This is a genomic window from Streptomyces sp. NPDC001568 (genome assembly GCF_042893755.1).
Taxonomy (GTDB): domain Bacteria; phylum Actinomycetota; class Actinomycetes; order Streptomycetales; family Streptomycetaceae; genus Streptomyces.
Window position 1 is genome coordinate 115,139 of record NZ_JBIAVF010000019.1, and the last position, 55,928, is coordinate 171,066.

54 protein-coding genes and 1 pseudogene (2 of these 55 running past the window's edge) are annotated in these 55,928 nt (G+C 71.3%); 12 read left to right on the plus strand and 43 right to left on the minus strand.

Annotated features, from left to right (window positions below; genetic code table 11):
* A protein-coding gene (locus tag ACFY0I_RS30695; RefSeq protein WP_388901913.1) for a sporulation protein crosses the window boundary here: on the minus strand, window positions 1-953 show its 5' portion. It extends 442 nt beyond the left edge of the window; the window shows 953 of its 1,395 coding nt (coding positions 1-953); it begins with the start codon at window positions 951-953; the stop codon falls past the left edge of the window.
* Window positions 954-1,283: 330 nt separating this feature from the next.
* Here ACFY0I_RS30695 and ACFY0I_RS30700 point away from each other — a divergent pair, with 330 nt between their 5' ends.
* The 3 genes from ACFY0I_RS30700 (at window position 1,284) to ACFY0I_RS30710 (ending at window position 4,910) form a co-directional block, all read left to right on the plus strand.
* Window positions 1,284-3,050, plus strand: a complete 1,767-nt coding sequence (locus ACFY0I_RS30700; RefSeq protein WP_388901915.1) for an asparagine synthetase B family protein — start codon at window positions 1,284-1,286, stop codon at window positions 3,048-3,050.
* Window positions 3,051-3,078: 28 nt separating this feature from the next.
* Window positions 3,079-3,516: an NUDIX domain-containing protein gene (locus ACFY0I_RS30705; RefSeq protein ID WP_388901917.1), complete on the plus strand. Its 438-nt coding sequence runs from the start codon at window positions 3,079-3,081 to the stop codon at window positions 3,514-3,516.
* A gap of 74 nt (window positions 3,517-3,590) precedes the next feature.
* Window positions 3,591-4,910 carry a UDP-glucose dehydrogenase family protein gene (locus tag ACFY0I_RS30710; RefSeq protein ID WP_388901919.1) on the plus strand — a complete coding sequence of 440 codons (1,320 nt, stop codon included), beginning with the start codon at window positions 3,591-3,593 and terminating at the stop codon, window positions 4,908-4,910.
* A 203-nt stretch (window positions 4,911-5,113) separates the two neighbouring features.
* On the opposite strand, the gene ACFY0I_RS30715 is transcribed toward ACFY0I_RS30710, so the two are convergent.
* The 18 genes and pseudogenes from ACFY0I_RS30715 to proS all read right to left on the minus strand — a co-directional run bounded on the left by ACFY0I_RS30715 (window position 5,114) and on the right by proS (window position 17,982).
* Window positions 5,114-5,635, minus strand: coding sequence for a hypothetical protein (locus ACFY0I_RS30715; protein WP_388901921.1), 522 nt, complete (start codon window positions 5,633-5,635; stop codon window positions 5,114-5,116).
* A 203-nt stretch (window positions 5,636-5,838) separates the two neighbouring features.
* Window positions 5,839-6,804, minus strand: a complete 966-nt coding sequence (locus ACFY0I_RS30720) for a hypothetical protein (RefSeq protein ID WP_388901922.1) — start codon at window positions 6,802-6,804, stop codon at window positions 5,839-5,841.
* A complete protein-coding gene (locus ACFY0I_RS30725) occupies window positions 6,801-7,349 on the minus strand; it encodes a DUF6932 family protein (protein ID WP_388901924.1) in 549 nt (182 codons plus the stop codon). Before ACFY0I_RS30725 ends, ACFY0I_RS30720 begins: the two co-directional genes overlap by 4 nt.
* A gap of 182 nt (window positions 7,350-7,531) precedes the next feature.
* A pseudogene (locus ACFY0I_RS30730) lies at window positions 7,532-7,693 on the minus strand (magnesium chelatase); the annotation flags it as partial.
* Window positions 7,693-8,064, minus strand: coding sequence for a YraN family protein (locus ACFY0I_RS30735; protein ID WP_388901926.1), 372 nt, complete (start codon window positions 8,062-8,064; stop codon window positions 7,693-7,695). The gene ACFY0I_RS30735 and the pseudogene ACFY0I_RS30730, both read right to left, overlap by 1 nt.
* Before the next feature lie 167 nt (window positions 8,065-8,231).
* Entirely contained in the window at window positions 8,232-8,540 is a 309-nt protein-coding gene (locus tag ACFY0I_RS30740) for a DUF2469 domain-containing protein (RefSeq protein ID WP_008745401.1), read from the minus strand.
* Window positions 8,541-8,595: 55 nt separating this feature from the next.
* Window positions 8,596-9,063 carry an NUDIX hydrolase gene (locus tag ACFY0I_RS30745; RefSeq protein ID WP_388902004.1) on the minus strand — a complete coding sequence of 156 codons (468 nt, stop codon included), beginning with the start codon at window positions 9,061-9,063 and terminating at the stop codon, window positions 8,596-8,598.
* Window positions 9,064-9,124: 61 nt separating this feature from the next.
* Window positions 9,125-9,907 carry a signal peptidase I gene (lepB, locus tag ACFY0I_RS30750; RefSeq protein ID WP_388901928.1) on the minus strand — a complete coding sequence of 261 codons (783 nt, stop codon included), beginning with the start codon at window positions 9,905-9,907 and terminating at the stop codon, window positions 9,125-9,127.
* A 44-nt stretch (window positions 9,908-9,951) separates the two neighbouring features.
* The gene (gene lepB, locus ACFY0I_RS30755; RefSeq protein ID WP_388901929.1) at window positions 9,952-10,848 is read right to left on the minus strand and encodes a signal peptidase I; all 897 of its coding nucleotides are present in this window, start codon (window positions 10,846-10,848) and stop codon (window positions 9,952-9,954) included.
* Between the two features lie 113 nt (window positions 10,849-10,961).
* The gene (lepB, locus tag ACFY0I_RS30760) at window positions 10,962-11,870 is read right to left on the minus strand and encodes a signal peptidase I (protein ID WP_388901931.1); all 909 of its coding nucleotides are present in this window, start codon (window positions 11,868-11,870) and stop codon (window positions 10,962-10,964) included.
* Between the two features lie 136 nt (window positions 11,871-12,006).
* Entirely contained in the window at window positions 12,007-12,759 is a 753-nt protein-coding gene (lepB, locus tag ACFY0I_RS30765) for a signal peptidase I (protein ID WP_388901933.1), read from the minus strand.
* A 44-nt stretch (window positions 12,760-12,803) separates the two neighbouring features.
* Complete coding sequence (gene rplS / locus ACFY0I_RS30770) at window positions 12,804-13,154, minus strand: 50S ribosomal protein L19 (RefSeq protein ID WP_079429989.1); 351 nt, start codon at window positions 13,152-13,154, stop codon at window positions 12,804-12,806.
* Between the two features lie 133 nt (window positions 13,155-13,287).
* Window positions 13,288-14,109 carry a tRNA (guanosine(37)-N1)-methyltransferase TrmD gene (gene trmD, locus ACFY0I_RS30775; RefSeq protein ID WP_388901935.1) on the minus strand — a complete coding sequence of 274 codons (822 nt, stop codon included), beginning with the start codon at window positions 14,107-14,109 and terminating at the stop codon, window positions 13,288-13,290.
* The gene (gene rimM / locus ACFY0I_RS30780) at window positions 14,109-14,711 is read right to left on the minus strand and encodes a ribosome maturation factor RimM (RefSeq protein ID WP_388901937.1); all 603 of its coding nucleotides are present in this window, start codon (window positions 14,709-14,711) and stop codon (window positions 14,109-14,111) included. Before rimM ends, trmD begins: the two co-directional genes overlap by 1 nt.
* Window positions 14,712-14,877: 166 nt before the next feature.
* A complete protein-coding gene (locus tag ACFY0I_RS30785) occupies window positions 14,878-15,117 on the minus strand; it encodes an RNA-binding protein (protein WP_030011889.1) in 240 nt (79 codons plus the stop codon).
* A 2-nt stretch (window positions 15,118-15,119) separates the two neighbouring features.
* Window positions 15,120-15,560, minus strand: coding sequence for a 30S ribosomal protein S16 (gene rpsP / locus ACFY0I_RS30790; protein ID WP_281206312.1), 441 nt, complete (start codon window positions 15,558-15,560; stop codon window positions 15,120-15,122).
* 205 nt (window positions 15,561-15,765) lie between these two features.
* The gene (locus tag ACFY0I_RS30795; protein WP_281206313.1) at window positions 15,766-16,365 is read right to left on the minus strand and encodes a hypothetical protein; all 600 of its coding nucleotides are present in this window, start codon (window positions 16,363-16,365) and stop codon (window positions 15,766-15,768) included.
* A 204-nt stretch (window positions 16,366-16,569) separates the two neighbouring features.
* On the minus strand, window positions 16,570-17,982 hold the full coding sequence (gene proS, locus ACFY0I_RS30800; RefSeq protein ID WP_319193893.1) for a proline--tRNA ligase: 1,413 nt from the start codon (window positions 17,980-17,982) through the stop codon (window positions 16,570-16,572).
* A 131-nt stretch (window positions 17,983-18,113) separates the two neighbouring features.
* Between proS and ACFY0I_RS30805 the strand changes: the two genes are divergently transcribed.
* Window positions 18,114-18,794 carry a methyltransferase type 11 gene (locus ACFY0I_RS30805; protein ID WP_388901939.1) on the plus strand — a complete coding sequence of 227 codons (681 nt, stop codon included), beginning with the start codon at window positions 18,114-18,116 and terminating at the stop codon, window positions 18,792-18,794.
* A 77-nt stretch (window positions 18,795-18,871) separates the two neighbouring features.
* On the opposite strand, the gene ftsH is transcribed toward ACFY0I_RS30805, so the two are convergent.
* From ftsH to ACFY0I_RS30835, 6 genes are all read right to left on the minus strand, one after another.
* A complete protein-coding gene (ftsH, locus tag ACFY0I_RS30810; protein WP_388902006.1) occupies window positions 18,872-20,725 on the minus strand; it encodes an ATP-dependent zinc metalloprotease FtsH in 1,854 nt (617 codons plus the stop codon).
* 258 nt (window positions 20,726-20,983) lie between these two features.
* Window positions 20,984-22,558 (minus strand): signal recognition particle protein, encoded by a 1,575-nt coding sequence (gene ffh / locus ACFY0I_RS30815; RefSeq protein WP_388901941.1) that lies wholly within the window; start codon window positions 22,556-22,558, stop codon window positions 20,984-20,986.
* 190 nt (window positions 22,559-22,748) lie between these two features.
* Window positions 22,749-25,190 carry a [protein-PII] uridylyltransferase gene (locus tag ACFY0I_RS30820; protein WP_388901942.1) on the minus strand — a complete coding sequence of 814 codons (2,442 nt, stop codon included), beginning with the start codon at window positions 25,188-25,190 and terminating at the stop codon, window positions 22,749-22,751.
* A 17-nt stretch (window positions 25,191-25,207) separates the two neighbouring features.
* Complete coding sequence (locus ACFY0I_RS30825) at window positions 25,208-25,546, minus strand: P-II family nitrogen regulator (protein ID WP_388901943.1); 339 nt, start codon at window positions 25,544-25,546, stop codon at window positions 25,208-25,210.
* Window positions 25,543-26,886: an ammonium transporter gene (locus ACFY0I_RS30830; RefSeq protein WP_281206319.1), complete on the minus strand. Its 1,344-nt coding sequence runs from the start codon at window positions 26,884-26,886 to the stop codon at window positions 25,543-25,545. The genes ACFY0I_RS30825 and ACFY0I_RS30830 overlap by 4 nt, the downstream gene beginning before the upstream one ends.
* A 307-nt stretch (window positions 26,887-27,193) precedes the next feature.
* Entirely contained in the window at window positions 27,194-28,675 is a 1,482-nt protein-coding gene (locus ACFY0I_RS30835) for a hypothetical protein (protein ID WP_388901944.1), read from the minus strand.
* Window positions 28,676-29,080: 405 nt separating this feature from the next.
* On the opposite strand from ACFY0I_RS30835, the gene ACFY0I_RS30840 reads away from it, so the two are divergent.
* Window positions 29,081-29,749, plus strand: a complete 669-nt coding sequence (locus tag ACFY0I_RS30840; protein ID WP_388901945.1) for a bifunctional DNA primase/polymerase — start codon at window positions 29,081-29,083, stop codon at window positions 29,747-29,749.
* Window positions 29,750-29,835: 86 nt separating this feature from the next.
* Here the strand turns inward: ACFY0I_RS30840 and ftsY are convergent, their stop codons facing one another.
* The gene (gene ftsY, locus ACFY0I_RS30845) at window positions 29,836-31,059 is read right to left on the minus strand and encodes a signal recognition particle-docking protein FtsY (protein WP_388901946.1); all 1,224 of its coding nucleotides are present in this window, start codon (window positions 31,057-31,059) and stop codon (window positions 29,836-29,838) included.
* A gap of 157 nt (window positions 31,060-31,216) precedes the next feature.
* Here ftsY and ACFY0I_RS30850 point away from each other — a divergent pair, with 157 nt between their 5' ends.
* Both ACFY0I_RS30850 and ACFY0I_RS30855 read left to right on the plus strand, forming a co-directional pair.
* On the plus strand, window positions 31,217-32,689 hold the full coding sequence (locus ACFY0I_RS30850; RefSeq protein WP_388901947.1) for a cytosine permease: 1,473 nt from the start codon (window positions 31,217-31,219) through the stop codon (window positions 32,687-32,689).
* Between the two features lie 63 nt (window positions 32,690-32,752).
* Window positions 32,753-33,739 carry an LLM class flavin-dependent oxidoreductase gene (locus ACFY0I_RS30855; RefSeq protein WP_388901948.1) on the plus strand — a complete coding sequence of 329 codons (987 nt, stop codon included), beginning with the start codon at window positions 32,753-32,755 and terminating at the stop codon, window positions 33,737-33,739.
* A gap of 45 nt (window positions 33,740-33,784) precedes the next feature.
* Here ACFY0I_RS30855 and ACFY0I_RS30860 read toward each other — a convergent pair whose 3' ends face one another.
* The 4 genes from ACFY0I_RS30860 to ACFY0I_RS30875 all read right to left on the minus strand — a co-directional run bounded on the left by ACFY0I_RS30860 (window position 33,785) and on the right by ACFY0I_RS30875 (window position 40,228).
* A complete protein-coding gene (locus ACFY0I_RS30860) occupies window positions 33,785-35,215 on the minus strand; it encodes a sugar porter family MFS transporter (protein ID WP_388901949.1) in 1,431 nt (476 codons plus the stop codon).
* 194 nt (window positions 35,216-35,409) lie between these two features.
* Window positions 35,410-39,129, minus strand: a complete 3,720-nt coding sequence (locus tag ACFY0I_RS30865; protein WP_388901950.1) for an AAA family ATPase — start codon at window positions 39,127-39,129, stop codon at window positions 35,410-35,412.
* A 251-nt stretch (window positions 39,130-39,380) separates the two neighbouring features.
* Window positions 39,381-39,596: a hypothetical protein gene (locus ACFY0I_RS30870; protein ID WP_030227372.1), complete on the minus strand. Its 216-nt coding sequence runs from the start codon at window positions 39,594-39,596 to the stop codon at window positions 39,381-39,383.
* A gap of 350 nt (window positions 39,597-39,946) precedes the next feature.
* Window positions 39,947-40,228, minus strand: a complete 282-nt coding sequence (locus ACFY0I_RS30875) for an acylphosphatase (protein WP_388901951.1) — start codon at window positions 40,226-40,228, stop codon at window positions 39,947-39,949.
* Window positions 40,229-40,358: 130 nt separating this feature from the next.
* Here ACFY0I_RS30875 and ACFY0I_RS30880 point away from each other — a divergent pair, with 130 nt between their 5' ends.
* The gene (locus tag ACFY0I_RS30880; RefSeq protein ID WP_388901952.1) at window positions 40,359-41,282 is read left to right on the plus strand and encodes a CAP domain-containing protein; all 924 of its coding nucleotides are present in this window, start codon (window positions 40,359-40,361) and stop codon (window positions 41,280-41,282) included.
* Window positions 41,283-41,307: 25 nt separating this feature from the next.
* Here the strand turns inward: ACFY0I_RS30880 and ACFY0I_RS30885 are convergent, their stop codons facing one another.
* The gene (locus ACFY0I_RS30885; protein ID WP_388901953.1) at window positions 41,308-41,922 is read right to left on the minus strand and encodes a flavodoxin family protein; all 615 of its coding nucleotides are present in this window, start codon (window positions 41,920-41,922) and stop codon (window positions 41,308-41,310) included.
* 118 nt (window positions 41,923-42,040) lie between these two features.
* On the opposite strand from ACFY0I_RS30885, the gene ACFY0I_RS30890 reads away from it, so the two are divergent.
* On the plus strand, window positions 42,041-42,445 hold the full coding sequence (locus tag ACFY0I_RS30890; protein WP_388901955.1) for a winged helix-turn-helix transcriptional regulator: 405 nt from the start codon (window positions 42,041-42,043) through the stop codon (window positions 42,443-42,445).
* Here the strand turns inward: ACFY0I_RS30890 and mutM are convergent.
* From mutM to ACFY0I_RS30935, 9 genes are all read right to left on the minus strand, one after another.
* Entirely contained in the window at window positions 42,418-43,287 is an 870-nt protein-coding gene (mutM, locus tag ACFY0I_RS30895; protein ID WP_388901956.1) for a bifunctional DNA-formamidopyrimidine glycosylase/DNA-(apurinic or apyrimidinic site) lyase, read from the minus strand. The genes ACFY0I_RS30890 and mutM overlap by 28 nt on opposite strands.
* Before the next feature lie 161 nt (window positions 43,288-43,448).
* Entirely contained in the window at window positions 43,449-44,282 is an 834-nt protein-coding gene (gene rnc / locus ACFY0I_RS30900; protein WP_388901958.1) for a ribonuclease III, read from the minus strand.
* Between the two features lie 19 nt (window positions 44,283-44,301).
* A complete protein-coding gene (gene rpmF, locus ACFY0I_RS30905; protein ID WP_003965982.1) occupies window positions 44,302-44,475 on the minus strand; it encodes a 50S ribosomal protein L32 in 174 nt (57 codons plus the stop codon).
* A gap of 2 nt (window positions 44,476-44,477) precedes the next feature.
* Window positions 44,478-45,176: a YceD family protein gene (locus tag ACFY0I_RS30910; protein WP_388901960.1), complete on the minus strand. Its 699-nt coding sequence runs from the start codon at window positions 45,174-45,176 to the stop codon at window positions 44,478-44,480.
* 95 nt (window positions 45,177-45,271) lie between these two features.
* On the minus strand, window positions 45,272-46,306 hold the full coding sequence (locus ACFY0I_RS30915) for an ATP synthase F0 subunit B (protein WP_388901962.1): 1,035 nt from the start codon (window positions 46,304-46,306) through the stop codon (window positions 45,272-45,274).
* Between the two features lie 124 nt (window positions 46,307-46,430).
* Window positions 46,431-46,910, minus strand: a complete 480-nt coding sequence (coaD, locus tag ACFY0I_RS30920) for a pantetheine-phosphate adenylyltransferase (RefSeq protein WP_281206353.1) — start codon at window positions 46,908-46,910, stop codon at window positions 46,431-46,433.
* 29 nt (window positions 46,911-46,939) lie between these two features.
* Window positions 46,940-47,518, minus strand: a complete 579-nt coding sequence (rsmD, locus tag ACFY0I_RS30925) for a 16S rRNA (guanine(966)-N(2))-methyltransferase RsmD (protein WP_388901963.1) — start codon at window positions 47,516-47,518, stop codon at window positions 46,940-46,942.
* A 76-nt stretch (window positions 47,519-47,594) separates the two neighbouring features.
* Window positions 47,595-49,796 carry an ATP-dependent DNA helicase RecG gene (recG, locus tag ACFY0I_RS30930; protein WP_388901965.1) on the minus strand — a complete coding sequence of 734 codons (2,202 nt, stop codon included), beginning with the start codon at window positions 49,794-49,796 and terminating at the stop codon, window positions 47,595-47,597.
* 26 nt (window positions 49,797-49,822) lie between these two features.
* Window positions 49,823-51,487 carry a DAK2 domain-containing protein gene (locus ACFY0I_RS30935; RefSeq protein ID WP_388901967.1) on the minus strand — a complete coding sequence of 555 codons (1,665 nt, stop codon included), beginning with the start codon at window positions 51,485-51,487 and terminating at the stop codon, window positions 49,823-49,825.
* 242 nt (window positions 51,488-51,729) lie between these two features.
* Here ACFY0I_RS30935 and rpmB point away from each other — a divergent pair, with 242 nt between their 5' ends.
* A complete protein-coding gene (rpmB, locus tag ACFY0I_RS30940; RefSeq protein ID WP_073911113.1) occupies window positions 51,730-51,915 on the plus strand; it encodes a 50S ribosomal protein L28 in 186 nt (61 codons plus the stop codon).
* Between the two features lie 165 nt (window positions 51,916-52,080).
* Here the strand turns inward: rpmB and thiD are convergent, their stop codons facing one another.
* Together thiD and ACFY0I_RS30950 are read right to left on the minus strand one after the other, a co-directional pair.
* Window positions 52,081-52,899, minus strand: a complete 819-nt coding sequence (gene thiD / locus ACFY0I_RS30945) for a bifunctional hydroxymethylpyrimidine kinase/phosphomethylpyrimidine kinase (RefSeq protein ID WP_388901969.1) — start codon at window positions 52,897-52,899, stop codon at window positions 52,081-52,083.
* The gene (locus ACFY0I_RS30950; RefSeq protein WP_388901971.1) at window positions 52,896-53,879 is read right to left on the minus strand and encodes a thiamine-phosphate kinase; all 984 of its coding nucleotides are present in this window, start codon (window positions 53,877-53,879) and stop codon (window positions 52,896-52,898) included. Before ACFY0I_RS30950 ends, thiD begins: the two co-directional genes overlap by 4 nt.
* Before the next feature lie 272 nt (window positions 53,880-54,151).
* Between ACFY0I_RS30950 and ACFY0I_RS30955 the strand changes: the two genes are divergently transcribed.
* Together ACFY0I_RS30955 and ACFY0I_RS30960 are read left to right on the plus strand one after the other, a co-directional pair.
* Entirely contained in the window at window positions 54,152-54,385 is a 234-nt protein-coding gene (locus ACFY0I_RS30955) for an Lrp/AsnC ligand binding domain-containing protein (RefSeq protein WP_281206340.1), read from the plus strand.
* Between the two features lie 23 nt (window positions 54,386-54,408).
* Window positions 54,409-54,900, plus strand: coding sequence for a DUF3515 domain-containing protein (locus ACFY0I_RS30960; protein ID WP_388902008.1), 492 nt, complete (start codon window positions 54,409-54,411; stop codon window positions 54,898-54,900).
* A 122-nt stretch (window positions 54,901-55,022) separates the two neighbouring features.
* On the opposite strand, the gene ACFY0I_RS30965 is transcribed toward ACFY0I_RS30960, so the two are convergent.
* On the minus strand, window positions 55,023-55,928 hold the 3' portion of the coding sequence (locus tag ACFY0I_RS30965) for a D-alanine--D-alanine ligase family protein (protein WP_388901973.1). It continues 252 nt past the right edge of the window; only the last 906 of its 1,158 coding nucleotides appear in the window; its start codon lies beyond the right edge, outside the window; it ends in the stop codon at window positions 55,023-55,025.

Genomic DNA, 55,928 nt, shown 5'->3' on the forward strand with positions numbered 1-55,928 from the left:
GCGTCCCTCTCGCGGGCATGGGCACGGGCCTCGATCAGCTTGGTGAACGCCAGGACACGCGGGGCGGCCTGACCCTTCGCTCGTTCGAAGGCGCCCTGGGCCATATCGACGGCCTCGGAGCCGAAGCCCCGCAGCAGCGACTGCATGGCCATCGTGGTCAGGACATAGCAGCCGAGCTGAACGTCGCCGCCCGCGCGGGCCAGGCGGAGGGCCTGGATGAAGTGCCGCTGGGCGACGTCGTGCTGCCCGACGTCGAAGGCCGTCCACCCGGCCAGCCTCGACAGCTCGGAGGTGACGGAGAACAGGTCCCGGCCGACCTCGTCGGTGAAGGAGCCCCGCAGCAGCGGGGCGGCCCGCTCCTGGAGGCAGACGGTGACGGAGTTGGCCTTCCAGTTCCCGCCGCCGTATTTGGAGTCCCAGCGGCGGGCCTCGTCGGCCGCGTCCCTGAGTTCGTCCAGGTCGGCCTTGCCGACCTGCTTCTTGCCGCCGGTGAGGTCGGCGGCCTCGTCAGCGGGGGTGACCAGCCAGCGGGTCACAGGGGTGGTGAACGCGGACACGGCGAAGCCGGATCCGGTCAGGAAATCGCGGCGGTTCACGAAACTCCAGAACGACGTGGCCACTCGGACCGCATCAGCACGGTCCCGCGGGAAATCCAACCCCACATCCGCGTCCGGTGTCTCCGCATCGCCCATACCGATTTCGCCAAGCGCCACCGGACGGCCGAGCCGTTCGCCGATCGCCTGAGCGAGGAAGGTGGGCACCGGCCACTTGGGGATCATGCCCCGCTGGCACCAGTTCGCGATGGAGGTATGCGAGTAGTCCGTCTCCAGCCCGGCCTGCTGGGCGAGCTGGTTGACCCGCAGGGCCAGAGACTTGTGGCTCGCACCGCAGGTCTCGATGAGCCGGTCCAGGTCCGCGTTGGGCGGACGCTTCCGGCGGCTGGTCGATGCCACCCGAATCCCCTTTTCCACCAGGTCAGCAACATGGCTGCTGACGAGGAAACGCCACGGGGCCGGCCGCGTCGACAGGGCATTTCCGGTCGGCGCATTCCGGCTGGGCACGGGAAGCCGCACGCTCTCCCCGCGTCTTGAGGCACTGAGGGTATTGCCCTGCGGACCCTGGGTGAACCTGCTTTGCGAGTTGTGAGCCCCCCTGCGAGCCCTGCCCGGCATGGGCCGCCGACGGGTGTGATGAGGACGCAGGCCACCGCCGGGACGCCAGGAAGGGCTCCCGGTGGTGGCCGCCGCCAAGGCACCACGACTTCACGCTCGGGGGTGAACCAGATGTGCGGAATTGCAGGACTGGCCGGAGGCGACGCCGTCCGGCACGAGAAGACCGTCGCCGCGATGGGTGCCTCACAGCACTACCGCGGCCCGGACGGCACCATGCACGCCGCCAGCAGCGACCGCCGGGCGGTGCTGGCCATGAACACGCTGCTGATCGTCGACCCGCAGGCCATGCCCGGCCCCTACCTCGACCGGGCCACGGGGGTGCTGCTGGCCTTCAACGGCGAGATCTACAACTGGCGGCAGCAGGCGACGGCCTGGGGCATCGAGGTCCACGACCGGGAGTCGGACGCCCACTTCCTGCTGCGGGCCTGGGCCAAGATCGGCCCGTCCTGCCTGGACGGGCTGGACGGCATGTTCGCCCTGGCCGTCTATGACCCGCGGGTCGCGAAGCTGTTCCTGGCCCGCGACCGGCTCGGGGAGAAGCCGCTCTACTGGCGCCTGGACGGCGGCCGGCTCGCGTTCGCCTCCGAGGTGACCACGCTGACCGGCTACGGCCCGGCCCCGCTGGTCTTACGGCCGGAGGTCACCGCGATCGAGACCCCGACCGGGGTCGACACGCCGTTCCAGGGCATCCAGCTGCTGGCGCCGGCCACGCTGCTGTCCTTCGACGTCACCACCGGCTCGATCGACCAGATGACCTGGTGGCACCTGGAGGACCGGTCCCCGTTCACCGGCACCTACGACGAGGCCTTGGCGAAGTTCTCCACGATCCTGGCCGAGCAGATCCCGCTCAGGGCCCCGGCCTGCGACTTCGCCCTCCTCCTCTCCGGCGGGCTGGACTCGGCGGTGCTGGCCTACCTGATGAGGCCGCCGGTCTGCGTCACCGTCCGCTACCCGGGCCAGGACCGCCTGGACGAATCGTCGACGGCGGCGGTCATCGCCCGGGACATCAAGGCCGAGCTGGTGGTGGTCGAGCCCGACCACGTCGACTTCACCACCGCTCTGCCGCACATGATGCGGGCCCTGGACTACCCGATGGGCAACGCCAGCACCTTCTCGGAGCACATGGCCTACCGGAAGATCTCAGACCTCGGCCCGCGGGTCGTGATCGGCGGGCTGGGGCCGGACGAGTTCCTCATGGGCTACGTCCGCCAAGCCCTGGTCCTCTTCGGCCCCGACGCCGTCCTGAACGCCGGCCTGGAGGCTTACCGGCCGCTGGCCGCCAAGCTCATGCACGCCGCCGACGAGCCCCTCGACCCGGCGGAGGCGGTCACCAGGCTGATCCTGCGCGGGCCCGACCCGGATGGCCGCCTCCGCGACCTCGTCGCCGACGCGATGGCCCGCGCGGGCGGGGACCTCGCCCGCGGCCTGACCCTGGCGGACCTGGCGACGGCCTGGAGGCCGCTGGTGATGACCAGCGACAAACTCGCCTCCGCCTACGCGCTCGAACGCCGGTCCCCCTACCTCGCCCGCGACCTGGTCGAGTTCTCCTACCGACTGCCGGTCGACTACAAGATCACCGACCCAGCCCAGGGCAAGCGGATCCTGCGGGACGCCGCCAAGGCCCTCGGCCTGCCGAAGGAGGTCTGGGCCAGCCGGGACAAGCTCGGCTTCGCCTCCCCGGTCCCCTCGTGGCTCAACGACAACCTCGCGGCCTGGGCCGACACCCAGATCCGCATGGCCCTCACCGATGCCCCGCCCGCGTTCCGCCCCCTCCTTGAGGGGGGTTTGAAGCCCGGCGGACGCTTCGATCGCACCCGCATGCAGGCCCTCATGGCAGCCGCCTGGTTTTCGGACCAGACGGTGAGGGCTGCCGCATGATCCCCAACTCGCTTACTACGGTGAGGGGATGCACTCCGAGACCACCGCCACCGAGGAGCCGGCCGCCGCCCGCGGAGCCGTCGCGATCATCACCAACCGTCGCGGCGAAGTCCTCCTCCACCTCCGCGACGACCTCCCCGAGATCGCCTGGCCCGCCCACTGGTCCGTCCTGGGTGGCGGCTGCGACCCCGGGGAATCCCCAGCCGACGCGATCATCCGCGAGCTCGATGAAGAAGCGGGTCTGACCCCCGAGAACCTGACCGAGCTGTTCGAGATCCCTGACCATCGCGGCTCCGGGCAGATCATCACCTTCTTCGCTGCCTCCTGGGACGGCGACGAGTCGGACCTACTTCTCGCCGAGGGCGTCAAGCTGCAGTTCTTCGCCCCCGATTACCTCGACATCCTCACGATCCCGCCGTTCATCCGGGACGGGATCTACCGCCATCTGGCCGCCAGGCCCTCCTGATCACCCCGCCCTTCCGGGCGAGGGGAAGGGTGGGGCCGCCATCGGCGGCCCCATCCGAAGGGACTACCCCGCTCATGAAGATGACCGTCATCGGCTGCGGCTACCTCGGCGCCACCCACGCCGCCTGCATGGCCGAGCTCGGCCATGAGGTCCTGGGCATGGACTGCGACATCGACAAGGTCCACACCCTCAACTCCGGCAAGGCCCCGTTCTTCGAACGCGACCTGGACGACCTCCTCGCCAAACACACCGCCTCCGGCCGGCTCCGCTTCACCGCCTCCTACGGCGAGGCCGCCGAATTCGCCGACCTGCACTTCATCGGTGTCGGCACCCCGCCGCAGCCCGGCACCGACGCATACGACCTCACCCACCTTTTCGACGCCGTCTCCCGACTGGCCCCCGGCCTGACCCGCCCGGCCGTGATCGCGGTCAAGTCGACCGTCCCGGTCAGCACCGCACCCCGCGTCGCCGAACTCCTCCGCGGCCTGGCACCGGCCGGGGACCTCATCGAGGTGGCCTGGAACCCGGAGTTCCTCCGCGAGTCCTTCGCGGTCGATGACACCCTCCGCCCCGACCGGCTCGTCCTCGGCTTCAACACCGATCACTCCTGGGCCGAGGCCCTGCTGCGGCAGGCGTTCGCCAAGATCATCGAGTCGGGGACGCCGACGATCGTTACCGACTGGGCGACTGCCGAGCTCGCCAAGGGCGCCGCGAACTCCTTCCTCGCCACGAAGATCTCCTTCATCAACGCGATGGCCGAGGTCTGCGAGAAGTCCGGCGCTGACGTCACCAAGCTGGCCGACATCCTCGGCCACGACCACCGCATCGGCCGCCACGGCATGCGGCCCGGCCTCGGCTTCGGCGGCGGCTGCCTGCCCAAGGACCTCGGCGGCTTCATCACCCGCGCCGACGAACTCGACGCCGGCGAGGCCGTCGGCATGCTCCGCGAAGCCGCCGCCGTCAACGCCCGCCGCCGCCGGCGCGTCATCGACCTGGCCCGCGAGGAACTCGGCCCCGACCTGCGGGGCAAGCGGATCACCGTCTGGGGCGCCGCCTTCAAGCCCGAGACCGACGACATCCGCGACTCGCCCGCCTTGGCCGTCGCTCAGGCCCTCCACGACCTCGGCGCCACCGTCACCGTCACCGACCCCAAGGCCCTCGACAACGCCCGCAAGCTCCACCCCGAACTCGACTACGTCGAAGACCCCATCGCGGCCGTCGATGATGCGGATCTGCTGCTGCACCTCACCGAGTGGCACCAGTTCTCCACCATCGACCCCAAGCGGCTCGCGACCCGCACCACCAGCCCCAAGGTCATCGACGCCCGCGGCACCCTCAACACCGACCAGTGGCGGGAGGCCGGCTGGATGACCCGAGCCCTCGGTCGTCCCTGAGGCCTGCAGACCAGCGCAGGTCCGTGACCAGGCAGAATCCTCGGGCAAGGGCCTCCGGCGCACCCTGCCACGGGGCTGGAGGGGCTGGAGGGGCCGAAAATGCCAGATAAGCGAAAACCCTCTGGCGCCGCTGACCAAGAAGGTCCTGGAAACGCGGGGTGGCCCGCCAGCATTGCTGGCGGGCCACCCCGCGTTCTGGATCTCTACGAGTCCGCGACTCGCCGCCCCTTCATCCACTCCACCGCGGCCGCCTCCTCGCGGGGCAACATGGCGTTGAGCTCTGGGCCGAGCCAGCTGAACCACTCACGCTGATCATCAGTGAGCGGCCCATCTGGGCCACGCCAGTCCGAGACGAAGGCCAACAGCCGGGCGGCCAGCACATTCGGATCAAACCCGCCGTCGGGTTCCGGATCCCACGGACCGATCCCCGACACGACGAACGGCAGCCCACCGCCGAACGGCTCCGCGACGACCACGCGGCGATCGCCCGCCCTGAGCCGCGTCCGCAGAAAGTACTTCCAATCGGTCTCAGGCTTCTTCGGGCCCCCCTCGCCCAGCTGCTGGCCAAAGAACGGGACCGGCTCGGAGGTCAGGCGCAACAGCACCATCCCGGCGGGATCAGTCTCCTCGGGCAAGGCCGGAACCGGGATCTCATACACGTATTCGTGCAGCTCACCCTTGGCGCGGTGCCCCTCTCGGATCGTGCGGTCAAGCCAATCGCTCATCAGGCCCCCAACTCGTCCACACCATGACGGTGCTCTGCTCGTCCCATCAGGATGGCACGCGGCACCAGGACCCACCGGAGCGTCGCTGGCAGTGCCTACGGGCCAAGCGATTCCCTGGGCGGAGGAAGTCAAGACAACGCAAACCGGAACACGCTGAGGCACCAAGCGCTCCTCGCCGCCATGGTCTCCCGCCTGCTGGCCTGCTACTCGTCCTCGTCAAGTTCGCTGCTAGGCGGGAGCTGGGACTGTTGTCCGGCAACCTCGATGAGTCGATAGCGCCGCTGGCTCCGCTTCCCGGCGGCTGAGCCAAGGACGAAGCTTTCAAGTGCGACTTCAACTTCTTGATCCAGATGCTCTTTCACCACGCTGACGAGGGAATCGTCGACGAATCCGTGAATCTCGCTGCCTGTCGGGGGCTCGAAATAGAAGATCTGCCGACGGGTGCGCAACCCGTCGAGACGCCCCTGGAGGCGGATGATCTCCCGTTCCTCCCGGATGACACCCAGACGCTCGCGAAGCGTTGCAGCTTGCCCGGAGGAAAGCACGGAGGAGATCCGTTCACCGGTGCCACGCTGGACAGCCAGGCTGATGTCGAGGTTCGGGTTGGGCAAGTCGGAGATCAGGTCCGCAACCGCTCGCCGCATGACCGGCGAGGCGCTGAAAAGTGAGTCCATTGAGGCTTCGTCGTCGGGACCCTCGGGCAGAGCCCGGACCAGTTCGACCGCACCGATCTCAGCCCACGACACACCGGCCGGCGCCAAGTCGTCCTGGTCTTCCTCTGCTGTTGCTGTCGGCACGTGAGGCTTCAGATCAACGATGATCGAGCCAGCCATGGACGCAGCGACGTCGAACCGAGCGATCTCAAGGTCCGACGGCTGCAACCGCACGACATCGGCGCGACGGACGCGGCGGGCCTTGGCCAGACGAGCCACAGCCTTCTGCACACGCTGAAGGAAGTCACCCACCTCGTGAGCGGCGATCAGCCCCCCGTTGGCGGGATCCGAGAGCCGAAACTTGAAACCCGGACCAGCAGCGACCTCCAGCAGGCCCAGGCCGCTGAACTTAGTTGCGGCGGCCTGCAGGCTCGCCCGAGCAAGCCGGGAGAGCGGATCGTCACCCTCGGTCGTCTGAAGGGCGCGGACATACTTGTCACGAAGATCGTTACTCACCAGCTCACCTCCAGATATCCCTTCACGGCTCCGGGAATGAGTTCCCCGTCGGGCCCCTTCACGCTAGACCAGGTCGCGTCCCAAACAGCCTCCTGCTCGGGAACCCCAGCGACCACAAGGAAGCTGTCTATCAAGCCTCCCATGGGCTGCACCCTCTTCGCCCAGGACACAGGCCCACCCTGAGCCTCAACACCCTGAAGCGTGAACAGGGGCACGAGCCGTTCCACGTCCTTGTCCGTCAGAGGCAGCGTCGGATCGACGAGGACGGCAAGATCGAGATCCTCTGGCGGGGCAGCCTTATGGGAACAAAACCCACCATCCACCCAAAACGTTCCTCGCTCAAGAACATCTTTGATCATGTCGACATACAGCTCAAAGCCTCGGAAGATGCGCCTGCGGTGCTCGGCATGCGGCGCCTGTTCCACGAAAAGCTCTTTGATCTCTTCTATCGTCGCCGCGTGACGGCCAGGCGGCAGAAAACCACTTTCCGTGAGCGCTGGTATCAAAGTTCCCCCTCGCACCGGCTCAACGCCGACCGTCCCCATCCCAGGCAGCCACCCTATCCAGGGACGCCATCGCCAGGAATAGGAACATCAGTATCGCGAGGGGGACACGAACTCAGAGCTGCCCCCAGAGCTCGTGCATGACGGAGCTGGCCCACCTAGCGGCATGCATCGCCTCCTCAGTCAGGCACCCAAGACCCTGAACACAAGAACTTGACAGGGAAGACCACGGCGGCCCGCACCCGGTCCCGGCTCTCCACCAGTGTCTTGTCGGGGAGCCCCACGAGCGTGAACGCCGCGACCCCCGGCTCCAGGTCGGCCTGCACCTCCACGACCACGCCCTCGACCCCGACGAGGGCCACGGAGCAGGCCCGGGCGAATCCCATCAGGCCACCCCCCGCACGTGCTCCACCACGGGCGCACCGCGCCGCGGCAGCAGGACGGCGACCAGATCGATCCGTACTCCGCCGGGCGGCGGCCCCCCGTGGTCGGCCAGCCATCGCTCGGCGAGCCGGCGCAGTCGGGCGGCCTTGGCCGCCCGAACGGCGGCCAAGGGGTGTTCGAAGTTCCCCACGCTCCGCGTCTTGACCTCGCACACGACGAGGGCGTCCCCGTCCCGCGCGACGATGTCGACCTCGCCGCCCCGGCAGCGCCAGTTCCGCGCGATCACGGTCATCCCCGCCCGGGTCAGCGCCCGTGCGGCGAGGTCCTCCCCGTACCGCCCCAATGCCTGCTGTGCCACGCCCTTCGCGTTCATCCGGCACCACCTCCGGCACCGAAGGTCCCGCGTTCCCGCCCACCGTGTGGATCTTGGTGGACAGTCGGGTGATTGTGGAAAACCCCCTCACTCCCCCGGGGGAACCGGTCCCGTCCCAAGAAAAAACCGGGGGCCCCGACGCGGAGCCCCCGGATCGACCCGCCGGATCAGCCCCCCGGCAGTTCCAGGTCGGTCTTGTTGAGCTCCTCGATGTTCACGTCCTTGAAGGTCAGCACCCTGACCTGCTTGACGAACCGGGCCGGCCGGTACATGTCCCAGACCCAGGCGTCCGCCATCGACACCTCGAAGAAGACCTCCCCCTGGACCGAGTGCACCTGCATCTCGTAGTCGTTGGTGAGGTAGAACCGACGTTCGGTTTCGATCACGTACTTGAACAGCCCGACGACGTCGCGGTACTCCCGATAGAGCTTCAGCTCCATCTCGGTCTCGTACTTCTCGAGGTCCTCGGCACTCATGGCATGTTCCCCTTCAGCCGTGCGTCCCCCTATTGTGCGCCGGCGCCCCGCGCCCCTAAACGATTTCCGGGGCCAGGACCACCGGAGCGTCCGGAGGACCATCGTCGAGCAGCATGCGGAGCAGCTCGGCGAGTCTGGTCGGGTACACCGTCTCACGCGCCGCCAGCAGTTCCTCGGAGGTCCACCACCGCGCTCCGGAGACGCTGCGCCGTTCCAGTTCGGTGAGGCCGCCCATCACCGTCTCGGTCCGGGTGGTGCGGGCGAGGAAGTACCACTCGTCCTGCTCCCAGCGCCGCCCGTCGAAGGGGAAGGCGCAGTAGCGGCGCCACAGCACCGGCCCCAGGTCCACCTCGGTGATCCCGGTTTCCTCGGCGAGCTCGCGCAGCGCGGCCTCCTCCCTGGTCTCGGCGCCCTCCAGGCCGCCGCCGGGGGTGAACCACCAGTCCTCGGAGGGGTCCGCCGGTTCGAAGCCGTGGAGCAGCAGGATCCGGTCCGCCGGATCCAGCAGGACCACCCGCGACACCTTCCGGGGCTCCCGCCCCTCCCCCGCGCCCGCGCCGGACTCGGCCCCCGTACCGGCCCCGTCAGCGGCCACCGGAGCGCTCCCGCCGGCCGCGCCCCAGGAGCCGCGCGAGCGGCCCGTACGCGGCGCCCAGCACCACCAGCGCCGCTCCGGCCACGACCGCCGTCACCTGGAGCAGCAGCGGCCCCGGTTGCGAGACGCCGCCCGGCAGGTCGGCGTAGGTCCGGGCCGGGTCCAGCATCTTCATCGACGGCCACGCCAGCGCGTCGACCCGCGCCGTGACCGTCGACCGGGGAACGGTGCCCTGGCCGGCCTCCGTCAGGTGGGCCCGGGAGTCCAACGACGCCCCCCGCCGGTCGCCCAGCAGGAAGAGGTTGCCCTCGGGCACCTTCACCTCGAACGGCGTCCCGGAGGCCGTCCCTGCGGCCACGGCCGCCGCGTCGTTCTGCGCGGGGGCCAGGTAGGACTCGTCCAGCTCCTTGCCGTTCACGGTCAGCCGGCCGCCCTTGCCGCAGCAGGACACGGTGTCGCCGCCGATCGCGACGACCCGCTTGACCATGGGCGAGTCGCTCCACATGGCGTCCCGGAAGACGACCACGTCGCCGCGCCGCACCTCGGCGCCGTCGATCCGCTGGGCGAGCACCCGGTTCCCGGGATTGACCGTCGGGACCATCGAGTCCGTCGGCACCGTGTACGGCTGGTACACGAGCGCGCCCCAGACGAAACCACCGAGGAAGAGCACAAAACCAATGGCCACGGCGAGTCCCGACAGTGTGCTGCCGAGACCGCCGCGGCCGTTCCTGCCACCACGTATACGTGTACCGCTCGCCTGCGTTCCGCCCATTGCAGCGCCCCCACACCTCGGAGATCGTCGACCTGGGCGGCACCCTACCGGGCGGTACGGCCCTTGGTCAGCCTCCGCCTGCGCCACATGACGAGCGGTACGGCCCCGGCGAGCCCGAGGGCGGCCGGGCCGAGCCCGAAGGGAGCCAGTCCGGCGGCCCCGAGCCCCAGCGCGGTCGCCGCCGCCTGGTTGCCGATGCCCGGCTGGTCGAAGGTGTCCGGGATCGGCAGCGTGGACCAGCGGGTGACCGGCCACGCGACGACCACGGCACGCCCGACGACCTTGTCGACCGGCACGAAGCCCTGGGTGGAGTCCTGCATGTGCCAGCGGGAGTCCCGGGAGTTCTGCCGGTGGTCACCCATGACCCAGATCTTGCCCTTGGGGACGGTGATCGGGCCGAAGGGAGCGTCGTCGCACGGGGTGTTGCCGGGGAAGATGTACGGCTCGTCCAGCTCCTTGCCGTTGACGACGACCGGTCCCCCCTTCTTGCACGAGACGGTGTCCCCGCCGATGGCGATGGTCCGCTTGATCAGGTCCTTCTCCTCGGCGGACGGCATGAGGCCGATCCAACTGAGGGCCTTCTGCGCGATGTTCGGCTCCGGGGTCGGCTGGTCGGACAGCCAGTCCGCGGGGTCGTGGAAGACGACGACCTCACCGCGCTCGGGCTCCGAGCCGAACCACGGGGTCAGCTTGTCCACGAGGACCCGGTCGCCCCGCTGCAGCGTGTTCTGCATCGAGTCGGACGGGATCGAGAACGCCTGCACCAGGAAGGTCTTGATCAGCAGGGCCAGCAGCAGGGCGATACCGATCAGGAGCGGCAGCTCCTTCCAGAAGGAACGCTGCGGGCTCTCCTCGGCGGCGTCCTCCTCGGCCTCGTGCCCGACGGCGTCGTCCGGCCGCTCCTCGCCCTCGTCGCGTCCGGATCGTGCGCCTACCGCCACATCCCCCACATCCACTCCTCAATCGAGAATCGCAGCCCGCTCCCAAGGGAGAACAGGCCCTCCCCTCCCTTAACGAGCGGGAGTTCCCTAAGGCGCGGGAGACCAAGGACACACTATGCGAACGGGGTGCCCCCACGGCGCCCGCCCGACCCGCGCCGCCGACCGCGCCGGGCCTGGTCGGGCACCGTGAGGAAGGTCGCCGGCTGCTCCAGCCTGCGCCAGTGGTCGAAGGGCCAGGCAATCACCACGGCCTCCCCGACCACCTTCTCCTCGTCGATCGTGCCTTCGAACGCCTCGTCCAGGTGGAACCGGGAGTCGGCGGAGTTCGCGCGGTGGTCACCCATCACGAACAGCCGTCCGGCCGGCACCCTCACCTCGAAGCGGATTTCCGAGGGGGCGTTGCCGGGTGACACGTACGGCTCATCGAGCGGCGCGCCGTTGACGGTCACGCGGCCCCGGTCGTCGCAGCACTTCACGGTGTCGCCGCCGACGCCGATGACCCGCTTGATCAGATCCTGCTCGTCGGCGGACGGCAGCAGGCCGATGAAGGTCAGGGTCTCCTTGATCTGCTTGATCCCGGCCGGGTCCTGGGCCGGCCGGGCCGCCTCACCCTTGAGCCAGCCGCCCGGGTCCTCGAAGACGACGACGTCCCCGCGCTCGACCTTGGAGCCGAACCACGGCGTCAGCTTGTCCACCAGGACGCGGTCGCCGATCCGGATCGTCTGCTCCATCGAGCCGGAGGGGATGAAGAAGGCCTGCACCAGGAACGTCTTGAGCACCAGGGCGATGCACAGCGCGACCACCACCAGCAGCGGCAGCTCGCCCACCCGCCGGGTACGCCGGCGGCGCCGGACCCGCCGCGCCACCCGGCGCCGCTCGGCCCTGCTGCCGCCCTCACCCGGCCCGGACCCCGGCTCCGACGCGGAGTCCGACTCCCGGCCGGATCCGGCCGGCGACCCCGCGTCCTTCGACCCGCCCCGCCCCGACTCCGCGCCCGGCCGCGCGGCGGCGTCCGATTCCATGCCGATTCCGGGCCACGCCCCGAAGTCCGTCCGCCCGGAGGGCGGCTTCGGCTTGCGGGCCGGCCGGCCCGCGGGGGTCCCCTCGCCGCCCCGCGGTCCGGATCCCGGCTTGCGCCCGCCCTTCGGGCGCCCCCGGCTACCCATGCGGGCCACCGCCCGCGCCCGTCACGGAACCCCAGCGCGATACCGGCCAGCCGATCCAATCGGCCCGCCCGATCACCTTCTCCACCGGCACCATCCCCCCGCCCGGCTCACCGAGGTGGTCGCGCGAGTCCCGGGACTGGGACCGGTGGTCACCCATCACCCACAGGGTGCCCAGGGGGACGACGATCCGGAAGGGCACCTTCGAGGGCGTGTCACCGGGAAAGAGGTACGGCTCGTCCAGCGCGACCCCGTTGACCTGGATGCGACCCCCCGCGTCGCAGCACACCACGTCGTCCCCGCCGACGCCCACGACCCGCTTCACGAAGTCCGTGTCGGGCGGCTGGGCCAGCCCGAGCGCCGATCCGGCGCCGCGCAGGGCCTCGCCGACCGGGTTGCCCGCGGCGCGTTCCCGTACGAAGGACCCGGTGCCGTCGAAGACCACCACGTCCCCCCGCCGCGGCTCGTCACCGAACCGGTACGCCAACTTGTTCACCAGGAGCCGGTCACCGACCTGCAGGGTCGGTTCCATCGAGTGGCTCGGGATCAGGAAGGGCTGGACGACGAAGTTCGCGAACAGCAGCAGGAAGACGGCGCAGATCGCGCCGAGCGCCCCGACCCGCTGCCAACCCGGGGCCCCCGAGAACACGGAGAGCGCCGACCGCGCGGAAAACGCAGAACGCGGCCCCTCCGCCCCCTTCTCGGGGTCGGAGTGGCCGCGCTGTGTGAGCTCTGCTTCGGTGTCCATCGCAGGCGAGCCTATCCGGCCGCCCACTGGATCCGGAGAGGAGATCAGCGGTCGCGCTTCTCCTTGATCTTCGCGGCCTTGCCGCGGAGCTCACGGAGGAAGTACAGCTTGGCGCGACGCACGTCACCGCGGGTGACGAGCTCGATCTTCTCGAAGATCGGGGAGTGGACCGGGAAGGTACGCTCCACGCCGACGCTGAAGGAGACCTTGCGGACGGTGAAGGTCTCGGAGACGCCAGAGCCCTGGCGACGGATGACTACACCCTTGAACTGCTGGATACGGGAGCGGTTGCCCTCGATCACGCGGACGTGCACGTTGATCGTGTCACCGGGGCGGAAGGCCGGGACGTCGGTGCGCAGCGAGGCGGAGTTGACGCCATCGAGCAGGTGAGACATGGAGTTCGTCTGCTTTCTTCGCACGACGCCACAGGTCGCCGGTGCGGATTTCCGTAGAGAATTCGGGAGTCGTGTCGCGTCCCGGACGACGGTCCCCCTGTGGCAGGGGCGCCCGTGAGCACACAACAGCCGCCTATTCTTCCACGGCGGCGGGCCTGCGCCAAAATCGGCCGTCGGCGGTCGGCTTCCAGCCCAGGATGCTCAGGATCTCGCGGTCCTTCTTGTCGAAGGCGGCGGCCTCGCAGCGCTCGATCAGGTCGGGGCGGTTGCGCGCGGTCCGGCGGAACGCCTCGTCCCGGCGCCAGCGGGCGATCTTCCCGTGGTGGCCGCTGAGCAGCACCTCGGGGATGCCGCGCCCGCGCCACTGCGGCGGCTTCGTGTAGACGGGGCCTTCCAGCAGGTTGGCCATCTCGCCGGGGGCGAAGGAGTCGTCGCGGTGCGACTCGGCGTTGCCCAGCACTCCGGGCAGCAGTCGGGCCACGGCCTCCGTGACGACCAGGACCGCGGCCTCGCCGCCCGCCAGCACGTAGTCGCCGATGGAGACCTCGTAGACCGGCATGCGCGTCGCGTACTCGTCCATGACGCGGCGGTCGATGCCCTCGTACCGGGCCGGCGTGAAGATCAGCCAGGGACGCTCGGACAGCTCGACGGCCAGTTCCTGGGTGAAGGGCCGGCCGCTGGGGGTGGGGACGACCAGGACCGGGCCGTGCGCGCCGGACTCGTAGCCGTCGGCCAGCGCCGCGTCGAGGGCCTCGCCCCACGGGTCGGTCTTCATGACCATGCCGGGGCCGCCGCCGTACGGGGTGTCGTCGACGGTGTTGTGCCGGTCGTACGTCCAGTCCCGCAGGTCGTGGACGTGTACGTCGAGCTGTCCGCGGGCCCGCGCCTTGCCGACGAGGGAGACGTTCAGCGGTTCGAGGTACTCGGGGAAGATCGTGACGACGTCCAACCGCATCAGGCAGCGCCCTCGGCGTCGGTACCGGTGGTTTCGGCGTCGGCGGCTTCACCGTCGGAGGTCGCGGCATCGCGCGCGGAGGCGATCTCGGCGCGGTCGTCGATCAGCCCGGGCGGCGGGGTGATGACGCAGCGCTGCTCCTCCAGGTCGATCTCGGCGACGATCTCCTCGACGAAGGGGATCATCACCTCGGTGCCGTCGGGGCGCTCGACGATGAAGAGGTCCTGCGAGGGCAGGTGGGAGATCTCGGTGATGCGGCCGATCGGGGTCCCGTCGGCGAGCACGACGTCCAGGTCCATCAGCTGGTGGTCGTAGTACTCGTCGGGCTCCTCCGGCAGTTCCGCCGGGTCGACCTCGGCGATGAGGAGGATGTTGCGCAGCGCCTCGGCGCCGGTGCGGTCCTTGACGCCGGCGAAGCGCAGGAGGAGCCGGCCGCTGTGCACCCGGCCCGTCTCGATGGTCAGCGGACCCGCCGACGCCGGATCGGTCCGCAGGACGGCGCCCGGCCCGAGCCGCAGTTCGGGCTCGTCGGTCCGTACCTCGACGGTGACCTCACCCTTGATCCCGTGGGCGCGGCCGATCCGCGCGACTACCAGCTCCACTGTGTGTCCTTCTCCCTTGCGCGGCCGACCCGCCGCCGCTCCCGCGGAGGTGTACCTCTCCGTCGTGGCTTCTCAGGTCAATGGTGGCTCCGCCCGGCGGCGGAAACGACTCGGGCCGGGGTGGGCGACGAACGCCCTCCCCGGCCCGTGCCGGTGGTTCAACTTCTCAGCGGACCTGGTCCACGTCGACGAGGTCGACGCGGATGCCCCGTCCGCCGATGGCACCCACGACGGTACGCAGGGCACGTGCGGTGCGGCCGTTGCGGCCGATCACCTTTCCGAGGTCATCCGGGTGGACCCGGACCTCGAGCACCTGCCCGCGACGCAGGTTGCGCGAGGCGACCTGCACTTCGTCGGGGTTGTCCACAATGCCCTTCACGAGGTGCTCAAGAGCCTCCTCGAGCATGATCAGGCCTCGGTCGACTCGGCGGCGGCCTCAGCCTCGTCCGCCTTCTTGTCGGCCTTCTTGGCCTTCTGGGTGATGGCCTCGCCCTTGGTCTCGCCGATGCCCTCGAGGGCCTTGGCGAACTCGTCGAAGGTGCGACGCTTGCTTTCCTTGGTCTCCGGCTGCAGCAGCGGCGCGGGGGCCGGGAGGCCCTTGTGCGCCTGCCAGTCACCGGTCAGCTTCAGGATGGCGAGCACAGCCTCGGTGGGCTGGGCGCCGACCGACAGCCAGTACTGCGCACGCTCGGCGTTGACCTCGATGCGCGACGGGTTGTACGTCGGGTGGTAGATACCGATCTCTTCGATCGCGCGACCGTCCCGACGGGTACGGGCGTCGGCGACGACGATGCGGTAGTGCGGCTGGCGAATCTTGCCGAGGCGCTTGAGCTTGATCTTGACTGCCACTGGAGTGGTGTCTCCTGAACTTGACGTGGTTGGGCACATGAGATGCCACGTGGGGTTGCGGTACTCGGGTGCCCGATGGACGCGTCAGCCGGAGGAGAGAGGGGTCCTATGCGACTGTCGAGTACAGCTAGCCATTGTGCCATACGCCTGCGGCGCGCTCGCCCGCGAGAGGCGCGCCGACCTCACCCGGAACCGCCCGGGGCCGTTACGAGGCGGCCGCGGTGACGACCACGTCCGGGATGCGGAAGGGCTTCATGCAGCCGCCGCACACGATCGGTGCCTGGGCCAGCACGGAGGGGACCACGCGCACGTTGCGCCCGCAGTCGCAGACCGCCTTGACCCGGACGCCGCCGCCGGAGGAGCCGTGGCGCGCGGCCGGACCGCGGAAGCTGCGCTTGGTGTCGGCCGCGGTGGCGACCGTGTGCGCCTTGAGGGCGCGCTGGAGTCGCTCGATGGTGGGGCGGTAGCGCTTCTTCGCCTCGGGATTGAGCGAGACCAGGGAGAAGCCGCTACTGGCGTGCGGCTCCTCGGAGTGGTCCAGCCCCATCTCCTCGGCGATCGCGAGGAATCTGCGGTTGTGGTAGCGGCCGGCCCGGGAGGTGTCCCGGACTCCGCGGGCGGCTGCGATGCCGTGGACTGCCTCGTGCAGCAGTCGCTCGAAGGAGAGCTCGGCGCCGCAGGCGGACGAGGACTCTCCGATCAGGGACTCGGGCGCGGCAAGGTCAGGCAGCTCGGGGTGGTACCGCTGAATGTCGGCCCACGCCTGCGCCAGCTCTGCGGCGAGAACAGGTGGTGTCGTGCTCACGTCGTGACAACGAGCCGGGGGGCCCCGGTGTTCCGATTCCGGGCCATTCCAAATTTTTTGCACGTACCAGTCAGTTCAGCCTCATGCGTCCGGAGGAGGACGGGTGCGCCGATCTCAGGAGGAGTCGGTACGTAACGAGTACCAACGACGGCCATGCCCCCGGTGCGCGGCCGAAGCCGCACGCCGGGGGCATGGCCCGGGAACTCAGTAGGAGCGCGCGACGATGGCGAGCGTACCCGGGGCGTCGTCCGTCGCCGGAACCGACCCGTCCGGGGCGATCAGGCAGCGTACGGAGACGGCCTGCTCGGCCAGCTTGGCCTCGCCCTCGGGGCCCAGGTCGGCCCACGGGATGCGCGCCCAGCCACCGGCGATGGCGGCCTCGGCGGCCTCCTCGATGGTCGCGACGTCCGACGTACGGGACTCGCGGCGCTCGCGGGACTCGCGCAGCAGCTGCGCCTGGTCCTCGTCCAGCACCTTGGGCAGCAGGTCGGCGAGGGCGTCGATCTGCACCGGGGTCTTGCCCCCCGGGATGCGGCGGGCCAGCATCGCGGTGCCGGCCTCCAGGTCGCGGGGGCCGATCTCGATGCGGACCGGTACGCCCTTGAGCTCCCAGTCCACGGCGCGGCGGCCGAAGGGGGTGTCGACGCGGTCGTCGACGAACACCCGCAGTCCGGCGGCCTTGAGCTGGGCGCCCAGCTCGCGGACCTTGGCCACGGCCTCGTCGCCCTTGATCGCCATGACGACGACCTGGACGTGCGCGAGGCGCGGCGGTACCCGCAGGCCGTTGTCGTCGCCGTGGGACATGATCAGGCCGCCGACCATGCGGGTCGACACGCCCCAGGAGGTCTGCCAGACGAGCTCCTGCTTGCCTTCCTTCGACAGGTACTGCGTGTTGAAGGCCTTGGCGAAGTTGGTGCCGAGCTCGTGGCTGGTGCCCAGCTGGAGGGCCTTGCCGTCACCCATCATGCCTTCGAGGGTGAGGGTGTTGATGGCTCCGGCGAAGCGCTCCTTGGCGGTCTTGCGGCCGAGGACGACGTCGATGGCGAGGACGTTCTTCATGAAGTCGCCGTAGACGTCCGTGTGGATCCGCGCCGCGTAGTCGCGGGCGTCCTCGTAGGTGGCGTGGGCCGTGTGGCCCTCCTGCCAGAGGAACTCGCTCGTACGGAGGAACACGCGGGGGCGCATCTCCCAGCGGACCACGTTGGCCCACTGGTTGATCAGCAGGGGCAGGTCGCGGTAGCTCTGGACCCACTTGGAGAAGTAGTCGTTGATGATCGTCTCGGAGGTGGGGCGGACGACGACCGGCTCGTCCAGCTCCTTGCCGCCGCCGTGCGTGACGACCGCGAGCTCGGGGGCGAAGCCCTCGACGTGCTCGGCTTCCTTCGTCAGGTAGGACTGCGGGATGAAGAGCGGGAAGTAGGCGTTCTGGGCGCCCGCGTCCTTGATCCGCGCGTCCATCTCCTGCTGCATCCGCTCCCACAGGCCGTAGCCGTACGGTCGGATGACCATGGTGCCGCGGACCGGACCGTTGTCGGCCAGCTCGGCCTTGTTGATCAGATCCTGGTACCAGCGGGGGAAATCCTCCGCCTGCGGGGTGAGAACGGGTGCCTTTGCCATGGCGCGAATGGTACGGCGCCGCGCGCACCGAGCGTGAATCGGGTGGCGCGCTCCTCTGGACGCGGGGGCGAATGGGGAGTTCCCTGGCAACGGGGGCAAGGGGGCGATACGGAATCAGGAGCGCTCTTTCGATGACACCGACGCCGACGGCGACGCTCGTCGCCCGGGACTGGGCTGAGATCCAGGAACGGATGCTGGTACCGCTCTACGAGGCGGTCTACGACCGGCTGGAGGTCGGGCCGGGCGACCGGCTGCTGGGCCTCGGCTGTGGGGCGGGGCTGCCCCTGCTGCTGGCCGCGGGGCGGGGCGCCGCGGCCACGGGCGTGGAGGCGGATCCGGCCCGCCGGGCACTGGCCCGGGAACGACTGCTGGAGGTGGTGGCGGATCCCCCGGTGCCCGAGGAACGGCCGTACGACGTCCTGCTGGCCTTCTCGCCGTCGCCGGGTGCGCTCGCCGCGGCCCTGCCCGGGGTGCGGCGGGGCGGGGCCGTGGTGCTGGCCGACTGGGGCCCGCCGGAGCGGTGCACGGTGCCGGCGGTGCTGGGAGGCGGCCCGGTGGGTCGGGACCTGGACACGATGACGGCGGGGGCCGGGCTGGTTCCGGACGGCTCGGGGCGGGTGTTCTGCCCCTTCGGGTACGCGGACGTGGACAGCGCGGTCCGCGGCCTGCTGTCCACGGGGCTCTACGACGGGGCGGCCGATCCGGCGCTCGCGGAGAAGGAGCTGTCGGAGGCGCTTCACCCCTTCGAGCGGGGCGACGGCGCCGTCTGGCTGCCGAACATCTTCCGGTACGTCGTCGCCCGGGTGGCCTAACGCGCCCGTTCCGGTTCCGGCTCCCGTTCGAGGAGCCGGCACCGGGTGCGGTCGGCGGGGGCGGCGGCCCGATCCGGTCAGTCCGCCCCGTCCGCCGGGTCGTGGTCCTTGGTGAGGCGCGGGATGCCGGCGGCCGCGTACGCCGCCGCCTCGTCGAGGGTTTCGGCGGCCAACAGGGCCCGCGCGAGGTCGTCGAGCTGCGGGCGGTGCTCGCGCAGCAGCCGGCAGGCCTCCTCGTAGCACTCGTCGACGATCCGCCGCATCTCGTGGTCGACCGTGTCGAGGGTGGCGGGGGCGGCGGCGAGTCCGTAGGGGCTCTGGCCGTCGGAGGGGATGGCGGTGAGCCGGCCGACGCGTTCGCTCATGCCCCAGCGCCCGGCCATGCCGCGGGCGATGTTGGTGACCTGTTCGAGGTCGCTCTCCGAACCCGTGGTGATGACCTCGTAGACGACGTGCTCGGCGGCCATGCCGCCGAGGGCGCCGATGATCCGGCCGCGCAGGTACTCCTCGGTGTAGGCGTAGCGGTCGGCGTCCGGGGTGGAGAGGGTGACGCCGAGCGCGCGGCCGCGGGGGACGATGGTGATCTTGCGTACGGGGTCGGCGCCCGGCTGGAGCATGCCCAACAGGGCGTGCCCGCTCTCGTGGTAGGCCGTGCGGCGGCGTTCCTCCTCCGGCATGACCAGCGAGCGCTCGGCGCCCAGCTGGACCTTCTCCAGGGCGTCGGACAGGTCGGCCCGGGTCACCGCGTCCTGGCCCCGTTTGACGGCGAGCAGCGCGCCCTCGTTGGCGAGGTTGGCCAGTTCGGCGCCGGTCATGCCCGGGGTGCTGCGGGCCACCCGGTCGAGGTCCACGTCCGGGGCGAGCGGGATGTCCCGTGTGTGGATGCGCAGGATGGCCTCGCGGCCCCGGCGGTCGGGCGGGGAGACGACCACGGTCCGGTCGAAGCGGCCGGGGCGGGTCAGGGCGGGGTCGAGGACGTCGGCCCGGTTGGTGGCGGCGAGGACGACGACGCCCTCGGAGCCGGAGAAGCCGTCCATCTCGGTGAGGATCTGGTTCAGCGTCTGTTCGCGTTCGTCGTGACCGCCCATGCCCGAGCCCGCGCCCCGGGCCCGGCCGATGGTGTCGATCTCGTCGATGAAGATGATCGCGGGGGCCACCTTGCGGGCCTCGGCGAAGAGTTCGCGGACCCGGGAGGCGCCGACTCCGACGATCATCTCGATGAACTCGGAGGCGGAGGCGGAGAAGAAGGGGACCCCGGCCTCGCCCGCGACCGCCCGGGCCAGCAGGGTCTTCCCGGTGCCGGGTGGGCCGGAGAGCAGGACGCCGCCGGGCATCCGGGCACCCATCTTCCGGTACTGCTGGGGGTTCTTGAGGAAGTCGACGACGTCGTTGAGTTCGCCCTCGACCTCGTCGATGCCGGCCACGTCCTCGAAGGTGGTGCGCTGCGCGCCTTCCAGTTCCACGGGTTTGGGCGGGGCCTTGCGGCCCAGCCCGCCCGCTCCGCCCATCGCCGCGCCCATCCGGCGGGCGATGAGCACCCACAACAGGACCAGCAGGAGCATCGGGGCGAGGGAGATCAGCAGGTTGGCGAGGAAGCTGCGCTGGACGACGACCGGCGAGGCGGTGACGGTCACGTTCTGCTTGGTGAGGTCGGCCCACAGGGCGTCGTCGGCGAAGGCGGGGCGCTGCGTGACGAATTTGGTGTAATCGCCCTTGTCCCCGTCGGGCAGGGGCTGTTTCGCCTTCAGTTCGCCCTGGATGGCGTCGCCCTTGGAGTAGATCTTCGAGACGTTGCCGTTGGTGACCTGTTTGCTGAACTCCGTGTAGGAGATGACCGGTTCGTCACCCTCGTTGAAGAACGACAGGACGAGGTTGGTGATGAGGTAGACGATCAGGGCGGCCAGGATCAGTCCGCGCCAGCCGCCGGGCATCTTCTTGCGGGGCGGCGGGGAGGGTGGTGCGCCCTCCGATCGCCAGGGCGTGTCGGCCCGGTCGCGCGGCGGTACGGGGGTGGGGCTGGGCACGTGGCCTCCTTATGCCGTCCTCCCGGCCGACGATAAGGGACAAACGTGATCATCGCCCCTGCTGGTCACCCGGTGGGGAACCCCGCGAAAAAGGGAGGGCCCCGACCGGGTGACCTGTTCGGTCACCTGCGGTCGGGGCCCTCCCCGAGGTGCGCGGCGTACGCCCTACTTCATGAACTTCTTGAACTCGTCCGGCAGGTCGAAGTCCTGGCCGGCCTGGCCGCCGCCCGCGGGGAGCCCGAACGGGTTGCCGGCCGCGGCCGGCTCGTCCGCCTGGGGACCCTGCTCGCGGCGGGCCGCGGCGGCGGCCTCCTCTTCCTTGCGCTTCATCGGGTTGCCGCTCTTGCGCTTGCCCTTGGCCTGCTTGATCTGCTTCTTCTGCCGGCCGGGGCCGCCGCCCATGCCCGGGATGCCCGGCATTCCGGGCATGCCGCCGCCCTGGGCCATGCGGGACATCATCTTGCGGGCCTCGAAGAAGCGCTCGACGAGGCTCTTGACGGCGCTGACCTCGACGCCGGAACCCTTGGCGATGCGGGCGCGGCGGGAGCCGTTGATGATGTGCGGGTCGTGGCGCTCGGCCGGGGTCATCGACTTGATGATCGCGGCCGTGCGGTCGACGTCCCGCTCGTCGATGTTGTTGATCTGGTCCTTGATCTGCCCCATGCCCGGCAGCATGCCGAGGAGCTTGGAGATGGAGCCCATCTTGCGGACCTGCTCCATCTGGGCCAGGAAGTCGTCGAGCGTGAACTCCTTGGGGCCCTTGGCGAGCTTGGCCGCCATCTTCTCGGCCTCGGCCTGCGAGAAGGTCTTCTCGGCCTGCTCGATGAGGGTGAGCATGTCACCCATGTCGAGGATCCGGCCCGCCATGCGGTCCGGGTGGAAGGCGTCGAACTCGTCGAGCTTCTCGCCGTTCGAGGCGAACATGATCTGCTTGCCGGTGACGTGCGCGATGGAGAGCGCGGCACCACCGCGGGCGTCGCCGTCGAGCTTGGAGAGCACCACGCCGTCGAAGCCGACACCGTCGCGGAAGGCCTCGGCCGTGTTGACCGCGTCCTGACCGATCATGGCGTCGACGACGAAGAGGATCTCGTCGGGGCTGACGGCGTCGCGGATGTCCGCGGCCTGCCGCATCAGCTCCTCGTCGATGCCGAGGCGACCGGCGGTGTCGACGATCACGATGTCGAACTGCTTGGTGCGCGCGTACTCGACGGAGTCCTTGGCGACCTGGACCGGGTCTCCGACGCCGTTGCCCGGCTGGGGCGCGTAGACCGCGACGCCCGCCCGCTCGGCGACGACGGACAGCTGGTTGACGGCGTTGGGGCGCTGGAGGTCGCACGCCACGAGGAGCGGGGAGTGGCCCTGCCCCTTCAGCCAGAGGCCGAGCTTTCCGGCGAGGGTGGTCTTACCGGCACCCTGGAGGCCCGCGAGCATGATCACGGTGGGCGCGGTCTTGGCGAACCGCAGTCGGCGGGTCTCACCGCCGAGGATGCCCACCAGCTCGTCGTTGACGATCTTCAGGACCTGCTGGCCGGGGTTCAGCGCCTTGCTGACCTCCTCGCCACGGGCCCTTTCCTTGACGTTCGCGATGAAGGAGCGGACCACGGGGAGCGCGACGTCGGCCTCGAGGAGGGCGATACGGATTTCCCGCGCCGCAGCGTCGATGTCCTGCTCGGAGAGGCGGCCTTTGCCCCGGAGGGACTTGAAGGTCGCGCTGAGGCGGTCGGAAAGCGTATCGAACACGGTGGTCGCGATTCCTCGGGTCGGGGGCGTGGTGGTCGTCCCCCAGGGTATCGGGCCGCGCCGCCTGCCCGGCCCTGCGGGCGCCATTGCCTTTTCCGTTCCCCGTCCCGCCCCGTTCCTCGCCCGTCCCTCCCCGTTCACCGTGCGGCACGGGAGCAGGGAGGGAGGGACGGGCGGCGTCCGGAGCGGGCTACGCCAGCGCGGCCTGCACCGACGCGGCCAGGGCGGCGGCGTCCGTCCCGGTCAGGGGTTTGCCGTCGGCGTCGACGACGTAGACGGTGTCGACGGCGTTGGCGCCCAGGGTGGAGACGTGCGCGCTGCGCACCCGGACCCCGGCGGCCTCCAGGGCCCGGCCGATGCGGTGCAGCAGCCCGACCGCGTCCGGGGCCCGTACCTCCAGGACGGTGGCCAGCGAGGAGACGTCGGGCACGGCCGTCACCCGAGGTGGCGGCGGTACGACGCCCCGCCTGCGCGGGTAGGCCGCCTCGCGGTCCGCGAGCTTCGCCGGGATGTCGAGCGAACCGTCCAGCGCCCGGATCAGATCGGTCCGCAACCGGGCGGCCTGGGGCAGCGCCCCGTACTCGGCGGCCACCCGCCAGCGCAGCACCAGGACCTCGCCGGGCAGGTCCGGAAGCTCCATGGAGCGCAGGTCCGCCGCCCGGACGGTCAGCCGGTGCAGTGCCAGCACCCCGGCGGCGGCCGGGAGCACGCCGGGCTGGTCGGGAACGGCGAGGACGAGTTCCACCCCGACCGCCTCGTCCTCCTCCTCGCGGGCGTGCAGGGCCAGCACCGGTTCCCCGGTGCGCAGCGCCTCCACCGCCAGGCGTTCCTGTTCGGTGCTCGGGATCTCCGGCTCGCCGGCGACGGGCGGCGCGCCCCGCAGGACGGCGGCGACCCGCTCCACGAGGTCGGCGACCAGGGAACCCCGCCAGGTGCTCCAGGCGGCGGGGCCCGTCGCGAGGGCGTCGGCCTCGGTCAGGGCGTGCAGGATCTCCAGCGTCCCGAGCGAGCCCAGGGCCGCCGCGACGGAGCGGACGGTGGCCGGGTCGTCCAGGTCGCGCCGGGTCGCGGTGTCGATGAGCAGCAGGTGGTGGCGTACGAGGACGGCCAGCACGGCGGCGTCGTCGGCGTCGAAGCCCACCCGGACGGCCATGTCCCGGGCGATGGTCTCGCCGGCCACCGAGTGGTCCCCGGGCCAGCCCTTGCCGATGTCGTGCAGCAGGGCGGCCATGAGCAGCAGGTCGGGGCGGCCGACCCGGCGGGTCAGGGCGGAGGCCCGGACTGCCGTCTCGATCAGGTGCCGGTCCACCGTCCAGGTGTGCACCGGGTTGCGCTGCGGCCGGCACCGCACCCGTTCCCAGTCGGGGAGCAGCCGGGTGATCAGCCCCTCGGCCTCCAACGCCTCCCACACGCCCACGGTCGGCTCGCCCGCCCCCAGCAGGGTGACGAGCTGTTCCCGCGCCTCCGCCGGCCAGGGCACGGGCAGCGGCTTGGCCTGGGCCGCGAGGCGGCGTACGGCGTGCAGCGAGACGGGCAGGCCGGCCTGCGCGGCCGCCGCCCCCAGCCGCAGGGGCAGTACGGGGTCCCGGTCGGGCCGGGCGGCCAGGGCCAGTACGGCCTCTCCGTCGGACTCGACGACCCCTTCGGCCAGGGGGGCGCGCTCGGCTGCCGGGACCCCCCGTGTCCCCAGCAGTCCGCGCAGCCGCGGTCGGGCGGCCCGGGCCCGCAGGACCCGTCCGACCTCGCGCCAGGTGACGTCGCCGGCGTAGGCGATGACCCGGGCGGCCTCGTACACCTCGCGGAGCAGGGCGTCGGAGTCCATCAGGCCGAGTCGGGCGGCGACCTGTTCCTGCTCCTGGAGGGCGAGCCGGTCGGTCGCCCGGCCCGTCACCAGGTGCAGGGCGTCCCGCGCGTCCAGCAGCCGGCGCCGGGCGTCGGCCAGTCCCTCGCGCGGGGCGTCGGCCAGCCAGGACGCGGCCACGGCCCGCAGCGCCGTGGCGTCGCGGAGTCCGCCGCGCGCCTCCTTCAGGTCGGGCTCCAGCAGGAAGCGCAGCTCGCCGGCCCGGTCGGCCCGGTCGCGGCACAGGGCGTGCAGTTGCGGCAGCCGTTTGCCGGCCTGGTTGCGCCAGTCGGCGAGGACGGAGGTGCGCAGGCCGGCGAGCGGTCCGGCGTCCCCGGCGACGGGCCTGGCGTCGAGCAGTCCGAGGTGCACCTTGAGGTCCTCGGCGGCGGTCCTGCGGGCCTCGGCCGGGGTGCGCACCGAGTGGTCCAGGGCCAGGCCGAGGTCCCACACGGGGTACCAGAGCCGGTCGGCGAGGGCGGCCAGGGCCCGTGGCTGCGCCTTGCCGTCGTGGAGCAGCAGCAGGTCGAGGTCGCTGCGCGGGGACAGCTCCCCCCGTCCGTAGCCGCCGACGGCGACGAGGGAGGCGCCGCGTACGCCGGTCTCGCGTACGGCCGTGGCGAACAGGGCGTTCAGCCATCGGTCGGTGAGTCCGGACAGGGCGGAACGCCGGGACGGCCCGGACCGCGACTCCTCCTGGAGGAGTCGCAGCCGGGCCGCGGCGTAGCCGCTGGGTCCCGCGTCGCTCGGATCGTTGTCCGGGCCGGTCGTGGTCGGTTCGACGCTCGTCACCCAGGAGCTCCTGTCAGCTAGAGCGCGTCGGCGCCGCGCTCGCCGGTGCGGACCCGGACGACCGAGTCCACGGGGACGCTCCACACCTTGCCGTCACCGATCTTGCCGGTGCTGGCGACCCGCACGATGAGGTCGATCAGTTCCTCGGCGTCGGTGTCCTCGACGAGGACCTCGATGCGGATCTTCGGTACCAGGTCCACGGTGTACTCGGCGCCCCGGTAGACCTCGGTGTGACCGCGCTGGCGTCCGTATCCGCTGGCCTCGGAGACGGTGAGCCCCTGGACGCCGAACGCCTGGAGGGCTTCCTTGATCTCGTCCAGCTTGTACGGCTTGACGATCGCGGTGATCAGCTTCATGCGTCTACCTTCTTGCTCGCTGCGGCGGTGGCGGGTGCGGGGGCGGTGCGCGTGGCGGCGCCGCCGCCGGCTCCACTGAAGTCGTAGGCGGTCTCGGCGTGCTCGACCTGGTCGATGCCGGAGACCTCGACGTCCTCGCTGACCCGCATCCCCATCGTCTTGTCGAGGAGGAGGGCGAGGATCGCCGATGCGACGAGAGAGTAGGCGAGGACGGCGAAGACGCCGATGGCCTGCTTGCCGAGCTGTTCGAGGCCGCCGCCGTAGAAGAGGCCCGCCGCGTCGGACTGCACCCCGCCCGTGGCGAAGAAGCCGACGAGGAGGGAGCCCGCGATGCCGCCGACGAGGTGGACGCCGACCACGTCGAGCGAGTCGTCGTAGCCGAACTTGTACTTGAGGCCGACGGCCATGGCGCACAGGACACCGGCGATGGCGCCGACGGCGATGGCGCCGAGGGGGCTGACGGAGCCGCCCGCCGGGGTGATGGCGACGAGGCCGGCGACCGCGCCGGAGGCGGCGCCGAGGGTGGTGAAGGAGCCGTGGCGCAGCTTCTCGTAGGCGAGCCAGGCGAGCATGGCGGCGGCGGTGGCGACCTGGGTGTTGACGAACATGACGGCGCCGACGCCGTCGTCGTTGCCGAGCCAGGATCCGGCGTTGAAGCCGAACCAGCCGAACCACAGCAGGCCGGCGCCGAGCATCACGAGGGGCAGGCTGTGCGGGCGCATCGGGTCCTTCTTGAAACCGACGCGCTTGCCGATGACGAGGATGACGCCGAGGGCGGCGGCGCCCGCGTTGATGTGGACGGCGGTGCCGCCCGCGAAGTCGATGACGCCGAGCTCGAAGAGCCAGCCGCCGGCGCCCCACACCCAGTGGGCGACGGGGAAGTAGACGACGGTGACCCACAGGGCGGTGAACAGCACCCAGGCGCTGAACTTGACGCGGTCGGCGAGGGCGCCGCTGATGAGGGCCGGGGTGATGACGGCGAACATCAGCTGGAAGACGGCGAAGACGTAGACGGGGATGGTGTAGCCGTCCCAGAGCTCGGTGATCCCGATGCCGCTGAGACCGACGTAGTCGGAGTTCCAGCCGATGAGGGAGCCGTGGTCGGTGCCGAAGGCGAGGCTGAAGCCGTAGAGGACCCACAGGATCGTGACGATCCCGAGGCTGATGAAACTCATCATCAGCATGTTGAGGCTGCTCTTGACGCGGACCATGCCTCCGTAGAAGAAGGCGAGTCCCGGGGTCATCAGCATGACCAGGGCGGAGCAGATGAGCATGAACCCGGTGTTCGCGGCAGACAGCGTCGGGGCGTCTGCCGCGAGGGTCGTGATGGCTGATGCCATCGGCGTCTCCTCGTCGTCGGTACGTTCGCGTGCGGGCGAACGTGAAAACCTGAGCGGCGTTAAGGGGTCCGGCCCGCTGGGGGACTGGCCGGTTAATGGCCCTGAGATTCGCGCAGGCCGGTTTCCGGCGGCGCCGCTGGGTGTTTCGCCCCGATGACGAAGAGGTCGGGAGTGTTACGCGTCCATGAACGGATCATGGGGAGGGTCCGGCCGCGGCGGTGACCCGGGAGACCTGGCTGGGGGAGCCTGATCGGGCTTCAGGGGTGACTGCCGCGGCCGGGGCCTTGGGGAGCGGCCGGGAGGGCCGTCAGACGGCCTCGGCCGCTTCGGGGAGGCGGGAGGCGAGGAGGTCGGTCAGGCGGACCACCTCGGCGACGTCGCCGTACTCACGGGCGGCCGTGTCCACGGTCTTGCGCAGTCGGGTGTTCACCCGTTCGGAGCGCACCTTTCGCGCCACGTCGAGGGCCTGGTCGACGAGGACGGTGGCCTGCTCGGGCTCGCGCTGGAGCAGGTGGACGGTGGCCATGCCGATGAGGTTCAGGGCGTACGAGCGCTGGTGCACGTCGTCCTTGGCGAACATCTCGACGGCGCGTTCCATGATGGGTTCGGCGAGCGAGGCGTAGGTGGGGCTGCGGCCGGCGACGTAGGCCAGGTCGCGGTACGAGTGGGAGTTCTCCCCGTTGAGTTCGGCCTCGGAGAAGAAGCGGATCCAGTCGGGTTCGGGCTCCCCGCCGAAGCCGACGTCGTCGAAGGTGTCCTCGGCCATCCGTACGGCGCGCTTGCAGCGGCTGGGCTGGCCCATGTTGGCGTAGGCGCGGGCCTCCATCGCATACAGCATGGCCTGGGTGCGGGGGCCGGCGCAGTCACGGCTGCCGTACTGCGCGAGGTGGATGAGTTCCAGGGCGTCCTCGGGGCGACCGAGGTGGATCATCTGGCGGCTCATGCTGGACAGGATGTACGAGCCGAGCGGCTTGTCGCCGCCCTCCTTGGCGGCGTGCAGCGCGAGGACGAAGTACTTCTGGGCGGTGGGGTGGAGGCCGATGTCGTAGCTCATCCAGCCCGCGAGCTCGGCGAGTTCGGCGGCCACCTTGAACAGTCGCTTCATGATCGGGGCGGGGTGGTTCTCCTGGAGGAGGTCGGTGACCTCGTGCAGTTGGCCCACGACGGCCTTGCGGCGCAGTCCGCCGCCGCACTGGGCGTCCCACTGGCGGAACATGACGGTGGTGGCTTCGAGGAGGTCGAGTTCCGGTTCGGACAGCCGGGGCGGGCGGTGGCCGGTCTGCGGGGCGAGGTCGCGCGATCCGGGGTCGGCGGCCGGTGCGGGGACGAGCCAGCGCTGCATGGGCTCGATGAGGGCGGGGCCGGCCGAGAGCGCGAGCGAGGTGCCGAGGAAGCCGCGACGGGCCAGCATCAGGTCGCTGCGGGAGAACTCGCTGAGCAGTTCCACGGTCTGCGGTCCGGCCCACGGCAGGTCGACGCCGGAGACGGACGGGGTCTGGTGGGCGGTGCGCAGGCCGAGCTGCTCGATGGCCACGACGGACCCGAAGCGTTCGGAGAACAGCTCGGAGAGGATGCGCGGCACGGGTTCGCGCGGCTGTTCCCCGTCGAGCCAGCGGCGGACCCGTGAGGTGTCCGTGCTGATGTGGTGGGCGCCCATCTGGCGGGCCCGACGGTTGACCTGGCGGGCGAGTTCGCCCTTGGACCAGCCGCTGCGGACGAACCACGAGGTCAGCTGGACGTTGCGGTCAGCGGACTCGTCGATCGTTCCGCTTGCGCCGTTGCCGCTCACTGGAACGCCCCCATCCGCATCGCTTCTCCACACGGAACCCTGGCCGTGGCGGCCCGGACCGCCGGGGACCTTCACAGGTCCCCCACGGATGCCTCCGGCATACCCGCGGTCGGGTCCGCCTTCGGGTTCGTGCACCGAAAGTAATCCTACGATCACCCCCACCGCGAGGTCGATTCCAGAAACGCCACCATTCGCCACCCCTTCGAATGAACTCGCCACCGGCCAGGCGCGATTCACTTGACACGAAGGCGGAACGGAACGGTTGGTCGGGAGTGCGCTCGGGGCGCGCGCGGCGAGGAGTGCGCCGGGCGGGTCCGACCGGGGGACGCGACGCGCCCGACCGCCGAGAGGTCCCGCCGATGTCGTAACCACCTGCGCGTCCGACCCGTTGGAGGGGGCATGGGCATGGGCTTCACGATCGGCGGCAGCCGCGGCACCAAGGAGTTCCGTACCGGCGCCCGGCGCCGCGGCCGGACCTCGGAGTGCACGACGGTGGCGGAGTACACGGGACTGTGGGGCTGGGACGTGAGGCCCGGCGCCAGGGCCGCCGGTCCCTCCCGCGACTGCTCCTGCGGTCATACGAACTGCGGTGCGCCGGGGGCGCATCCGCTGGACTTCGCTCCCACCGTCGCCGCGGGCGCCACCCTGGACGAGGTCACCGAGGTGTGGGGCGAGTACCCCGGCGCGGCGATCATGCTCCCCGTCGGCCGCGCCTTCGACGTCATCGAGGTCTCCGCGGAAGCGGGTCGCCGGGCCCTGGTCCGACTGGAGCGGATGGGCCTGCCGCTGGGTCCGGTGACGGGCACCCCGAACGGCCGCGCGCAGTTCTTCGTGGCTCCCGGCGCCGCCGCCGAACTGCCTCAGCTGCTGTACCGGATGGGCTGGGACGACGCCGATCTGGACCTGCGCGCCCTGGGCCCCGGCACCTTCCTGACCGCCCCGCCCTCCGACCACGCGGGCCTCGGCCCGGCCGACTGGCTGCGCCGACCCGCGCTGGACTGCGCGGGCGGCCCCCCGCAGGCCCGGCTGCTGCTGGGCACCCTGGCCTACATCTGCCACCGCTTCCGTCACTGACGCCCCGCACGCCGCCGACGCCCCGCACGCGACGGTGCCCCCCGGTCCGCTCGGACCGGGGGGCACCCGTGTGCGCGGCGACTCTCTCAGTCGCCGATCAGGGCGTCGACGAACGCCTCCGGCTCGAAGGGGGCCAGGTCGTCCGGGCCCTCACCGAGGCCGATGAGCTTGACCGGGACGCCCAGCGCGCGCTGGACGGCGATGACGATGCCGCCCTTGGCGGTGCCGTCGAGCTTGGTCAGGACGATGCCGGTGATGTCCACGACCTCGGCGAAGACGCGGGCCTGCGTCAGGCCGTTCTGGCCGGTGGTGGCGTCGAGGACGAGCAGGATCTCGTCCAGCGGGCCGTGCTTCTCCACGACGCGCTTGACCTTGCCGAGCTCGTCCATGAGGCCGGTCTTGGTGTGGAGCCGGCCGGCGGTGTCGATGAGCACCACGTCGGCGCCCTCGGCGATGCCCTCCTTCACCGCGTCGTAGGCGATCGACGCCGGGTCGCCGCCCTCGGGGCCGCGGACGGTGCGCGCCCCGACCCGCTCGCCCCAGGTCTGGAGCTGGTCGGCGGCGGCCGCGCGGAAGGTGTCCGCTGCGCCGAGGACCACGCTGCGGCCGTCCGCGACGAGGACCCGGGCCAGCTTGCCGGTGGTGGTGGTCTTGCCGGTGCCGTTGACGCCGACGACCATCACGACGGCCGGGGTGTCGACGCCGCTCTCGGTCCTCACGGCGCGGTCGAAGTCGGTGCCGACCAGGGTGACCAGCTCTTCCTTGAGCAGGGCGCGCAGGTCGGCGGGGGTACGGGTGCCGAGGACCTTGACCCGCTCGCGGAGCCGGTCGACCAGCTCCTGGGTCGGCGCGACGCCCACGTCGGCGATGAGGAGCGTCTCCTCGATCTCCTCCCAGGTGTCCTCGTCGAGGTGCTCGCGCGAGAGCAGCGTGAGCAGCCCCTTGCCGAGCGAGTTCTGCGAACGGGCGAGCCGCGCGCGCAGCCGGACCAGGCGTCCGGCCGTGGGCTCGGGCACCTCGATCTCGGGGGCGGCGGGCGCCTCGACGACCGGATCCTCGACCGCGACCGGGGAGGCGAGGGCGGCCTCGGCGTCGGGGAGGTCGACCTCCTCGATCGTGCGGCGCGGCTCTTCCGCCGTCGGTGCGGCGTCCTCCCCCACCTGCGGTTCGGCGGGCGGGGCAGTGATGGTCGGCGTGCTCGGCGGCGCCGTGGGGGGCAGCTGCTTCTTCTTGCGGCTGCTGACCACGAGCCCGCTGATCGCGCCGACCGCGACCAGGGCGATGACTACAGCAAGGATCAGGATTTCCATAACAGAGCCAGTATGCGCGACCACGTCGGCGGCGGTCCGTCGGTCCCGCCCGGGCGTTTTCGGCCGTTCCCCTGGAGCACTAAGCCTCTATTTGGGCTTTTCGCGAGGAATACATAATGATGGTCGACTCCCCCTCCCTGCCCCCACGGAGTAGCGCATGCCTGCCGAGACCGCCGACGGCGCGATAGCCGCCCCGGCCGAGACCGCCGTCGAGACCCGCGGTCTGGAGCCCGTACCGGACGGCGAGCGCACCGGCCGCGTGCGCGAGCTCGTCCCCACCTGGGTCGCCGCGAACATCAGCGTGCTGCTGCTCACCATGGGCGCCGGGCTGGTGATCCTGAACGGGCTGAACATCTGGCAGGTGCTGGTCGTGGCGATCGCCGCGCCGGTGATCTCGTACGGGCTCGTCGGGCTGATCTCCATCGCCGGCAAGCGCGGCGGGGCGCCCGGCATGGCCCTCTCGCGGGCCGTCTTCGGGCAGCGGGGCAACCTGTTCCCGGGCGCGCTGATCTGGGTGGCCCGGTGGGGCTGGGAGACCATCAACGCGGTCAGCGGGGCCTACGCGGTGCTGACGGTCCTGGACCTGCTCTTCGGCATCCGGAGCAACACCCCGCTCATCATCCTCACCCTGCTCCTCTTCGTGGGCTGCACCTTCGTGGTCTCCGGGCTCGGCATCAACGCGCTGCGCGTCTGCTCCACCTGGTCGACGTACCTGTTCGGCGGCTTCAGCGTGCTCGTCCTCGGCTACCTGCTGTTCACCACCGAGTGGTCGGCCGTCTTCGACAAGCCGGCCGGCTCCACGGCGATGATGATCGCGGGCATCGGCACCATCGCGGCGGGCGGCATCAGCTGGGTGCCCTCCGGTCCGGACTTCACCAGGTACCTCCCCCGCACCGCCTCCTCGCGGGGCATGGTCGGCGCGACGATCGGCGGCGCGGGCGTCGTGGTGCTGCCGATGGTCCTGATGGGCGCCGTGATGGCCGTCGGCACGCCGGACCTGGCCACCGCCCAGGACCCGGTCTCCTTCATCGGCGAGCTGCTGCCGATCTGGCTGGCGGTCCCGTACCTGCTCATCGCGCTCATCGGGATGCTGCTGATCAACTCGATGTCCATGTACTCCGCCGGTTTCACCGCGCAGACGCTCGGCATCAAGGTCCCGCGCGCCTGGGCGGTCAGCGTCAACGCCGTCATCAGCCTGGTCTTCGGCTTCCTGCTGATGGTGGTGGCCACCAGCTTCTTCGGCTCGTTCATCTCGTTCCTGACGCTGCTGGCCGTGGCCTTCTCCGCCTGGATCGGCGTGTTCGGCGTGGACATGCTGCGCCGCCGGACGTACGACGGCGCCGCGCTGCTGGACACCACCCCCACCAGCGCCTACTGGTACCGCGGCGGGTTCGCCTGGCAGGCCATGACGGCCTGGGCCCTCGCCCTGGTGACGGGCCTGCTCTTCACCAAGGTGGACTGGTTCAGCGGGCCGCTGGCCTCCACCTGGATCGGGCAGAACGGCCTCGGCTGGGTGACCGGCATCGTCACCTCCGGCGTGCTGTACGCCGTCCTGCCGCGCACGGCGCCGGTCGAGCCGACGCCCGTCCCCGCCGAGGGCGGCGCGCCCGTGGGAACCCTGTCCAACTGACGCAACGTCAGCTAACGTCCCCCTTCGCCCGCCCACCCACCTCCGGCGAAGGGGGACTGCGCCATGCCCATCACCGTGGCCCGGTTCAATCTGGTCGACCCGAACGGCACCCCCGAGACCCTCTCCGCCCGCTACCGGGCGGCACTGGAGATGGCCGTCTACGCGGATCAGCACGGCATCGACACCCTCCAGACCGAGGAGCACCACGGCACCGCGAACAACTGGATGCCCTCGCCCTTCACCTTCGCGGGCGCGGTCTTCGGCGCCACCCGCCGGCTCACGGTGACCGTCTCGGCGATCATCGGCCCGCTGCACGACCCCCTGAAGGTCGCCGAGGACATCGCCGTCCTGGACCTGCTCAGCGGGGGACGCCTCGTCACCGTCGCGGGGATCGGCTACCGGCCCGAGGAGTACGAGCAGCACGGCGTGGAGTGGGGCCGGCGCGGCAGGCTCCAGGACGAACTGCTGGAGACCCTGCTGAAGGCGTGGACCGGCGAGCCGTTCACCTTCCGCGGCAGGACCGTACGGGTCACCCCGCGCCCCCTCACCCGGCCGCACCCGCTGCTCCTGGTCGGCGGCAGCTCGCAGGCGGCGGCCCGGCGCGCGGCCCGGCTGGGGCTGCCCTTCTTCCCCAGCGCACACCTGCCGGAGCTGGAGGCGTACTACCGGGCGAAGCTCGCGGAGTACGGCACGGAGGGGTTCTGCATGATGCCCGCGGCGGTGACCCCGCTGCTGCACATCGCGGAGGATCCGGACCGGGCGTGGGCCGAGTACGGCGGGCACTTCCTGCACGAGGCGGCGACGTACGCCTCATGGCAGTCCAAGGACATCCGCAGCGCGGTGCGCTCGGGCGCGCGCACGGTCGAGGAGCTCCGCGCGGAGGGGGTGTACCGGATCCTGAGCCCGGATCAGGCGGTGGACTTCGCCCGGGAAGCGGGCGAGGCGGGGAACCTGGTGCTGCACCCGCTGTGCGGGGGGATGCCGCTGGAGGAGGGCCGGCGCAGCCTCCAACTGCTGTGCGAACGGGTACTGCCCCGGCTCAAGGACTGAGCCGGGGCAGCGCCGGAGGAGGAGAGGGGGTGGTGGCGGGGATGATTACCCCATCTCCTCCAACGCCTTGCCCTTGGTCTCCGGCACCCATTTGAGGATGAAGGGGATCGAGAGCACGGCGAAGACCGCGTAGATGACGTAGGCGCCGGACAGGTTCCAGTCCGACAGGGTCGGGAACGACACCGTGATGACCCAGTTGGCGATCCACTGCGCGGCGGCGGCCACACCGAGGGCCGCGGCGCGGATCCGGCCGGGGAACATCTCGCCGAGCAGCACCCAGACCACCACGCCCCAGGACAGGGCGAAGAAGAGGACGAAGGCGTTGGCGGCGATGAGGGCGACGAGGCCCTGGGTGTGCGGCAGGGCGATGTCGGCGCCGCTGTCGTCCTTGTAGGAGAAGGCCCACGCGGCGAGCGCGAGGGAGATCGCCATGCCGGTGGAGCCGATGAGGGCCAGCGGCTTGCGGCCGATCCGGTCGACGAACAGCATCGCGATCACCGTACCGATGATGTTCACGACGGAGGTCTCGAAGGAGTACAGGAACGAGGAGCTGGGGTCGACGCCGACCGACTGCCACAGCGAGGAGCTGTAGTAGAAGATCACGTTGATGCCGACGAGCTGCTGGAACAAGGAGAGGCCGATGCCGATCCAGACGATCGGCAGGAAACCGAAGCGGCCTCCGAGCAGGTCCTTGAACGTCGACTTGTGCTCCGAGTGGATGGCGTTGTCGATCTCGCGCACCCGGGCGTCCGCGTCGATGCCCTCGCCCTCGACCTCGCGCAGGACCGTCTTGGCCTTGTCCATCTTGCCGACGGACACCAGGAAGCGCGGGGACTCGGGGATCGCGAACGACAGCAGGCCGTAGAGCACGGCCGGGACGACCATCACGCCGAGCATCCACTGCCAGGCTTCCAGGCCGCCGATCTCGCCGCGCTGATCGCCGCCCGCGAGGTTGAGGATGCCCCAGTTGACCAGCTGCGAGACGGCGATGCCGATGACGATGGCGGCCTGCTGGAAGGAGGCGAGCCGGCCGCGGTAGGCGGGCGGGGACACCTCGGCGATGTAGGCGGGGCCGATCACCGAGGCCATGCCGATGCCGAAGCCGCCGATGACGCGCCACATGGCGAGATCCCAGAGGGCGAACGGGAGGGCGGAGCCGATGGCGCTCGCGGTGAAGAGGACCGCGGCGATCTGCATGCAGCGGATTCGGCCGATCCGGTCGGCGATGCGGCCGGCCGTGGCCGCGCCGAAGGCGCAGCCGATGAGTGCGGCGGCGATCACCTGGGCGAGGGTGGCGGAACCGACGTCGAAGCGGTCACGGATCGCCTCGACCGCGCCGTTGATGACGGAACTGTCGTAGCCGAAGAGGAATCCGCCCATGGCCGCGGCCGCGGTGATGAAGATGACGTGCCCGAGGTGTTCGGGCGCCGGCGAGCCGCCGCCCGGTGCGGGTGCCTTCGCTGTGCTGCTGGTCAAGGTGCGCTCCGTGGGGGTTTTGTCCGTTCTCCCAGTGGCGCACAGGTCAAGATCGAGCACCACCCGAAGTCGGGGGACAGCGGAGCGAGCCTATGTGTTCATTTTCTGAAGTCAAGAGGGGGCCGTGAGGACCTCATGGACCATAGCCACGCCATCTGAGTTAACTTCTTGAAGAATTGTCATCGCCGGGACCCTCAACGCAACCGCTGGCTGATGACCTTGGATACCCCGTCACCCTGCATCGACACCCCGTAGAGCGCGTCCGCCACCTCCATCGTCCGCTTCTGGTGCGTGATGACGATCAGCTGGGAGCTCTCCTGGAGCTCCACCATGATGCGGATCAGCCGTTGGAGGTTGGTGTCGTCCAGAGCCGCCTCGACCTCGTCCATCACGTAGAACGGACTGGGGCGCGCCTTGAAGATGGAGACCAGCAACGCCACGGCCGTCAGCGACCGCTCGCCGCCGGACAGCAGCGAGAGCCGCTTGACCTTCTTGCCCGGCGGCCGGGCCTCCACGTCCACGCCGGTGGCCAGCATGTCGCTCGGGTCGGTGAGGATCAGCCGGCCCTCGCCGCCGGGGAACAGACGCGAGAACACCCCCTCGAACTCCCGGGCGGTGTCCCGGTAGGCCTCCGTGAAAACCTGCTCGACGCGTTGGTCGACCTCCTTCACGACTTGAAGGAGATCGGTCCGGGTCTTGCGCAGGTCCTCCAGCTGTTCGCTGAGGAACCGGTGCCGCTCCTCCAGCGCCGCGAACTCCTCCAGCGCGAGCGGGTTCACCTTGCCGAGCTGCTGGTACGCCCGCTCCGCCGCCCGCAGCCGCTTCTCCTGCTGGGCCCGTACGAAGGGTCCGGGCAGCCGGCGCGGGTCCTGCGGATCCTCACCCTGCGCGACGGGGCCGACCGTGCCCCCGTCGCCCTCGGCGGGCAGCGACGGCGGGACGGACTGGTCGGGGCCGTACTCCGCCACCAGGGCGACCGGGTCCACGCCCAGCTCCTCCAGGGCCCGCGTTTCCAGCTGCTCGATCCGCAGCCGCTTCTCCGCCCCGAGCACCTCGCCCCGGTGCACGGAGTCGGTCAGCTTGTCCAGTTCGCCCTTGAGGTCACGCCCCCGACCGCGGGCCTCCTCGAGCTCCCGCTCACGCAGCCCCTTCGCCCGTTCGGCGGCCGCCCGCTCCTGTTCCGCCCGGCCGATCGACACCTCCAGGTGCGCCAGCAGTTGCCGTGCGCCGTCGGCCACGGCCCGGGCCACCTCGGCCTCGTGGCGCAGCCGCGCGCGGCGCCGCTCCGCCCGCGTCCGGGCCTCGCGTTCCGCCCTGGCCCCCCGGTCGAGCGCCTCCGCGCGCCCCGCCAGGCCCTTGACCCGCTCCTCGTGGGTCCGCAGCTGGAGCCGGGCCTCCATCTCGGTCTGCCGGGCGTTCGCGCCGTCGGCGGCGAGCCGGTCCCGCGCCGAGGTGTCGGGTTCCTCCTCGACCGGCATCTCCTGCGCCACCGCGAGCCGCTCCGCGCACTCCTCCACGTCGATCCGCGCCCGTTCCAGCGCCTCCTGTGCCGTGGACGCCGCCAAGGCGCTGCGCTCGGCCTCGCCGAGGGCGCCCTTCGCCTGCCCCGCGAGGCGCCCGAGCTGCTGCGCGACCCCGGCGCGGGCCTGCTCGCCCGCGCGGCGCCGCTCGGCCAGTTCATCGGCCCGGGCCGCGGCCCCGGTACGTCGCTCCCGGGCTCCGTCCTGCGCCTCGGCCAACTCGCGACACCGCTCGTCCAGCCGGTCCAGCTCCGCCGCCGCCTCGTCGACGGCGGCCTGTACCTCGATCAGGCTCGGCGCCCCGGCGGAGCCGCCGTGGGCGGCGTGGGCCCCCAGTACGTCTCCCTCCATGGTCACCGCGACCAGATGCGGATGCTCCGTCACGACGGCCTCGGCCTCGGCCAGGGTCCCGACCACGACGTGGTCCCGCAGCACCCAGGCCACGGCCCGCCGCACCTCGGTGTCCCCGCCGACCAGGGCCGCGGCCTCCCGCCACGGCGGCGCCAGCACCCCGACGGCCGTACGGGTGACGGCCCCGTCGCCCGCGGCGCCCGCCTCGGCGGCGGCGCTCCGGTCCCGACCCGCCGCCGGATGCGGAACCCCACCGGGGACCGGACGGGGGCTGGGGCCGCCGGCTGCGGAGTCATACGCTCCGGACCCGGCCGCCTCGTCACCGGTCGGCGGCGGGGTGATCAGGAAACCCGCCCGGCCCGCGTCCGTGTCGCGGAGGAACCGGATGGCCTCCACCGCCGCCGCCGGGGACTCGATGGCGACCGCGTCGGCCGCGACCCCGAGCGCCGCGGCCACCGCGACCTCGTACCCCGGGGCCACCGTCAGCCGCTCCGCCGCGGGTCCGAGCAGTCCGGCCCACTTCTCCCGCGCCGCGAGCAGCGCCCCCGTACCGTCCTTGCGGCGCAAACCCAGCGCGAGGGCGTCCCGCCGCGCCGAGACCGCCGCGCGGGATCGTTCCGCCTTGGTCAGCGCCTCCCGGGCGACCCCGAGCGCGGCCTCGGCCGCGACGAGTTCGGCGCGGGCGGCCTCGTACTCGCCCTCCGCCTCGGGGTCCTCCAGGGCGCCGACCTCCTCGGCCAGGGCCTCGTACTCCTCCCGGGCCGCCAGGGCCCGGGCCTGCGCCGCGTCCCGGGCGGCCACCAGCCGGTCGATCTCCGCCTGGGCGGCGCCCGCCCGGGAGCGGGCCGCGCCGAGGCGACCGGTCAGGCGGGCCAGTTCCTCGCGCCGGTCGGCGATCGCCCGCGCCGCGTCCCGCAGCCGACGTTCTTCCCCGGCGAGCGCCCGCTCCAGCTCGGCCCGGTGCGCGGACGTGTCCTCCAGCGCCCGTTCGGCGGCTTCCAGCGCGGCCGTCAGCTCCGCCTCCTGCTCGCGGATCCGTTCGGCCTCCTTCTCCATGTCCTGCGGGTCCCGCCCGCGCCGCTCCTCCTCCGCCGGGGCCGTCGCGCTCCTGACCCGGGCGTCGGCCAGCGAGGCGGTGCCGCGAACCCGTTCGGCGAGCTGCGCCAGTTCGTGCCAGGTCTGCTGGGCGCGCTGGAGCCGGGGCGAGAGCTCCCGTACGGCCTGTTCCAGCTCGCCCTCCCGGCGCAGGGCGGCGGCGAGGTCCCGTTCCGCCGAATCCTTGCGCTCCTTGAGCGCCGCCTCGTCCGCGAGCTCCGCGTCCAGCGCGCCCCGCAGCGTCACGAGGTCGTCGGCGAGCAGCCGCAGCCGCGCGTCGCGCAGGTCGGCCTGGATCACGGCGGCCTGCCGGGCGACGGCGGCCTGCCGTCCGAGCGGCTTGAGCCGGCGCCGCAGTTCGTCGGTGAGGTCCTGCACCCGCGCGAGGTTGGCCTGCATCGCGTCGAGCTTGCGCAGCGCCTTCTCCTTGCGCTTGCGGTGCTTCAGGACGCCCGCCGCCTCCTCGATGAAGGCACGGCGGCCCATCGGATCGGCGTGGAGCACGGAGTCCAGTTGCCCCTGCCCGACGATGACGTGCATCTCGCGGCCGATGCCGGAGTCGGAGAGCAGCTCCTGGATGTCGAGGAGCCGGCAGGTGTCCCCGTTGATCTGGTATTCGCTGCTGCCGCCGCGGAACATGATCCGCGTGATGGTGACCTCGGCGTACTCGATCGGCAGGGCGCCGTCGGAGTTGTCGATGGTCAGGGAGACCTCGGCGCGGCCGAGCGGCGGCCGGCCGGTGGTGCCGGCGAAGATGACGTCTTCCATCTTGCCGCCGCGCAGGGATTTCGCTCCCTGCTCCCCCATGACCCACGACAGCGCGTCCACCACGTTGGACTTGCCGGAACCGTTCGGGCCGACGACGCAGGTGATCCCCGGTTCGAAGCGCAGGGTGGTCGCGGAGGCAAAGGATTTGAAGCCGCGCAGGGTCAGGGACTTGAGGTGCACGCCGCCGGACTCTACCTTTCGCGTCCGGTTTCACCCATGAAGGTGCAGGGCAGATCAGACGCCAAAGGATTCAGCCCCCCGCCCGGCCCAACGCGCGTCCGACGGCCGAGTCGGAACGCGAAGGGATGAGGGCGGGTCCGCCGGCGGATCGCCGAGGAGGACGGAGGAGGGGGACGGGTGAAAGAAAGAAGGGACGCCGGAGCGTCCCTTGCAAATCATGCGGGGCTGGAGTTGCGACGGGTGAGCGCGGATCAGGTGAGCGCAGGCTCCGCCTGGGGTACGTCGAGGTCGATGCTGTCGAGCAGCGAGTCTCCGTGCTGAGCGGCGGCCGCGTTCAGTGCGTCATTCTCGGACTGGATTCGTCCGAGCTCGGACTCGAGGTCCTGGACGCGCTGCTGAAGCCGTCGCATCTCGGCGAGGAGTCGCGGGTCGGAACCGCCGACGTAACCGAGAAGCGCCTTTGCCATGATGGATGGTCCTCCACACTGAGTGACCGACCGAGAGCGGTGTGGGTCGTGAGGGAATCGCACCCGCGGATGTCCGGCAGCGACTGACAGTCACTGCGCTTACTACTGCCAACACTGCCAAACAGCTCAGGTGCGCGGGGCTTCCAGCGTCTCACCAAAAAGTTTGACGGTCAACACGATCACGCCCCGTATCGGCGGGCGGCCCGGTCCGCACAAGGGGCGCGGAGATCATCCTCGTCTCCGAGCCTTCCACGGATCGGCGCCCACGGCAACGCGTCGGCGATGAATGCGCAGATCCGACCATGTGCGCGCGGCCCCGGGATCTGATCAGTTCATGATCAGTCGAAAGATCACCGGATTCCGAACCCGTCGTAACCGCCACGCGGTGTGCCCCAGATCTCCGTCACTCCGTCCACCCTCCCGGGCGTGTCGGCGGAGCCGAGCCAATCCAGCAGCCGGTGGCAATTCTCACGTTGACCTTCGGCCACCACCTGGACCCTGCCGTCGTCCAGATTGAGGGCGAATCCGACCACGCCTCCGATCTCCAGAGCATTCGCCCTGGTGAACCAACGGAAGCCCACTCCCTGTACACGGCCGCGCACCCAGGCGGTCAGCCGGACATCTTCATTCATGCGTGAACGCTAACGGGGCAAACACTTTCGGGTCACATCGCCCCCTGACGTCATGGACTACAGTCCCCCACCAATGCCTCACCCGTTCGGGTGAGTTTGGGTTGATCTTGCAAGGAAGGGCGAGCCGCCGATGGGACGCCACCGACTCCACACCGCGCCGCCCCGCCGCGGTGTCACGCGCCGCACCGCCGTACGCACCGGCCTGCTCGGCGTCTCGGTGGCCGTGGCCCTCGGTGCGGCGGCCGTCACGACCGGCTTCGTACCGGTCGGCGGTTCGTTCCCCTACGTGGGCCCCGGCGCCGACCGCTCCGAGGCGAAGGCCAAGCCCGCCGCGAGCGCGCAGCGGACGCCGGAGCAGCAGGGCGGCCTCGCCGGCCTGTCGGGCCGCGCCTCGTCGGCTCCCGCCGGCAAGGGCGGCGTGACCAGCCCGCCGGCCTCTCCCAGCACGTCGGCCTCGCCGTCCCCGTCGGCCTCGGCCTCTGACTCGCCGTCCCCGTCGGCCTCCCCCTCGACGACGACCCCTTCGCCCTCCCCCTCTTCCAAGGAGCCGGAGCGGACGGTTGCCCCACCGGCCCCGCCGGCCCCGAAGCCATCGGCCCCGAAGCCGCCGGCCCCCAAGCCCGCGGAACCCGAGCCCCCGGCCCCGAAGCCCAGCGCCCCCAAGCCCGACGACGGCCACAACGCCGAGGAGGCGGCCGTCCTCACCCTGGTGAACCAGGAACGCGCGATGGCCGGCTGCGGTCCGGTCCGGGCGAACCCGCCCCTGGCCGCACTGGCCGGGGCCTTCAGCAAGGACATGGCGGTCCGGGGCTTCTTCGACCACACCGACCCGGACGGGAACTCCCCTTGGATGCGGGCCGACAAGGCCGGGATCTCGGGCATGGGCGGCGAGAACATCGCGCGCGGCCAGGGTGACGCCGACGCCGTGATGAAGGCCTGGATGAACAGCCCGGGCCACAAGGCGAACATACTCAACTGCGAATTCCGCACCCTGGGCGTCGGCGTGTACGTCGCGTCCGGCGGCCCCTGGTGGACCCAGGACTTCGGCTTCTAGAAGTCCCGGGCGTCCCGGCGTCCGATCAGACGGCGGCGGTCGCCAGCAGCGCCGCCCGACCCGCCACGACCACGCGGGTGTGCTCGGCGACGCGGCGGCCGAGGTGCTCGGCGGTCGCGAGGTCGGCCTTGTGCACGCCTTCCGGACCCTCGTCGGAGTTGGTCTGGGCCGCGGCGCCGGCGAAGAAGCCGAGGCGGTTCAGGTCGAACTCGGACCCGGTGGTGGAGTTCCAGCCGGGCTTCAGACCCAGGTTGACCCAGCTCATGCCGTGCTGCGCGGCCAGCGTCTGGAAGAACTGCAGGGTGTGCAGCTTGTCGCCGCTCTTGGAGCCGGAGTTGGTGAAGCCCGCGGCGACCTTGTCCTGCCAGACGTCGCCGAACCAGCGCTTCGAGGTGGCCTCGGCGAAGACGTGGAAGGCGCCGGAGGCGGTGCCCATGTAGGTCGGGGAGCCGAAGACGATGGCGTCGGAACCGTCGAGCAGCTCCCATTCGGCTTCGCCGATGCCGTCGACGTTGATCAGGTGGACCGTCGCGCCGGTCGAGGCGGCTCCCGCCCGGACGGCCTCGGCGACGACCGCGGTGTGCCCGTAGCCGGAGTGGTAGGCGATCGACACGACGGGCGCGGGGGTGACTGCGGACATGGCTGTTCTCCTCAGGAGCGGTGCGGTGGGTGCCGCGGTGCGACGAGAGAAAGAAAAGCACTAACTTTTCGAAAGCGCAAGCGGATGGTTAGCGCTACCCGGGGGTACGCTTGTACGCATGGAGACACCTGTCTGTACCGAGGCCGCCGGAGCGGACCTGCCGTTCGACGTCTTCGCGCGCGCCTGCCCCTCCCGCGAAACCCTGGAACACGTCACCGGTCGCTGGGGCAGCCTGACGATCGGCGCCCTGCGCGAAGGGCCCTGCCGCTTCAACGAGCTGCGCCGCCGGGTCGACGGCGTGAGCGAGAAGATGCTCTCGCAGACCCTGCACGCGCTGGAACGCGACGGCATGGTGCACCGCGAGGCCCAGCCGACCAACCCGCCGCGCGTCGACTACGAGCTCACGGCGCTCGGCCGCGAGGTCGCGGACCGACTGCTCGCGCTCATCCACTTCCTCGAAGGCAGCATGGACCAGGTCATGGTCTCCCGCGGGGCCTACGACTCGGAGCGCGGCGGCCGCTGACAGCGTGGGCAGAAGTAGCTGGACCGGTTCATCCAGGCCCGGCGCCTCATGGGCGTGCCACAGCGACGGCAGGGTTCACCCTCCCGGCCGTACGCGTCGAGCGAGCGGTCGAAGTAGCCCGACTCGCCGTTCACGTTGACGTACAGGCTGTCGAAGCTGGTCCCGCCGACGGCGAGCGCGGCGTTCATGACGTCCCGTACGTGGGTGAGGAGTTCGGTGCTCCGGGGGCGCGTCAGGGTGGCGGTGGGGCGCTCGTAGTGCAGCTTCGCGCGCCACAACGCCTCGTCGGCGTAGATGTTGCCGACCCCGCTGATCAGTGACTGGTCCAGCAGGGCCCGCTTCACGGTGGTGCGCTTGGCGCGCAGCGCGAGGTGGTACGCCCCCTCCTCGAAGAGCGGGTCCAGCGGGTCGCGCGCGATGTGCGCGATGACGTCGGGCAGCCCCTCGACGCTGTCGCCGACGATCTCGTGCAGGGACAACCCGCCGAAGGTGCGCTGGTCGACGAAGCGCAGCTCGGTGCCCGCGTCGTCCCCGAAGCGGACCCGGATGCGCAGGTGCTTCTCGTCGGGGGCGCCGGCCGGCTGCACCAGCAACTGCCCGCTCATCCCGAGGTGGCCGAGCACGGAGAGGTCCCCGCCCTCCAGCGGCAGCCACAGGTACTTGCCGCGCCGCCGCGGCACCCCGATCGTCCGGCCGGCCAGGCGAGCGGCGAAATCGGCTCCGCCGGCGAGGTGCCGGCGGACCGCGCGGGGATGCAGCACTTCCACGGACGCGACGGTCCGCCCGGCCACCCAACGCTCCAGCCCGCGCCGCACCACTTCGACTTCGGGCAGCTCGGGCACGGCGTTCTCCTCCGGAGATCCACGGACTGGGGGGCTGCGGCGAGCCTACCGGCCTCCCCCTCCCACCCGGAAAGGGATCGGGAAACAGCCTCCGGAAACGGGTCCGCCCGCCTCCTGCCGGGGCAGGAGGCGGGCGGGGAACACCCGAAGGGGCGGTGCGGTCAGGCGCCCGGCGTCGGTTCGGCGGGCGTCGGCGCCCCGTCGTCCTCGGCCGCAGCGGCGACGGGAGCCGCGGCGAGCGCGGCGGCCGCCGCGATCCGCTCGTCCGCCGCGGCACGGATCCCGCGCCAGGCGGACTCCGCTGCCTGCTGTTCCGCTTCCTTCTTGCTGCGGCCGGTGCCGGTGCCGTACGAGACACCACCGACGCGGGCGGCAGCGGTAAAGGTTTTCTCGTGGTCCGGTCCGGTCTCGGTCACCAGATATTCCGGTACGCCGAGGCCTTCAGCCGCCGTGAGCTCCTGGAGACTGGTCTTCCAGTCCAGGCCGGCCCCGAGGTTGGAGGACTTCTCGATGAGCGGGTCGAAGAGCCGGTGAACCAGCTCCGAGGCCGCGTCGAGGCCCTGATCGAGGTAGACCGCGCCGATCACCGCTTCAAGGGTGTCGGCGAGGATGGAAGCCTTGTCCCGGCCACCCGTGCCCTCTTCGCCCCGGCCGAGCCGGATGAAGGAGCCGAGTTCGAGGCCGCGCCCCACCTCCGCCAGCGCACGCGAGTTGACCACCGCGGCCCGCAATTTGGCCAGCTGGCCTTCAGGCAGGTCGGGGTGGGTGGTGTACAGCGTGTCCGTGACCACCAGGCCCAGCACGGAGTCCCCGAGGAACTCCAGGCGTTCGTTGGTGGGCAGACCGCCGTTCTCGTACGCGTACGAACGGTGGGTCAGCGCACGCACCAGAAGGGCGGACTCGAGTTGGTACCCGAGCCGCCCTTCCAGAAGCGTGTGGGACGAGGCCGCGTTGTTACTGTCTGCCTGCTTCTCAGCGTTGGACAGCTCAGACATTGCGCCTCTCACCAGCCGCTCAGACCTCGAGGACCTGGCGCTTGTTGTAGGTGCCGCAGCTCGGGCACGCAATGTGCTGGAGCTTCGGCTCCTGGCAACGCTCACACGAAACCAGGGTGGGGACCGCAGCCTTCCACTGCGACCGGCGGTGGCGCGTGTTGCTGCGCGACATCTTCCGCTTCGGAACAGCCACGGCTACTTCTCCTGCTTCTCGGCGGCGCCCTGAACTCCGTCAGAGGCAGTGCCGCTCATGTTGTCCTTCTCGTCGTCCTGATCGGTCACGACGAGTCCCTGCAATGCCGCCCAACGGATGTCGACGGCGTCATGGTGGTGGTCCGGGTCGTCGTTCAGGCTGAGCCCGCAATCGGGGCACAGTCCGAGACAGTCCTCCCGGCACACCGGCTGCATGGGCAGTGCGAGCACCACCACATCGCGCAGCACGGGTTCGAGGTCGAACAAGCCGTCCTCGAGGAAGAGCGTGTCCTCGTCGTCCTCGGCGTCGTCGGCCGGCTCCGCCTTGGAGCGGGTCCGGTCGTCGGCGTCAGGGTACGAGAACATCTCCTGGAAGTCCGCCTTGAGCTCACGCTCGACGGTCTCCAGACACCTTACGCACTCCCCCACGGCCGATGCACGGGCGGTGCCTGTGACAAGCACCCCTTCCATGACCGACTCCAGGCGGAGCTTGAGCTTCAGCGGGGTGCCTTCCGGCACTCCGATGACACCGGCGAGACCGAAGTCCGCCGGGGTCGCGATCTCACGGGACAGCCGCTGCATGGCACCCGGACGCCGACCCAGTTCGTGCGTGTCGAACACGAGGGGGTCGCGGTGGTCAAGGCGGGTATTCAGGGCCGTTCCTGCTTTCACGGATCGTTGAAGATCAAAGACCTGCCGCATAAGCGAAGAACCGCTTACGGGCAGCATGGATCGCGGTGCATACGCGCGACCGAAGTGCCAGGATACCCGGCGACGCGCCCTGGACCCAATCCGGGCTAGCGCCCCTGTTCGTACTGGCGCAGCTGGTCCAGGTTGATCATGCTCGTGTCGAAGAAGCTGGTCTCGTCGAGCGCCGGCTGCGGGTGCTGCTGTGGCTGTTGCTGGTACGCCGCGTACGGGTCGGGCTGCTGCCCGCCGCCGTACGGATCGACGTACGCGGGCTGCTGCTGCGTCCCGTACGCCTGGCCGCCGTAGGGGTCCTGGTAGCCGTACGCGTCCTGCTGCGCGGCAACCGGCTGCGGGTAGTAGGCCTCGTACCCGGGCTCCGGGTGCGCCTGCGCGGGGATCGGGAGCTGCGCCGGGGCCGGCTCGGCCAGGCCCGCCAGGAAGTCCGCGTCGCTCGACGGGCGTCCCGCCCGGTCCCCCGCGGCGTCCTGGGCCGCCATGTGGGCGCCGAGGTCGTCCGCCCTCCGGCCCTGGAGCTTCTGGCGGCCCCGGCCGACGGCCTCCAGGGTCTTGGCGAGCACCGCCTCGAAGGTGACCAGCTTCGCGTCGACGTACGCGTCCGCCTGCTCGCGCTGCGTGCGCGGATCCTCGCTGCGCTCGGGGGCGTCCGCGTCGTCGGGGTGGCCCTGGCCGTACCCCGGGCCACGGCCCAGCAACTTCTCCCGGCCGCGGTCCACCGCGCCGATGGTCTTGCCGAGGACGACCTCGAAGTTGGCGAGCTTGCTGTCGACGTAGTCGTCCGCCTCGGCCCTGATCTCCTCCGCCTCCCGGCGGGCGTCCGCCAGGATCCGGTCCGCCTCGGCCTGCGAGCGGCGGGCGACCTCGGTGTCGGCGATCAGCGCGCCCCGCTGGGCGTGCGCGGATCCGATGATCCGCTCCGCTTCCCGACGGGCCTCCTCGACCATCTGCTCCCGGCCCCCGAGGAGCTCGCGCGCCTGCGCGAGCGAGCCGGGCAGGGCCTGGCGCACCTCGTCGAGCCGGCCGAGGAGCTCTGCGCGGTTGAGCACGCAGGAGGCCGACATGGGCATGGATCGGGCGGCGCCCACGGCCGCGACGATCTCGTCCAGCTTCTTCTGTACGTCCATGGGGGCTCGCACTCTCTGCCCCGGGCCGGTGCCGGGACGGACGGGACGGCTGAGGAGACGACTGTAGGCCCACCGGGCCGGCGTGCGGCGCGGACCGGGGAACCCCGGTCCGGCCGCCGCCGGGTCACTTGGAGCCGAGTCGCTCGATCAGCGCCGCGTGCACGTGCGCGGGGAGCAGGTGGGCGACGTCGCCGCCCCAAGCCGCGACCTCCTTGACCAGGGAGGACGACAGGAAGCTGTAGGTCGGGTTGGTCGGCACGAACAGCGTTTCGACTCCCGAGAGGCCCATGTTCATCTGGGCCATCTGGAGCTCGTAGTCGAAGTCGCTGACGGCGCGCAGGCCCTTGACGATGGCCGGGATGTCCCGCTGCTTGCAGAAGTCGACGAGCAGGCCGTGGAAGGACTCGACCTCGATGTTCCCGTAGTCGGCGGTCGCCTCGCGGATCAGTTCGATCCGCTCCTCGACGGTGAAGAGGCCCTGCTTGGATTGGTTGATCATCACGGCGACGTGGACCACGTCGTAGAGCCGGGAGGCCCGGCCGATGATGTCGAGGTGTCCGTTGGTGATGGGGTCGAACGACCCCGGACAGACGGCGCGGCGCAACTGAAGTCCCTCGCTCTCCCGTGCGGGCATCATGAATCTTCGCTGGTGAAGGCGGCGCGACCGTACCAAAGCGTGCCCTCGCCGTACTTGCGCGAGCGGAGCGGCTCGAAGCCCTCGGGCCACGGGAACGCACCGCTCCTCGTGCTGCGCTCCACGGTGACGAGCGCATCGTCCGTGAGCCAGCCATTGGACCGGAGTGTGAGGAGGATCTCGCCAAGATCGCCGTGCTCGACGGCGTACGGGGGGTCCAGGAAGACGATGTCGTACGGGGCCCCGGGCGCGGCTGCCGCGACGATCTGCTCCGCCTTGCCCGGGCGGAATTCGGCGCCGGGCAGCCCCAGGGTGGTGATGTTCTGCCGGATGGCCTGGGAGGCCTTGGCGTCGGCCTCGACGAGCAGGGCGTGGGCCGCGCCCCGGGAGAGGGCCTCCAGGCCCACGGCGCCGGAGCCGCCGTAGAGGTCGAGCACCCGGGCGCCCTCCAGGCCGTGCAGCGACTCCCAGGTGGAGAAGAGCCCCTCGCGCATCCGGTCGGAGGTGGGGCGGGTGCCGGTGCCGGGCGGCACGGTCAGCCGCCGCCCGCCGGCGGCGCCGGCGATCACGCGGGTCATCTGGGGTCCTTCGCTGGGGTGGGCGGCATTGCGGTCTCGAACCCCACGATAGGTCGTGCCGCCCGGGGGCCGCCGCTCAGCCCTTCTCCAGGTACCGCTCCCGCTCGGCGTCCAGCAGGGCGTCCAGCGCGGTGCGCAGTCCCGGGAGTCGTTCGAGGTCCGGGTCGGCGGCGACGACGCGGGTGGCCTCCTCCCGCGCCTGGGCGATGACCTCCTCGTCCTCGATGACGGCGAGCATGCGCAGCGAGGAGCGCACGCCCGACTGGGCCTGACCGAGGACGTCGCCCTCGCGGCGCTGTTCCAGGTCGATCCTGGACAGTTCGAACCCGTCGAGGGTGGCGGCGACCGCGGCGAGCCGGGCCCGGGCGGGGCTCGCCTCGTGCATCTCGCTGACCAGCAGGCACAGGCCGGGCGCGGAGCCCCGGCCGACGCGGCCGCGCAACTGGTGGAGTTGGGAGACGCCGAACCGGTCCGCGTCCATGATCACCATGACGGTGGAGTTCGGTACGTTCACCCCGACCTCGATGACGGTGGTCGCGACCAGCACCTTGACCTCGCCGGCGGCGAAGCGGCGCATCACGTCGTCCTTGTCGGCGGGGTCCATCCGGCCGTGCAGCACTTCGACGGACAGCCCGGACAGGGGCCCCTTGACCAGTTGTTCGGCGATCTCCAGGACCGCGAGCGGGGGCCGCCGGTCGCCGTTCTCCTCGGCGGCCTTCTTCTTCTTGGGCTCGTCCTCGCCGTCGCCGATCCGGGGGCAGACCACGTACGCCTGATGGCCGTTCTCGACTTCCTCGCGGACCCGTTCCCAGGCGCGGGTGAGGAAGTGCGGCTTGTCCTTGGCCGGCACCACGTGGGTGGCGATCGGGGAGCGCCCGGCGGGCAGCTGGTCCAGGACGGAGGTCTCCAGGTCGCCGAAGACGGTCATGGCGACGGTGCGCGGGATCGGGGTGGCCGTCATGACGAGCAGGTGCGGGGGCTGCTTGCCCTTCGAGCGCAGGGCGTCGCGCTGTTCGACGCCGAAGCGGTGCTGTTCGTCGACCACGACGAGTCCGAGGTCGTGGAAGCGGACCTTGTCCTCGATGAGGGCGTGGGTGCCGATGACGATGCCGGCCTCCCCGGTTACCAGGTCGAGCAGGGCCTGGCGGCGGGCGGGCATGCCCATCGAGCCGGTGAGCAGCACCACCTTCGTACCCGCGTCGGAGCCGCCGAGCATGCCGCCCTCGGCGAGTTCGCCCATCATCTCGGTGATGGAGCGGTGGTGCTGTTGGGCGAGCACCTCGGTCGGCGCGAGCATCGCGGCCTGCCCACCGGAGTCGACGACGGCGAGCATGGCCCGCAGGGCGACCAGCGTCTTGCCGGACCCGACCTCCCCCTGGAGGAGTCGGTGCATGGGGTGGCTGGTGGCGAGGCCGTCGAAGATCTCCTTCGAGACGGTCTGCTGGCCCTCGGTGAGGGTGAAGGGCAGTGTGACGTCGAAGGAGTCGAGGAGGCCGCCGGGGGTGGCGCGGCGCGGGACGGCCGGGAGCTGGGAGTCGTCGTGCCGGCGGCGGGCCAGGGCGACCTGGAGGACGAAGGCCTCGTCCCACTTCAGCCGTTGGCGGGCGTCCTCGATGTCGGCCTTGGTGGTGGGCCGGTGGATCTTGAGGAGGGCCTCGGTGAGCGGGAGCAGCCCGCGGCCCTCGCGCAGGGCGGGCGGGAGCGGGTCGACGATCTCGCCGACGCCGGGCAGTACCGCGTCGACGCACTTGGTGATCTTCCAGGACTCCATCTTGGCGCAGGCCGGGTAGATCGGGATGAGTCGGCCTGCGAAGGCGCCGGCGGCGTCCTGGTCGGAGGCGTCCACGCCGAGGGGTTCGTAGGCGGGGTGGGCCAGTTGGAGCTTGTTGTTGAACTTCGAGACCTTGCCCGCGAACATGGCGCGACTGCCGGGCAGCAGGTCCTTGTGCGGTTTGTGGACGCCCGCGCCGAAGAAGACCAGTTGGAGGCGGCCACTGCCGTCGGTGATGGTCACCTCCAGCCGCTTTCCGCCACCGCGGCTGCCCTGGTAGGTCAGCAGGCGCGCGTCGGCGACCTGGGCGACGACGGTGACGTGCTCGTCGATCTGGTCGGCGAGTTCGGCGAGCGAGGTCAGCTCGCCGCGCTCGGCGTACCGCCGGGGGTAGTGGTGCAGGAGGTCCAGGGCCGTGTGCAGGCCGAGCTGCTCGGCCAGCACCTTGGCGGTGGCGGGGCCGAGGGTCTTCTTGAGGTCTTCGTCGAGCGCGGGCACGTGTTCCATTGCACACCATGGCGCCGACAAGCCCGCTATTCCACCCCGATGAGGAGGGGCGCGGACCAGCGTCCGCCCCGGTAGGTGACGGTGTCCACGGCCAGGTGTCCGTGCTGGACGTACGCCTCCAGGTGCGCGGCCAGGGTGTCGGGGACCTCGGGTCCCAGCACGAGGGTGACGAGTTCGCCGCCGGAGCCGAGCATCCGCTCCAGCACCGCCTCGGCCGTCTCGGGCAGGCCCGAGCCGATGACGGCGACGTCCCCGTCGATGAGGCCGAGTACGTCGCCGGCCTGGCAGATGCCGGCGGAGGTGAAGGACCGGGCCTCGGCGACGGCGAGTTCCGCGTACCGGGTGGCGCCGGCGGCGGCGGTCATGGCGACGACGTCCTCGTCGAAGCTGGCGTCGGGGTCGTGCACGGCGAGCGCGGCCAGGCCCTGGACGGCGGACCGGGTGGGGATCACGGCGACCCGGACCCCGTCGGCGCGGGCCCGCTCGGCGGCGGCGCCCGCGGCGGCCCGCAGTTCGACGGAGCCGGCGAGCAGGATCACCTCGCGGGCGTGGGCCCGGGCGACGGCGTCGACGAGTTCGGTGACGTCGGGCACCTCGCCGGGGCGGGCCAGCACGGTGGTCGCGCCGGCCTCCCCGCACAGGGCGGCCAGGCCCTCGCCCGGGACCACGGCGACCACGGCCCGCTGCGCGCGCGGGGCCTTGGCGCGGCGGCGTTCGTCGCCGAAGTGCGTGATGCGGATCCGGTACGGCCTGCCGGCGACGACTCCGGCCTCGACGGCGGCGCCGGGGTCGTCGACGTGCACGTGGACGTTCCACAGGCCGTCGCCGCCGACCACCACCAGGGAGTCGCCGAGTCCGTCGAGGCGCTCGCGCAGCTCGCCGACGGCTTCCTCCGAGGCCTCCAGCAGGTAGATCACCTCGTAGCCGGGACCGCCCTGTTCCTCGGCGCAGGGCTGCGGCGTCGACGGTACGGGCACGGCCCGGCCGCGCACCGGCTCCTCGGCGGGCGCCTCGCCGGAGAGGGCCTGCCACAGGGCTCCGAGTACGGCGACCAGCCCGCAGCCCCCGGCGTCGACGACGCCGGCCCGGCTCAGCGCGGCGAGTTGCCCGGGGGTCTCGGCGAGGGCCGCGCGGGCTCCGTCGTAGGCCGCCCTGGCCACGTCGGCGGCGGTGGCGGCGGCGGCCTCCACGGCGGCCCCGGCCCGGGCGGCGGCGCCGGCGACGGTGAGCATGGTGCCCTCGACGGGGTGCGCGACGGCCTGGTACGCCTCCTCCGCGGCCCTGGTCAGGGCTCGGGCCAGCAGCGGGCCGGAGGCACGGTCGGCGGACGCGCGGTCGGCGCCCAGGACGTCGGCGACGCCCCGCAGCAGCTGGGCGAGGATCGTGCCGGAGTTGCCGCGGGCGCCTATGAGCGCGCCGTGCGCGTAGGCCCGTACGGCCTCGGCCAGGGAGGCCGTCCCGGGTGTGCCTTCGGTCACCTCGGCGCCGGCCTTCTCGAAGGCTTCGGTGAGCGCGCGGTGGGCCGCCTCGGCGGTCAGGTAGAGGTTGGTGCCGGTGTCCGCGTCCGCGACGGGGTAGACGTTGATCGCGTCGATGTCCTCGCGGGCCCGGCCCAGTGCGGCCAGGGCCAGCGAGCTCCAGGTGCGCACCGCTTCGGCGTTGAGGGTGTGCGGGCCGGGCTCGTTCGCCACCGGGCGTTCCTCCTTGTGCGGGCCAGGGTTCACCGCAGGGTAACGAAGGGCGGCCGCCGGCCCGGGACCCCGGGGCGGGGCCGGTGGCTCACATGGTAGTTTTCTTGGACCGAAGCAGTCGTTGTATGCTGCTCAGGTTGCCCGTCGAGAGTCGGGCCATTCGTCCGGCAAGCCACTTCAGATCTCTGATTCCGGTGCGCCGGATTTCACTGTAAGTGCATCTGAAGTCTTTGGAGTGACCTGTGGCTGCCAACTGCGACGTTTGCGCCAAGGGGCCGAGCTTCGGCAACAGCATCTCCCACTCGCACCGCCGTACCTCGCGTCGCTGGAACCCGAACATCCAGCGCGTCCGTGCCGTGGTCAATGGGACGCCGAAGCGCCTCAACGCCTGCACCTCGTGCATCAAGGCCGGCAAGGTCTCGCGCTGACGGCCTCCGTCGTCGTCGCGCAGCCCTTTACGGTTGCCAGAAAGGCCGGTTCACCCAGGTGAACCGGCCTTTTGCCTTGCCCGGAACCGTCCGGGGGCCCCGGCCTGAAGCCCGAACCGGGAACCAGGGGCCGGGAACCAAGCGCCGGGGAGCAGGGACCGGCTTCTAGCGCGCGGTGGAGCGCTTCCACTGCCAGGCGTGGTCGACGGGGCCGATGCCGCCGCCGAGGGCGAAGCCGGCCGCTATGGCGCCGGTGACGTACGCCTTGGCCTCCGTGACGGCCTCCGGGACCGTGCGTCCCTTGGCCAGGCCGGCCGCGACGGCGCTGGCCAGCGTGCAGCCCGTGCCGTGCGTGTGCCGGTTGTCGTGACGGGGCGCCCGGAGCCAGTGCTCCTCGGTCCCGTCGGTCAGCAGGTCGACGGCTTCGCCGCCGTGCGCCACGAGGTGGCCGCCCTTGATCAGCGCCCATCGTGCGCCGTGGCCGAGGATCGCGTCGGCGGCCCGCCGCATCCCGTCCTCGTCCTCGACGACGATGCCGGTGAGCTGGGCGACCTCGTCCAGGTTCGGCGTCGCGACGGTGGCCCGGGGCAGCAGCTCCTCCCGTACGGCGTCCAGCGCCGAGGCGGCGAGCAGCGCGTCCCCGTGCTTGGAGACGCCCACGGGGTCCACGACCGCGGGGGCGTCCGTCCCGGCCAGCAGTTCCGCCACGGTCTCGACGAGGACGGCGGAGGCCAGCATCCCGGTCTTGACGGCCCCCACCCCGATGTCGTCGACGACGGCCCGGTACTGGGCCGTGACGGCCTCGGGGGGCAACTCCCAGGCCCCGTGCACGCCGAGGGAGTTCTGGGCGGTCACGGCGGTGAGCACGCTCATGCCGTGCACGCCGAGGGCGAGCATGGCCTTGAGGTCGGCCTGGATGCCGGCGCCGCCGCCGGAGTCGGATCCGGCGACGGTCAGGCACAGCGGCGGTATGACGCCCTTCAACGGAGGTTCTCCTCGGCCGCCGGGTCGGCGCCGAAGTGGTCCCAGCCGCCGGTGCTGGTCCAGGGGGCGCCGTCCACGGTCACCTGGGGCAGCGCGGAGCGGTTCTGGACCTCCCCGATGACCTTCCAGCGGGCCGGCAGCTTCACGTCGGGCGGGAACGTCGCCACGATGGCGTGGTCCTCTCCCCCGGTGAGCACCCACTGGAGCGGGTCGACGCCGACGGCCTGGCCGATGTCGTGCATCTGCGTCGGGATGTCCACGGCTCCCGACCGCACGTCGATGCGGACCTGGCTGGCCTCGGCGATGTGCCCGAGGTCGGCGATCAGCCCGTCGCTGACGTCGGTCATGGCGGTGGCGCCGAGTCCGGCGGCCGCGGGGCCCGCGTGGTACGGCGGTTCGGGCCTGCGGTGGGCCTCGACGAAGGCCCGCGGGGAGCGGAAGCCGCGTGAGAGCACGGCGAACCCGGCCGCCGACCAGCCGAGCCAGCCGGTCACGGCCACCACGTCGCCGGGACGGGCGCCGGAGCGCAGCACGGGCTCGTGGTTGCGCAGGTCACCGAGGGCCGTGATGGCGACGGTGATGGTGTCGCCGCGCACGACGTCGCCGCCGACCACGGCCGCGCCCGCGACCTGGCACTCGTCGCGGATGCCGTCCATGAGTTCCGTGGGCCAGGTGACGGGCAGTTCCGCCGGGACGACCAGGCCGAGCAGGAGCGCGGTCGGCACCGCGCCCATGGCGGCGATGTCGGCGAGGTTCTGCGCGGCGGCCTTGCGGCCGACGTCGTAGGCCGTGGACCAGTCGCGCCGGAAGTGCCGGCCCTCCAGCAGGATGTCCGTGCTCGCCACGACCCGACGGTCGGGTGCCGACACCACCGCGGCGTCGTCGCCCGGTCCGAGCCGGACCGCCGGGGTGGTGGTGAGCCGTGAGGTGAGCTCCCGAATGAGCCCGAACTCCCCCAGCTCGCCCACAGTGCCCTTCATCGCTGTGCCCCTTCTTGGCAAGTCCGCTTGCGGTCGCGAGCCGTCACAGCTCTGGGTACCGTCAACAGATACGTCAACTTCTGCTCTCCGTACGCCCCGCGGTGCGTGGCGCCGGGTCCATCGGATCTCCCCACGGCACGTGCAGGAAGGGTCTCCCCGCGGCACGCGGCGACGCGGTACCGTGGCGTCCCTTCGTGCCGGGGCCCGCCCGTTGTCCCCGGGCCCATCCGAAGGTTAGGGGAAATGATCCTCGTGGCCGTCCTGGAGGTTCCGTGGTACAGGCGTACATCCTCATCCAGACCGAGGTGGGCAAGGCGTCGTTCGTCGCCGAGTCCATCAGCCAGATCGCGGGGGTGATCCAGGCCGAGGACGTGACGGGCCCCTACGACGTGATCGTGCGCGCCCAGGCCGACACCGTCGACGATCTCGGCCGCATGGTGGTGGCCAAGGTCCAGCAGGTGGAGGGCATCACCCGCACCTTGACCTGCCCGGTGGTCCATCTGTAGCCCCCGTCTACTCTGGGCCGGTGATGTCACTGCACCGCCGGCCGCTCCGTCTGCTGGCCCTGCCCGCCGCCGCGGCCCTACTGGCCCTCGCGGGCTGCACCCCGGGCGATTCCGGGGTCACGGTGGATCCGCCGCCCGCTCCGCCCGCCGACGTCGCGGGGCTCTGTGCGACGCTGCACGAGAAGCTCCCCGAAACGGTGGCCGGGCTGGCGCGGTCCACCACCGAACCGCGCTCGGATCTGACGGCCGCGTGGGGCGGCTCGGCGATCGTACTGCGGTGCGGTATCCCCAAGCCCCCCAAGATGGCCGATCCGAAACAGGAGGGCGTCGAGGTGAACGGCGTCGGCTGGCTGCTGGAGAAGACGGACGACGGCGGGTTCCGGTTCACCACCGGGTCACGGCTCGCCTACACCGAGGTCCTGGTCGACAAGGAGCATGCCACGGATGCCGGGATGCTGGTCGGGCTGTCCGGCGCCGTTGCCGCGTCCGTGCCCGTCGGTATCTCGTCCTACTGAGTCGCTCGACCCGTCCCCCCGCCGGATCCGTCCCACCGGATCCGTCCTCCCGCACACCGCCGCCCGCCGGCCGCGCTCATCGAGCGCGGCGGCGGGCGGTCGGCTGTCCGGCTTCCGGCCCGCTAGCGCAGCCCGGTGGAGCGGCGCAGCGCCGCCTGGATGAGCAGGTCCACCAGCTGCTGGTACTCGATGCCGGCTTCCTGCCACATGCGCGGGTACATGGAGATCGGGGTGAAGCCCGGCATCGTGTTGATCTCGTTGATGACGAACTCGCCGTCCTCGGTGAGGAAGAAGTCGGCGCGCACCAGACCCTCGCAGGAGGCGGCGTCGAACGCCTCGATCGCCAGGCGCTGTACCTCGGCGGTCTGCTCCGGGGTGAGCGGGGCGGGCACGATCCCGGAGGCGGAGTCGATGTACTTCGCCTCGAAGTCGTAGAAGTCGTGGCTGGAGACCGGCGGGATCTCGGCGGGCGCGCTGGCGCGCGGGCCGTCCTCGAACTCCAGGACCCCGCACTCGATCTCGCGGCCGCGCAGCAGCGCCTCCACGATGATCTTCGGGTCGTGGCGGCGGGCCTCACGGATCGCGGCGTCCAGTGCGGCGGCGTCGTCGACCTTGGTGATGCCGATGGAGGAGCCGGCGCGGGCGGGCTTCACGAACAGCGGCCAGCCGTGCTCGGCGGCGAAGTCCAGGACCTTCGCACGGGCCGCGTCCTGGTCGGCCTCCCACTCGCGGGGGCGGATGGTCACGTACGGGCCGACCTTCAGCCCGAAGGACGTGAAGACCCGCTTCATGTAGTCCTTGTCCTGGCCGACGGCCGAGGCGAGGACGCCCGAGCCGACGTACGGGATCCCGGAGAGCTCCAGGAGGCCCTGCAGGGTGCCGTCCTCGCCGTACGGGCCGTGCAGGACGGGGAAGACGACGTCGACCTCGCCCAGGGCCTTGGGGACGGCACCGGGCTCGGTGTAGACGACCTCGCGACTGGCCGGGTCGACGGAGAGCACGACGCTGCCGTCGGCGGAGTCGGCGAG

Bases quoted from the DNA above. Each gene is read 5' to 3' on its own strand.
- ACFY0I_RS30870 (WP_030227372.1), bottom strand. From the start codon at position 39,596: ATGGCAAAGGCGCTTCTCGGTTACGTCGGCGGTTCCGACCCGCGACTC.
- ftsH (WP_388902006.1), bottom strand. From the start codon at position 20,725: ATGCCCGGCGGCTGGCGCGGACTGATCCTGGCCGCCCTGATCGTCTAC.
- ACFY0I_RS30885 (WP_388901953.1), bottom strand. From the start codon at position 41,922: ATGTCCGCAGTCACCCCCGCGCCCGTCGTGTCGATCGCCTACCACTCC.
- ACFY0I_RS30950 (WP_388901971.1), bottom strand. From the start codon at position 53,879: ATGAAGGGCACTGTGGGCGAGCTGGGGGAGTTCGGGCTCATTCGGGAG.
- ACFY0I_RS30710 (WP_388901919.1), top strand. From the start codon at position 3,591: ATGAAGATGACCGTCATCGGCTGCGGCTACCTCGGCGCCACCCACGCC.
- lepB (WP_388901928.1), bottom strand. From the start codon at position 9,907: ATGGGCGGAACGCAGGCGAGCGGTACACGTATACGTGGTGGCAGGAAC.
- rnc (WP_388901958.1), bottom strand. From the start codon at position 44,282: ATGTCTGAGCTGTCCAACGCTGAGAAGCAGGCAGACAGTAACAACGCG.
- ACFY0I_RS30960 (WP_388902008.1), top strand. From the start codon at position 54,409: ATGTCACTGCACCGCCGGCCGCTCCGTCTGCTGGCCCTGCCCGCCGCC.
- ACFY0I_RS30785 (WP_030011889.1), bottom strand. From the start codon at position 15,117: ATGCTCGAGGAGGCTCTTGAGCACCTCGTGAAGGGCATTGTGGACAAC.
- lepB (WP_388901931.1), bottom strand. From the start codon at position 11,870: ATGGAATCGGACGCCGCCGCGCGGCCGGGCGCGGAGTCGGGGCGGGGC.
- proS (WP_319193893.1), bottom strand. From the start codon at position 17,982: ATGGCAAAGGCACCCGTTCTCACCCCGCAGGCGGAGGATTTCCCCCGC.
- ftsY (WP_388901946.1), bottom strand. From the start codon at position 31,059: ATGGAAATCCTGATCCTTGCTGTAGTCATCGCCCTGGTCGCGGTCGGC.
- recG (WP_388901965.1), bottom strand. From the start codon at position 49,796: ATGGAACACGTGCCCGCGCTCGACGAAGACCTCAAGAAGACCCTCGGC.
- ACFY0I_RS30880 (WP_388901952.1), top strand. From the start codon at position 40,359: ATGGGACGCCACCGACTCCACACCGCGCCGCCCCGCCGCGGTGTCACG.
- ACFY0I_RS30850 (WP_388901947.1), top strand. From the start codon at position 31,217: ATGCCTGCCGAGACCGCCGACGGCGCGATAGCCGCCCCGGCCGAGACC.
- ACFY0I_RS30725 (WP_388901924.1), bottom strand. From the start codon at position 7,349: ATGGGGACGGTCGGCGTTGAGCCGGTGCGAGGGGGAACTTTGATACCA.
- ACFY0I_RS30715 (WP_388901921.1), bottom strand. From the start codon at position 5,635: ATGAGCGATTGGCTTGACCGCACGATCCGAGAGGGGCACCGCGCCAAG.
- rplS (WP_079429989.1), bottom strand. From the start codon at position 13,154: ATGTCTCACCTGCTCGATGGCGTCAACTCCGCCTCGCTGCGCACCGAC.
- ACFY0I_RS30890 (WP_388901955.1), top strand. From the start codon at position 42,041: ATGGAGACACCTGTCTGTACCGAGGCCGCCGGAGCGGACCTGCCGTTC.
- ACFY0I_RS30700 (WP_388901915.1), top strand. From the start codon at position 1,284: ATGTGCGGAATTGCAGGACTGGCCGGAGGCGACGCCGTCCGGCACGAG.
- rsmD (WP_388901963.1), bottom strand. From the start codon at position 47,518: ATGACCCGCGTGATCGCCGGCGCCGCCGGCGGGCGGCGGCTGACCGTG.
- ACFY0I_RS30840 (WP_388901945.1), top strand. From the start codon at position 29,081: ATGGGCTTCACGATCGGCGGCAGCCGCGGCACCAAGGAGTTCCGTACC.
- ACFY0I_RS30805 (WP_388901939.1), top strand. From the start codon at position 18,114: ATGACACCGACGCCGACGGCGACGCTCGTCGCCCGGGACTGGGCTGAG.
- ACFY0I_RS30830 (WP_281206319.1), bottom strand. From the start codon at position 26,886: ATGGCATCAGCCATCACGACCCTCGCGGCAGACGCCCCGACGCTGTCT.
- lepB (WP_388901933.1), bottom strand. From the start codon at position 12,759: ATGGACACCGAAGCAGAGCTCACACAGCGCGGCCACTCCGACCCCGAG.
- ACFY0I_RS30855 (WP_388901948.1), top strand. From the start codon at position 32,753: ATGCCCATCACCGTGGCCCGGTTCAATCTGGTCGACCCGAACGGCACC.
- ACFY0I_RS30825 (WP_388901943.1), bottom strand. From the start codon at position 25,546: ATGAAGCTGATCACCGCGATCGTCAAGCCGTACAAGCTGGACGAGATC.
- ACFY0I_RS30915 (WP_388901962.1), bottom strand. From the start codon at position 46,306: ATGGACGTACAGAAGAAGCTGGACGAGATCGTCGCGGCCGTGGGCGCC.
- ACFY0I_RS30910 (WP_388901960.1), bottom strand. From the start codon at position 45,176: ATGCGGCAGGTCTTTGATCTTCAACGATCCGTGAAAGCAGGAACGGCC.
- ACFY0I_RS30735 (WP_388901926.1), bottom strand. From the start codon at position 8,064: ATGAACGCGAAGGGCGTGGCACAGCAGGCATTGGGGCGGTACGGGGAG.
- ACFY0I_RS30740 (WP_008745401.1), bottom strand. From the start codon at position 8,540: ATGAGTGCCGAGGACCTCGAGAAGTACGAGACCGAGATGGAGCTGAAG.
- ACFY0I_RS30875 (WP_388901951.1), bottom strand. From the start codon at position 40,228: ATGAATGAAGATGTCCGGCTGACCGCCTGGGTGCGCGGCCGTGTACAG.
- trmD (WP_388901935.1), bottom strand. From the start codon at position 14,109: ATGCGGTTGGACGTCGTCACGATCTTCCCCGAGTACCTCGAACCGCTG.
- ACFY0I_RS30705 (WP_388901917.1), top strand. From the start codon at position 3,079: ATGCACTCCGAGACCACCGCCACCGAGGAGCCGGCCGCCGCCCGCGGA.